The sequence below is a fragment of the Mesorhizobium sp. M0244 genome (assembly GCF_040321795.1).
Classification (GTDB): domain Bacteria; phylum Pseudomonadota; class Alphaproteobacteria; order Rhizobiales; family Rhizobiaceae; genus Mesorhizobium.
Genome location: NZ_JAMYSE010000015.1, coordinates 1 through 54912, shown reverse-complemented (window position 1 = coordinate 54912; position 54912 = coordinate 1). Strand labels below are relative to the sequence as shown.

58 protein-coding genes and 2 pseudogenes (1 of these 60 only partly in view) are annotated in these 54912 nt (G+C 61.1%); 9 read left to right on the top strand and 51 right to left on the bottom strand.

Going from position 1 to position 54912, the window contains the following annotated elements; genetic code table 11:
* Both tssB and tssA read right to left on the bottom strand, forming a co-directional pair.
* A protein-coding gene (gene tssB / locus NKJ08_RS13025; protein WP_352530167.1) for a type VI secretion system contractile sheath small subunit crosses the window boundary here: on the bottom strand, positions 1-203 show its start. 337 nt of this gene lie to the left of the window's left edge; only the first 203 of its 540 coding nucleotides appear in the window; it begins with the start codon at positions 201-203; the stop codon falls past the left edge of the window.
* A 6-nt stretch (positions 204-209) separates the two neighbouring features.
* The gene (gene tssA, locus NKJ08_RS13020; protein WP_352530165.1) at positions 210-1388 is read right to left on the bottom strand and encodes a type VI secretion system protein TssA; all 1179 of its coding nucleotides are present in this window, start codon (positions 1386-1388) and stop codon (positions 210-212) included.
* Between the two features lie 337 nt (positions 1389-1725).
* Between tssA and tssH the strand changes: the two genes are divergently transcribed.
* Positions 1726-4470: a type VI secretion system ATPase TssH gene (tssH, locus tag NKJ08_RS13015; RefSeq protein ID WP_352781947.1), complete on the top strand. Its 2745-nt coding sequence runs from the start codon at positions 1726-1728 to the stop codon at positions 4468-4470.
* 444 nt (positions 4471-4914) lie between these two features.
* Here tssH and NKJ08_RS13010 read toward each other — a convergent pair whose 3' ends face one another.
* Positions 4915-6465, bottom strand: coding sequence for a Fic family protein (locus tag NKJ08_RS13010; protein ID WP_352781946.1), 1551 nt, complete (start codon positions 6463-6465; stop codon positions 4915-4917).
* 31 nt (positions 6466-6496) lie between these two features.
* On the opposite strand from NKJ08_RS13010, the gene NKJ08_RS13005 reads away from it, so the two are divergent.
* Complete coding sequence (locus NKJ08_RS13005) at positions 6497-6799, top strand: hypothetical protein (protein ID WP_352781945.1); 303 nt, start codon at positions 6497-6499, stop codon at positions 6797-6799.
* Between the two features lie 62 nt (positions 6800-6861).
* On the opposite strand, the pseudogene NKJ08_RS13000 reads toward NKJ08_RS13005, so the two are convergent.
* A pseudogene (locus tag NKJ08_RS13000) lies at positions 6862-7017 on the bottom strand (RES family NAD+ phosphorylase); the annotation flags it as partial.
* Positions 7018-7092: 75 nt separating this feature from the next.
* A pseudogene (locus NKJ08_RS12995) lies at positions 7093-7552 on the bottom strand (RES family NAD+ phosphorylase).
* A 204-nt stretch (positions 7553-7756) separates the two neighbouring features.
* Here NKJ08_RS12995 and NKJ08_RS12990 point away from each other — a divergent pair.
* Positions 7757-8872, top strand: coding sequence for a Fic family protein (locus tag NKJ08_RS12990; RefSeq protein WP_352781944.1), 1116 nt, complete (start codon positions 7757-7759; stop codon positions 8870-8872).
* 287 nt (positions 8873-9159) lie between these two features.
* On the opposite strand, the gene NKJ08_RS12985 is transcribed toward NKJ08_RS12990, so the two are convergent.
* The 13 genes from NKJ08_RS12985 to NKJ08_RS12925 all read right to left on the bottom strand — a co-directional run bounded on the left by NKJ08_RS12985 (position 9160) and on the right by NKJ08_RS12925 (position 22981).
* Complete coding sequence (locus NKJ08_RS12985) at positions 9160-10149, bottom strand: Tim44 domain-containing protein (protein ID WP_352781963.1); 990 nt, start codon at positions 10147-10149, stop codon at positions 9160-9162.
* A gap of 383 nt (positions 10150-10532) precedes the next feature.
* The gene (locus tag NKJ08_RS12980; protein ID WP_352781943.1) at positions 10533-11531 is read right to left on the bottom strand and encodes a sugar-binding transcriptional regulator; all 999 of its coding nucleotides are present in this window, start codon (positions 11529-11531) and stop codon (positions 10533-10535) included.
* Positions 11532-11629: 98 nt separating this feature from the next.
* Positions 11630-12685: a hypothetical protein gene (locus NKJ08_RS12975; RefSeq protein ID WP_352781942.1), complete on the bottom strand. Its 1056-nt coding sequence runs from the start codon at positions 12683-12685 to the stop codon at positions 11630-11632.
* Positions 12686-13768 carry an ABC transporter ATP-binding protein gene (locus NKJ08_RS12970; RefSeq protein ID WP_352781941.1) on the bottom strand — a complete coding sequence of 361 codons (1083 nt, stop codon included), beginning with the start codon at positions 13766-13768 and terminating at the stop codon, positions 12686-12688. It abuts the gene before it with no gap.
* Positions 13769-13847: 79 nt separating this feature from the next.
* Positions 13848-15173, bottom strand: a complete 1326-nt coding sequence (locus tag NKJ08_RS12965) for an iron-containing alcohol dehydrogenase (RefSeq protein WP_352781940.1) — start codon at positions 15171-15173, stop codon at positions 13848-13850.
* Complete coding sequence (locus tag NKJ08_RS12960; protein ID WP_352781939.1) at positions 15166-16695, bottom strand: xylulokinase; 1530 nt, start codon at positions 16693-16695, stop codon at positions 15166-15168. Before NKJ08_RS12960 ends, NKJ08_RS12965 begins: the two co-directional genes overlap by 8 nt.
* A 67-nt stretch (positions 16696-16762) precedes the next feature.
* Entirely contained in the window at positions 16763-18292 is a 1530-nt protein-coding gene (locus tag NKJ08_RS12955) for an ABC transporter substrate-binding protein (protein ID WP_352779706.1), read from the bottom strand.
* Positions 18293-18339: 47 nt separating this feature from the next.
* On the bottom strand, positions 18340-19239 hold the full coding sequence (locus NKJ08_RS12950) for a carbohydrate ABC transporter permease (RefSeq protein WP_352531954.1): 900 nt from the start codon (positions 19237-19239) through the stop codon (positions 18340-18342).
* The gene (locus NKJ08_RS12945) at positions 19239-20150 is read right to left on the bottom strand and encodes a carbohydrate ABC transporter permease (RefSeq protein WP_352531952.1); all 912 of its coding nucleotides are present in this window, start codon (positions 20148-20150) and stop codon (positions 19239-19241) included. Before NKJ08_RS12945 ends, NKJ08_RS12950 begins: the two co-directional genes overlap by 1 nt.
* Positions 20151-20352: 202 nt before the next feature.
* Positions 20353-20760 carry a PIN domain-containing protein gene (locus NKJ08_RS12940; RefSeq protein WP_352531950.1) on the bottom strand — a complete coding sequence of 136 codons (408 nt, stop codon included), beginning with the start codon at positions 20758-20760 and terminating at the stop codon, positions 20353-20355.
* Positions 20750-20980, bottom strand: a complete 231-nt coding sequence (locus NKJ08_RS12935; RefSeq protein WP_352531948.1) for an AbrB/MazE/SpoVT family DNA-binding domain-containing protein — start codon at positions 20978-20980, stop codon at positions 20750-20752. The genes NKJ08_RS12940 and NKJ08_RS12935 overlap by 11 nt, the downstream gene beginning before the upstream one ends.
* Before the next feature lie 239 nt (positions 20981-21219).
* The gene (locus NKJ08_RS12930) at positions 21220-22266 is read right to left on the bottom strand and encodes an NAD(P)-dependent alcohol dehydrogenase (protein WP_352781938.1); all 1047 of its coding nucleotides are present in this window, start codon (positions 22264-22266) and stop codon (positions 21220-21222) included.
* Between the two features lie 199 nt (positions 22267-22465).
* Entirely contained in the window at positions 22466-22981 is a 516-nt protein-coding gene (locus NKJ08_RS12925) for a nucleotidyl transferase AbiEii/AbiGii toxin family protein (protein ID WP_352781937.1), read from the bottom strand.
* A gap of 107 nt (positions 22982-23088) precedes the next feature.
* Between NKJ08_RS12925 and NKJ08_RS12920 the strand changes: the two genes are divergently transcribed.
* On the top strand, positions 23089-23379 hold the full coding sequence (locus NKJ08_RS12920) for a hypothetical protein (RefSeq protein WP_352781936.1): 291 nt from the start codon (positions 23089-23091) through the stop codon (positions 23377-23379).
* Positions 23380-23393: 14 nt separating this feature from the next.
* Here NKJ08_RS12920 and NKJ08_RS12915 read toward each other — a convergent pair whose 3' ends face one another.
* The 4 genes from NKJ08_RS12915 to NKJ08_RS12900 all read right to left on the bottom strand — a co-directional run bounded on the left by NKJ08_RS12915 (position 23394) and on the right by NKJ08_RS12900 (position 25286).
* Complete coding sequence (locus NKJ08_RS12915) at positions 23394-23972, bottom strand: hypothetical protein (protein WP_352779719.1); 579 nt, start codon at positions 23970-23972, stop codon at positions 23394-23396.
* Positions 23973-24246: 274 nt separating this feature from the next.
* Positions 24247-24693, bottom strand: a complete 447-nt coding sequence (locus NKJ08_RS12910; RefSeq protein ID WP_352781935.1) for a type II toxin-antitoxin system VapC family toxin — start codon at positions 24691-24693, stop codon at positions 24247-24249.
* Positions 24693-24995 carry a hypothetical protein gene (locus tag NKJ08_RS12905; protein WP_352531936.1) on the bottom strand — a complete coding sequence of 101 codons (303 nt, stop codon included), beginning with the start codon at positions 24993-24995 and terminating at the stop codon, positions 24693-24695. Before NKJ08_RS12905 ends, NKJ08_RS12910 begins: the two co-directional genes overlap by 1 nt.
* Before the next feature lie 132 nt (positions 24996-25127).
* On the bottom strand, positions 25128-25286 hold the full coding sequence (locus tag NKJ08_RS12900) for a hypothetical protein (protein ID WP_352781966.1): 159 nt from the start codon (positions 25284-25286) through the stop codon (positions 25128-25130).
* Between NKJ08_RS12900 and fghA the strand changes: the two genes are divergently transcribed.
* Entirely contained in the window at positions 25230-26081 is an 852-nt protein-coding gene (gene fghA / locus NKJ08_RS12895; protein ID WP_352781934.1) for an S-formylglutathione hydrolase, read from the top strand. The genes NKJ08_RS12900 and fghA overlap by 57 nt on opposite strands.
* Before the next feature lie 30 nt (positions 26082-26111).
* Here fghA and pqqE read toward each other — a convergent pair whose 3' ends face one another.
* The 8 genes from pqqE to NKJ08_RS12855 all read right to left on the bottom strand — a co-directional run bounded on the left by pqqE (position 26112) and on the right by NKJ08_RS12855 (position 33231).
* Positions 26112-27233 (bottom strand): pyrroloquinoline quinone biosynthesis protein PqqE, encoded by a 1122-nt coding sequence (pqqE, locus tag NKJ08_RS12890; RefSeq protein WP_352781933.1) that lies wholly within the window; start codon positions 27231-27233, stop codon positions 26112-26114.
* Positions 27230-27526: a pyrroloquinoline quinone biosynthesis peptide chaperone PqqD gene (gene pqqD, locus NKJ08_RS12885; RefSeq protein WP_352531173.1), complete on the bottom strand. Its 297-nt coding sequence runs from the start codon at positions 27524-27526 to the stop codon at positions 27230-27232. Before pqqD ends, pqqE begins: the two co-directional genes overlap by 4 nt.
* On the bottom strand, positions 27523-28281 hold the full coding sequence (gene pqqC / locus NKJ08_RS12880; RefSeq protein WP_352781932.1) for a pyrroloquinoline-quinone synthase PqqC: 759 nt from the start codon (positions 28279-28281) through the stop codon (positions 27523-27525). The genes pqqD and pqqC overlap by 4 nt, the downstream gene beginning before the upstream one ends.
* On the bottom strand, positions 28278-29216 hold the full coding sequence (gene pqqB, locus NKJ08_RS12875; protein ID WP_352781931.1) for a pyrroloquinoline quinone biosynthesis protein PqqB: 939 nt from the start codon (positions 29214-29216) through the stop codon (positions 28278-28280). The genes pqqC and pqqB overlap by 4 nt, the downstream gene beginning before the upstream one ends.
* Before the next feature lie 153 nt (positions 29217-29369).
* Positions 29370-29465, bottom strand: coding sequence for a pyrroloquinoline quinone precursor peptide PqqA (locus NKJ08_RS12870; protein WP_101918690.1), 96 nt, complete (start codon positions 29463-29465; stop codon positions 29370-29372).
* Positions 29466-29909: 444 nt separating this feature from the next.
* A complete protein-coding gene (locus NKJ08_RS12865) occupies positions 29910-30773 on the bottom strand; it encodes a substrate-binding domain-containing protein (RefSeq protein ID WP_352531179.1) in 864 nt (287 codons plus the stop codon).
* A 1-nt stretch (position 30774) separates the two neighbouring features.
* Positions 30775-31299, bottom strand: a complete 525-nt coding sequence (locus tag NKJ08_RS12860; protein WP_352531181.1) for a c-type cytochrome, methanol metabolism-related — start codon at positions 31297-31299, stop codon at positions 30775-30777.
* Between the two features lie 156 nt (positions 31300-31455).
* The gene (locus tag NKJ08_RS12855) at positions 31456-33231 is read right to left on the bottom strand and encodes a methanol/ethanol family PQQ-dependent dehydrogenase (RefSeq protein ID WP_502900742.1); all 1776 of its coding nucleotides are present in this window, start codon (positions 33229-33231) and stop codon (positions 31456-31458) included.
* Between the two features lie 805 nt (positions 33232-34036).
* On the opposite strand from NKJ08_RS12855, the gene NKJ08_RS12850 reads away from it, so the two are divergent.
* The gene (locus tag NKJ08_RS12850) at positions 34037-34390 is read left to right on the top strand and encodes a hypothetical protein (RefSeq protein ID WP_352531185.1); all 354 of its coding nucleotides are present in this window, start codon (positions 34037-34039) and stop codon (positions 34388-34390) included.
* A gap of 28 nt (positions 34391-34418) precedes the next feature.
* Here the strand turns inward: NKJ08_RS12850 and NKJ08_RS12845 are convergent, their stop codons facing one another.
* From NKJ08_RS12845 to NKJ08_RS12825, 5 genes are all read right to left on the bottom strand, one after another.
* On the bottom strand, positions 34419-34760 hold the full coding sequence (locus tag NKJ08_RS12845; RefSeq protein ID WP_352781930.1) for a thiosulfate oxidation carrier complex protein SoxZ: 342 nt from the start codon (positions 34758-34760) through the stop codon (positions 34419-34421).
* A 109-nt stretch (positions 34761-34869) separates the two neighbouring features.
* Positions 34870-35610, bottom strand: a complete 741-nt coding sequence (locus tag NKJ08_RS12840) for an ABC transporter ATP-binding protein (protein ID WP_352531227.1) — start codon at positions 35608-35610, stop codon at positions 34870-34872.
* Complete coding sequence (locus NKJ08_RS12835) at positions 35579-36376, bottom strand: ABC transporter permease (RefSeq protein ID WP_352531189.1); 798 nt, start codon at positions 36374-36376, stop codon at positions 35579-35581. Before NKJ08_RS12835 ends, NKJ08_RS12840 begins: the two co-directional genes overlap by 32 nt.
* Positions 36373-37362: an ABC transporter substrate-binding protein gene (locus tag NKJ08_RS12830; RefSeq protein ID WP_352781929.1), complete on the bottom strand. Its 990-nt coding sequence runs from the start codon at positions 37360-37362 to the stop codon at positions 36373-36375. The genes NKJ08_RS12835 and NKJ08_RS12830 overlap by 4 nt, the downstream gene beginning before the upstream one ends.
* 47 nt (positions 37363-37409) lie before the next feature.
* Positions 37410-37619 carry a hypothetical protein gene (locus tag NKJ08_RS12825; protein WP_352531193.1) on the bottom strand — a complete coding sequence of 70 codons (210 nt, stop codon included), beginning with the start codon at positions 37617-37619 and terminating at the stop codon, positions 37410-37412.
* A 367-nt stretch (positions 37620-37986) separates the two neighbouring features.
* On the opposite strand from NKJ08_RS12825, the gene NKJ08_RS12820 reads away from it, so the two are divergent.
* Positions 37987-38364 carry a c-type cytochrome gene (locus NKJ08_RS12820; RefSeq protein ID WP_352531195.1) on the top strand — a complete coding sequence of 126 codons (378 nt, stop codon included), beginning with the start codon at positions 37987-37989 and terminating at the stop codon, positions 38362-38364.
* Positions 38365-38415: 51 nt separating this feature from the next.
* Here NKJ08_RS12820 and NKJ08_RS12815 read toward each other — a convergent pair whose 3' ends face one another.
* From NKJ08_RS12815 to NKJ08_RS12765, 11 genes are all read right to left on the bottom strand, one after another.
* Positions 38416-38670, bottom strand: a complete 255-nt coding sequence (locus NKJ08_RS12815; RefSeq protein WP_352781928.1) for an HAD-IA family hydrolase — start codon at positions 38668-38670, stop codon at positions 38416-38418.
* Positions 38667-39128, bottom strand: coding sequence for an HAD hydrolase-like protein (locus NKJ08_RS12810; protein WP_352781927.1), 462 nt, complete (start codon positions 39126-39128; stop codon positions 38667-38669). Before NKJ08_RS12810 ends, NKJ08_RS12815 begins: the two co-directional genes overlap by 4 nt.
* Positions 39125-39682, bottom strand: coding sequence for a thioredoxin family protein (locus NKJ08_RS12805; protein WP_352781926.1), 558 nt, complete (start codon positions 39680-39682; stop codon positions 39125-39127). Before NKJ08_RS12805 ends, NKJ08_RS12810 begins: the two co-directional genes overlap by 4 nt.
* 22 nt (positions 39683-39704) lie before the next feature.
* Positions 39705-40391, bottom strand: a complete 687-nt coding sequence (gene rpe / locus NKJ08_RS12800) for a ribulose-phosphate 3-epimerase (protein ID WP_352781925.1) — start codon at positions 40389-40391, stop codon at positions 39705-39707.
* Between the two features lie 62 nt (positions 40392-40453).
* Positions 40454-41389 (bottom strand): CbbX protein, encoded by a 936-nt coding sequence (gene cbbX / locus NKJ08_RS12795; RefSeq protein WP_502896112.1) that lies wholly within the window; start codon positions 41387-41389, stop codon positions 40454-40456.
* 11 nt (positions 41390-41400) lie between these two features.
* Positions 41401-41835, bottom strand: a complete 435-nt coding sequence (locus NKJ08_RS12790) for a ribulose bisphosphate carboxylase small subunit (protein WP_254819809.1) — start codon at positions 41833-41835, stop codon at positions 41401-41403.
* Between the two features lie 18 nt (positions 41836-41853).
* A complete protein-coding gene (locus NKJ08_RS12785) occupies positions 41854-43347 on the bottom strand; it encodes a ribulose-bisphosphate carboxylase large subunit (protein WP_502896111.1) in 1494 nt (497 codons plus the stop codon).
* A gap of 20 nt (positions 43348-43367) precedes the next feature.
* A complete protein-coding gene (gene fba / locus NKJ08_RS12780; protein ID WP_352531207.1) occupies positions 43368-44447 on the bottom strand; it encodes a class II fructose-bisphosphate aldolase in 1080 nt (359 codons plus the stop codon).
* 12 nt (positions 44448-44459) lie between these two features.
* Positions 44460-46466 (bottom strand): transketolase, encoded by a 2007-nt coding sequence (gene tkt / locus NKJ08_RS12775; RefSeq protein WP_352781923.1) that lies wholly within the window; start codon positions 46464-46466, stop codon positions 44460-44462.
* A gap of 10 nt (positions 46467-46476) precedes the next feature.
* A complete protein-coding gene (locus tag NKJ08_RS12770; protein ID WP_352781922.1) occupies positions 46477-47349 on the bottom strand; it encodes a phosphoribulokinase in 873 nt (290 codons plus the stop codon).
* Between the two features lie 5 nt (positions 47350-47354).
* Complete coding sequence (locus tag NKJ08_RS12765) at positions 47355-48401, bottom strand: class 1 fructose-bisphosphatase (RefSeq protein WP_352781921.1); 1047 nt, start codon at positions 48399-48401, stop codon at positions 47355-47357.
* A gap of 124 nt (positions 48402-48525) precedes the next feature.
* On the opposite strand from NKJ08_RS12765, the gene NKJ08_RS12760 reads away from it, so the two are divergent.
* Both NKJ08_RS12760 and NKJ08_RS12755 read left to right on the top strand, forming a co-directional pair.
* Positions 48526-49467 (top strand): LysR family transcriptional regulator, encoded by a 942-nt coding sequence (locus NKJ08_RS12760; RefSeq protein ID WP_352781920.1) that lies wholly within the window; start codon positions 48526-48528, stop codon positions 49465-49467.
* Positions 49468-49723: 256 nt separating this feature from the next.
* Positions 49724-49924 carry a hypothetical protein gene (locus tag NKJ08_RS12755; RefSeq protein WP_352531217.1) on the top strand — a complete coding sequence of 67 codons (201 nt, stop codon included), beginning with the start codon at positions 49724-49726 and terminating at the stop codon, positions 49922-49924.
* Positions 49925-49951: 27 nt separating this feature from the next.
* On the opposite strand, the gene NKJ08_RS12750 is transcribed toward NKJ08_RS12755, so the two are convergent.
* From NKJ08_RS12750 to NKJ08_RS12730, 5 genes are all read right to left on the bottom strand, one after another.
* Entirely contained in the window at positions 49952-50581 is a 630-nt protein-coding gene (locus tag NKJ08_RS12750; RefSeq protein ID WP_352531219.1) for a hypothetical protein, read from the bottom strand.
* Positions 50581-51441, bottom strand: a complete 861-nt coding sequence (locus NKJ08_RS12745; RefSeq protein WP_352531231.1) for a lanthanide ABC transporter permease protein PedC — start codon at positions 51439-51441, stop codon at positions 50581-50583. The genes NKJ08_RS12750 and NKJ08_RS12745 overlap by 1 nt, the downstream gene beginning before the upstream one ends.
* An 11-nt stretch (positions 51442-51452) precedes the next feature.
* On the bottom strand, positions 51453-52241 hold the full coding sequence (locus NKJ08_RS12740; RefSeq protein ID WP_352531221.1) for a lanthanide ABC transporter ATP-binding protein PedB/LutE: 789 nt from the start codon (positions 52239-52241) through the stop codon (positions 51453-51455).
* A gap of 98 nt (positions 52242-52339) precedes the next feature.
* On the bottom strand, positions 52340-53311 hold the full coding sequence (locus tag NKJ08_RS12735) for a YVTN family beta-propeller repeat protein (protein WP_352779663.1): 972 nt from the start codon (positions 53309-53311) through the stop codon (positions 52340-52342).
* Positions 53312-53332: 21 nt separating this feature from the next.
* Positions 53333-54451: a lanthanide ABC transporter ABC transporter substrate-binding protein PedA1 gene (locus tag NKJ08_RS12730; protein ID WP_352781919.1), complete on the bottom strand. Its 1119-nt coding sequence runs from the start codon at positions 54449-54451 to the stop codon at positions 53333-53335.
* Positions 54452-54912 lie beyond the last annotated feature (461 nt).

Sequence of the window (54912 nt, the reverse complement as noted above, 5' to 3'; positions counted from 1 at the left end):
GCGTCGGTTTCGACAAAGGAGCGGTCCAGCACCGACTTCATCGCTTCCTTGGTCTGCGAAGCGCCCGAAAGGTCGGCCATCACGGCCATGACAAACGGCAGTTCGATTGTCGTCGGACTGCCGTAGGTTTCCACATCATAGGCGATCTGCACCCGCGGCGCGCGATTGCGTTCAATGACCTTCGCTTTGCTTTCGGCTGGCATGGCTTGCTACCTTTCATCCTTCTGGGCCGTCTTCTTGGCATCGGGAACGCCGGCAAGGAGCCGGAATTCCTTCAATCCCGACGGGGCGAGATCTTCCATCAGTTCAACAAAATCCATATGCACCATCCGGCGTACACGGCGGGCGAGATGCGGAATCGGACTGGACGGTTCGGTGCGGTCATAAAAGGCAATGACGAGGTCCAGGCATTTCACCACATCGTCGCGCGAAGAAATCCGCTCGGGAAGTCCCGTGCTGGAGTCCGTGTAGCTTGCCATACTTGTCACAGTATCGGCTCCATGACCGTTTCGAGCAGGGATTGCCGCATCTGCAGGCGAGGGCGATGGCTTTGCCGAGCCATTCGTCATCGCGCTGGCAGCTGAGTTCCGCTCGAGGGTTGTCAGCAAACGCTGCAGAAATCGCTTTAATTCCGGAACGGCGGTGCCGCCGCCGCCTTCAAGGCGAGCGTTGAGGGCTGCCTCGACTGCCTCCAGTGCTGCGACCGCGGCACGCGCATCGGCGATGAGCGACAGCATTTCCGCATTGGCCTGATCCGCCTGTGCCGCGCACCCGGCACGGACCCGGTTCAAGAGTTGTCCGTGTGCACTGACAAGCGCTGCCTTTTCGGCCGCATTCAATCCTGACGCTGCTTCTTGGAGCATGACACGATCGTCGAGCGCGCCTTGTTCCAGATCGCGTCCGTTGATCGGCCCGATCGAGCGTGGCGCAAACAAAGTCATTTGCCGCAGGTTGGCAAGCAGCCCGTCCTGACCATTCTGAAGGTCGAGCAGAGCGTTGATGCGGCGCAAGGCGGCATCGCGAGGCGGTGTGTTGGGCCGCAGCGCCGGGTGCATGGTTTCCCAATGCTGGTCGAATGTCCGCGCAATAAGGATCAGACCGTGCGCCAACCCGGCCAGTCCCTGCTCATTGGCCAGTGCGCGTGTGACAATGACAATCAAACGCAGGTCGCGGCCGTGCGCGCGCAATTCCTCCGCCTTGGCGAGCACTGCTGGCCAGTCGACAGGAATTGTACTTTGCGAGACCGCCCTGTTGTTGCCGTCATGGTCCACCTTGACCTGCGGCTCCGTCAGGCGCTCCAGCTCGTGAAACATCGGATCGTTGCGCAAATCTTCGCCGGACGGATTTTCACCGTCGAGCGGAGCAAGCCAGAGTGCGATATCTATCACACCGATCCCCCAGTGACTGGCCCTGAGGCCATGCCTGCCCTTACGTTATCACACGGCTGCACCTCACCACAATTCAGCGATCGCTGAAAAATTAACGAAAGCTAACTTAGCCGAGTCTTGAGTGCTGAAATCCCTGGCGTAACTGCCGAACTCAGCATCTGAAATGCATCGCATCGGGCTGCCGGTCGCGTGGTTGTTTATAGCCGGTGAGGCGAGACCTTTCACAAATGGTACGACCCGGCGAAATCGGGCACCGAAGCCTTCGTTCATCACCCACTTTGTCAAGCGGCTGCTTATGTGGCAGGTTATCAACTTGCAGAATGCAGGAGCACGTTCGATGGAACAGCGCCGGTCATCGCAGAGCTTCAAGCGCAAGGAACTGGTCGGCAAGCTCAATCCTGTAGGCTTGCGTGCTTTCAAGGCTGCGGCAGACAGCGCCAAGCTGCGCGGCAACCCCTACGTCGAACTCGTCCACTTCATCGAGCAACTCGTGCTCTCCGACCGCTCGGATGTGCAGATGATGATCGCCGATGCGGGTGTGGATGCGAGCCGGCTTGCGGCCGATATGACCCGCGCGGTGGACAAGCTGCCTTATGGCGCGACCTCGATCGAGGAATTTTCAGACCATATCTTCCACGCCATTCAGGAAGCCTGGAATCTGGCAACACTGGAATTCGGAGTGGAGGAAGTCCGCAGCGCACATGTTCTCCTCGCTTGCCTGAAGACGCCGGTGCTGGAAGGCCTGCTGTCGAAGATCAGCGGCGAGTTTGACAAGATCGATGCCGACGCGGTCATGGCGCGCTTCGCCGATGTCATGGACGGCTCACTCGAAGCCGGCGCTTCGGCTTCGGTTCCCGCTGCAGAGGCGCGGCGGCGGGCTCCCGGTGGGGATTCGGCGCTGACCAAATATGCCACCGACCTGACGCAGCGCGCCCGCGACGGAAAGATCGATCCGGTCGTCGGTCGCGATCCGGAGATCAGGCAGATCGTCGACATTTTGATGCGGCGCCGGCAGAACAACCCGATCCTGACCGGCGAGGCGGGTGTCGGCAAGACGGCAGTCGTCGAGGGTTTTGCTCTCCGCATCGCCCAGGGCGATGTGCCGCCCACGCTGCAGGGGGTGAGCGTGCGCATGCTCGATGTCGGATTGATGCAAGCGGGTGCAAGCGTAAAGGGTGAATTCGAAAAGCGGCTGAAGGCCGTAATCGACGAGGTTCAATCGTCCGAAGCGCCGGTGATCCTCTTCATCGACGAAGCCCACACCCTGATCGGTGCCGGTGGTGCTGCCGGAACTGGCGACGCCGCCAATCTGCTCAAGCCGGCACTGGCGCGCGGTGAGCTGCGCACCATCGCGGCGACGACCTGGGCCGAATACAAGCAGCACATAGAGAAAGACCCGGCGCTGACCCGCCGCTTCCAGGTGGTAAAGATCGAAGAGCCCTCGGAATCGGTGGCCATTCTCATGTTGCGCGGGGTGGCCGGCGTTCTGGAGCAGCATCACAAGGTGCAGATATTGGATGAGGCGATCGACGCAGCGGTCGGCCTGTCGCATCGCTACATACCGGCGCGGCAGTTGCCGGACAAGGCGGTCAGCCTTCTCGACACCGCCTGCGCGCGCGTTGCCGTTTCGCAGCACGCCACGCCGGCCGAGGTCGAGGACATCATACGTCGGCGCCAGGCGCTGGAGGTCGAGCGCGGCATAATCGGCCGCGAGGCTGCCATCGGCATTGAAGTGGCCGAGCGGCAGGCGCGGGTCGAGGCAGGGCTTGCCCAAACCGAGCTCACACTCACCGCCGCGCAGCAGCGTTGGGAGCGCGAAAAGACGCTGGTTGCCGAAATACTCGAACTGCGCGCCAGGCTGCGCGGCGACGGCGTGCCTCTAGATGTCGTGGAAACGCAGGAGGCACCCACCAAGACAGAGGGCAAGCCGGAGACCGAAAAGGCCGAGGCCGGCGCGAAGGCACCGGCGGCGAGCGATACCCCTCCGACCGATCCGGCCGCCGATCTCGCCCGGCTGCGCGAACTGATGAGTGTACTGGCCGAGGCGCAAGGCGAAACACCGCTGATCCTGCCGTCGGTCGACCGCAACGCTGTGGCAGCAGTGGTTCAGGACTGGACCGGTATCCCGACCGGACGGATGCTGTCGAGCCAGACCGAGAAGGCGCTGCGGCTCGCCGCCACTCTGTCCGAACGCGTGGTTGGCCAGGATCATGCCATGGAGATGATCGCCAAGCGCGTGCAGACCAGCCGCGCCGGGCTCGGCGCGCCGGAAAAGCCGGTGGGCGTGTTCCTGCTCTGCGGCCCCTCGGGCGTCGGCAAGACCGAAACCGCCCTGGCACTGGCCGAAACGCTCTACGGCGGTGAGCAGAACCTGATCTCGATCAACATGTCCGAGTTCCAGGAGGCACACACCGTCTCCACCTTGAAAGGCGCGCCGCCCGGATATGTCGGATACGGCAAGGGCGGAATTCTCACCGAGGCGGTACGACGCAAACCCTATTCGGTGATCCTGCTCGACGAGGTCGAGAAGGCGCACCCGGACGTGCACGAAATCTTCTTCCAGGTCTTTGACAAAGGGATGATGGACGACAGTGAAGGCCGACGGATCGATTTCAAGAACACGCTGATCCTGCTCACGTCGAATGTCGGCTCCGAAGTCATCATGGACCGGACCAGGAATGGCGCGGTACGGGCAGGGCTCGACGAACTGGACACCGCGTTGCGCAGCCCGTTGCTGAAGGTCTTCCCTGCGGCCTTTCTCGGCCGGGTGGTGACCATCCCTTACTTTCCGCTCTCGGATTCGATGATCGAGGCAATCACCCGTCACCAGTTTGCCAAGATCGCTCGCCGGCTGCGTGCAACCAACGACGCGGAACTGGTAATCGGCGACGGTGTCATGGATCTGATCAAGACCCGCTGCACGGAGATCGAGTCCGGCGGCAGGATGATTGACGCCATCCTGACCAACACGCTTCTCCCGGAATTAAGCCGCGGCGTGCTGAACCGGTCACTCGCTGGCGAAAAGATGACAAAGGTGACGGTTGGCGCCTCAGGCCAAGCGTTCACCTATTCCTTCGAATAGGTCCGGCAAATGTTGGGCGGCGCCTTTTCGACGGGGCTCGCGCGCTGAGCGGCCTTTCCTCTTTTTTGACATTGCGGCCTCGCACGCAGTCCCCTCCTTCCGTTCACCAGGGCGATGCGCCTTGAAATTGTTTTTCGCCCAGCGGCTGCGAGTCCATGGGCTATCGAATCGCCGACTTGCTGAAAATTCGAGCAGGAAAGCACGGAGAATGTAGCGACCGCATTCTGCTCGACGCCGGCATGTCGCACGACGGATACAGGATTCCACGAGACCTGCGGTGATCACCTGATCCGCGAGCTTCTAGGGTGGCGGTAGGTAGTCACTACTGACGCTATGTAACAAGCGGGCGGCAACGCCCTAAAGACATCCATTTGCCCCGTTTGAGCGTCACCGATTGTGCGGGGCTCGCGAAAGGGCCGCATTACATTGGTCCACAACACCTCGTTACCTCAAGCCGGAGCCGAATGTTTGGTGGTAGATCTCCTCGATTCGATCTGACTCGTCATCAGTTAGCGCTGCGAACTCCTTTTCGCGGGCACGGCTGGAGAGATGACCGTCGTTCTGGTGGAGGAAACGAAAGAGCAGGTCGGTCATGCGTTCGGGCATATCGATGAAGGCATCGACTTGCTGCCGAAACTGATCATAGCGGCGCAGAAAGGCGGTCTGCTCGGGAAGGTCCTGCTCCACGGTCCGCTGGACGCAGGCGTAGAGGAATTCAGCGTGTGGTGTGACGTCGAAAAAGCGATAGAAGTCGCCCGTGTCGTTCAAGACCCGCACGTTGAATTGCGGCGACGGCTCCCATTCGATCAGCGGCAGCAGGCGCCGCGAATAACTCTCGAGCACCCGCCGGTACTCATCGATCTGCTCCAGAATCGCGGCCGAGACGGGAAACACGACCCCGGGCGGGTTGAAGCCGCGGGCGGCAAGGACGTGATGAATCATGTAGCGGTGAATGCGGCCGTTGCCATCTTCGAAAGGGTGGATGTAGACGAGGCCGAAGGCGAGGATCGCCGCGGCGATTACAGCATCGAGGCCCTGCGCTGGGCCGCGGTCGAACGCAACCATCCCGTCGATGAGCGACGCCAGGTCTTCGGGCCGGGCGCTGATATGATCGGGCAGGGGCATGCGGTTGTCGCGGTCATGCTCGCCGACGAAGCCGCCCTCTTGCCGGAACCCGAGCTTCACGAAACGGGCGTCGCCGAGCACGATCCGTTGCAGGCGAAGCAGCTCATCGCGATCAATCGGCTGGCGGCCAGCCTCGCCAATGGCGCGGCCCCAGCGCTGGATGCGGTCCCGCGGCGGACGCTCGCCCTCAATCGCGTAGCTCGACCGCGAATCCTTGAGCAAAAGGAAGGCTGCGGTCCGCGCGAGAAGGTGACGCGGCACCTCCGCGAGGATCGCCTGCGCGCGCTGCGGCAGGTCGAGGCCGATGAACTCTTCGAGAAGTTTCGTGCGAAAAACCATCGGGCAGAAATTGGGTGTGCCGGGCAGATTGTCCTTTACGCGGTAGCGGGAAGCAGTCTTGTCTGGCGCAGCCCACTGCAGCCCAGGATCGATAACCGGAACGTACCGTCCGGCTTCTGCGTCGGGAAGATCCAGGCGCGTGCCCGTCAGCCACTCATAAAGGAACCAGATGCGGCGAGCGTAACTCCCGGTCGGGGTTTCGCGCACGAGCGCCTCGATCGGCCCGGGACCTGTTGCCAGGAATAACCGCTTTATGACAGCAAGATCAAGACCCTCATATTTTAGGGCGAAGGTCAGGTGGCCTTCAAGCGTCGGGCGAAGGGCGTGGCGCGGTGTCATGATGCGCCAGCCGTCCTGCTCGATTATGCGGTGGTGCTCACCGATGGCGGAAAGCGTGCGCGGCAGCGGCACGGCGATCTTGTACCCGTCGATCAGGGCGCTGTACCCGGCGGGTGTCGCCTTTTCAGGAAGGCGGATTTCCTGAAAAACGGTAATAGGGCCTGAAAATTGATGCTGATCCGGGACGTTCATGAAGTTTGTGATTGCATCGTGAAATTTGGTTATGATGAGCAAATCGTATGAAAAACGATACTGGCTTATGAAAAACGATTCTGCAACGCTCATTTCACTGAAAAAGAACGACCTGGCGCATGCGCGAGCGCGTCCTCGAAATTTCGACCGCTGCGGCCCTGCCTTGGATCCCTCGGTGGTCAGCGAAGAATTTGTCGGCGTGACCGCAGCCGTCCATCTCGAAGGCGCGAAGACCGGCCGACCGATCAGGGGTTATCAAGGAGATTTGCCAGAGAATCGAGGGCGTGGTCTCAGCGGAAGTCGCAGCGACCGACGTCGACGGCATGAGCGCTGAGGGAGACAACGACCGACCGTACCCAGAGCAGGCACGCTTTTGGATGGCGCCTGCGTCGCGAGTCATAGGTTGATAACTGTGGGAAGCGGAGGTCCCTGCCATTCAAGGCGCCAGATGCCGCCTTGTCTGAGATTTTGGACGAGATCGGGATAGAACGCCGCCAGGCAGGTGCTGCCCTGATGTCTCACCGACGGGTAGATAATTCCAATCCCCTGTTCGTCTTTTCGTAGGCGTTTTAGGCTCGTCGACGAGAAATTCCCAGTGCACCTGTTGGCGCGCTTATCAAAACCGCGTCAGCGCGAAAGCCGATTTTCATCATCAATCAACGTGAGGCGCGAGGGGGCTTTGTCGCTCCAACGCCAGAGCGCGAGATTTAAGTCGCTGTCGGGCGCGCCGGGCGCGAAACTTTTGACCAACAGCGCATTGAACCCACTGGCAGTCAGGCGCCGGGCAATGGCCTGGGTTCTCGCCTCTCCAGAAACTTTCATCTGGTCGCCAAGTCATGTGGGCAAAGGGCGGCGGGATCCATCCCTTCAGCTTTCAGGGCGTCCTAATCCCGGCTATCAAATATGCCCTCAATCTCGGCGTCATAGGCAAGCAGGGTGGTCGGCTGAAGGCTGCCCGCCTGATTGGCTTCCCTCAGCGCCGTCACCACCGATAGCGAGGAATAGAGCGCTGGTACGCCCTTCGGATCGAATCGTCCTCGGCGCCGCGGCCCGACAGCGGTTGTCGCGCATAGAGTAAGCCGCTCATTGAGCTGGGAGAAAAAACCGAAACGTTCGAGCAACGATTGAGCGCGGCCCGCAATGCGGCGGCCCTACAAGCATGATTAAATTGATCTGGATGGTTAGTCGTTGGATCGCGCCGGGGGCAAAGCCGCGACTTCTGAGGCATAGAGAAGATTGCTATAGCTCACAATTGTTGCTATCGTGAGTTATAGAAAGGTGCCTGTAACTCATGGTATGGAATTGGGAGCAGGCGGACTGGCCGCATTTTACCTACGATAAGAAGGCGTTGGAACCGCTGGAAAGCGAGTTCCTGTTGCGATCGGGCGAGTTCCTAGGCGTCTTTCGTCATGTCGGTTCCGACGATCGCGACCAGATCCGCATCGATCTTATCAGCGAAGAGGCCTTGAAGACATCCGCGATTGAGGGGGAGTACCTCGACCGCGAGAGCCTGCAATCATCCCTGCGCCAGCAACTTGGTCTGGGCAGCGAGACCAGGCGCATTCCGCCTGCCGAGCGCGGCATGGCTGAAATGATGGCCGATGTCTACTTGCATTTTGCCGATGCGCTGACGCATCGCACTCTTTACGCTTGGCATACGATGGTGATGTCGGGTGAGCGTCGTATCGAGACCATCGGCAACTACCGCCAGCATGCCGATGCCATGCAGATCGCTTCCAATCGGCTGGATAAGCCCAAAGTTCATTTCGAAGCGCCGCCCTCCGCGCGGGTGAAACCCGAAATGGACACCTTCGCCGCTTGGTTCAACGATACCTCACCCAAAGGCAAAACACCGCTCCCAGCGTTGACGCGTGCCGCTATCGCGCACCTTTATTTCGAGAGCATTCACCCGTTCGAGGATGGCAACGGCCGCATAGGCCGTGCCCTCTGCGAAAAGGCGCTGGCGCAAAACCTGGGTGAGCCCAGCCTCATCGCGTTGGCCTATACGATAGAGCGCCGCCGCAAGGCCTACTACGACCATCTGGAGGCCAGCAACACGAGCAACGCGGTAACAGATTGGCTGCTCTACTTCGCCAACACGATCCTCGAAGCGCAGCGCGTAACGCTCGCTCGTGTCGAATTCTCCGTCGCCAAGGCCAAGTTTTACGAACGCCACCGGGATCAATTCAACGAGCGCCAGGAAAAGGTCATCGCCCGGATGTTCCGCGCGGGGATCGACGGGTTCAAAGGGGGGCTCAGCGCCGAGAATTATATCGCCATCACGCAGGCATCGCGCGCGACGGCAACAAGAGATTTGCAGGACCTCGTTGCCAACGGTGCACTGATAAGAACCGGCGAACGGCGACACACACGTTACGCGTTGAACATTCTTGATGGCCGCACGTAAACCACAATAGAGAAAGAAGAGGCAGGCTGTCAAAGAGCCTGCCTGCCTGAGCATCGAGGGGTGGCGGGCTGCAACCCGGCAGGAGGTCGTCGATTGGGTTACACGAGACCGGAAACGCAAAAAGTCGCGCGGTGCGATGCTGATTGTCCGGTCCCGGTTGAAGCCGGTGGTATAGTGTTACCTCAACGCGCGTTGGGGGAAAGAAGCGCGCGGAAGGGGCGGGCTGGCCTTCGAGTGGTAGCGAGAAACCTGAACAAAACTCTTGGCAGACATCAAGGCCGGGCACATCAGCTCGGCTGCTGTATTGCGGCAAGCTTCCAGTCACCGCCGTTCTGCCGCGTAAAGGTCCACAGTTCGGTTGTCTCTGTCGGCTGATCGGCCTGGCCCTCGACAATCTTGTCACTGATGCGATCGCGGGTCACGTCGCGAGACTCGTAGCGCAAAGCAGCGGTCGCGTAGTCGCGATCATCCTCCCGCCAGCTTTCCGCAATATCGGCCTCCAACAGGCTGACATCCGACACGTCATTCCTGACGCCCTTTTTGGCATTATCGGCAAGTTCCTCGGACAGATAGGACACCATCTCGGGCGTCACCAACCGGCGCAAGGCAGCATGGTCCTCGCGCCCGAATGCTTCCTGAACTTCCGTCAGCCGTTGCTGGAACGTGTCGAGGTCGGTTTTAGTGAGCGTGATCTCATCGGAAGGGCTGGCTTGGCTCGTTCCGCCAAATCCCGACCCGATGCCTGGAATGGGGAATGCTTGGACGTTGCTCGGCTCGGGCCGGGCTGCTGCGCTTCGCCCAAAGCTCCCAGCCCCTCGCGAGGCACCGGCCATAGCGGGCGCTGGGTTTTGCGCCGACTGCGAGCGGAAAAAGCGGATCGCCAGCATGATCGCACCGCCGATCAGCAGCACTTGAAGCAGAAGACCCAACATGCCGGCCAAGCCGCCGAAACCATGGCCCAAAAGCACGCCGATCAAACCGCCGAGAAGCAGACCCCGCATCATCGATCCGCCGAGGCCGTTGAAGAAGCCCGGGCGCTGGAATGCCTGCGGCTGACGGCCCGCATTGTTCGTTGCCGCATTGGGCGTCATCGAGCGCTCGACCGGTGCGGCAGGCTGTGGCGCAGTTCTGGTCGGCGGGACCGACTGGAAAGTGCGCGTGCCGCGACTGCCGAAGCTGCCGCCACGGCGCGCATCGGCGTGATCCACGGCGACCATGGAAAATGCCAGTAACAACCCTGCAAGCAAAACTGCAAACCGTCCCGAACGCGAAATCAACATAGGCAAATCCTCACGACACTCTTTCCGCTCATATGGGGTGCGCCGATCGAAATATCAGTGACCGGCACCTTCCACTTCAACGGGCGACATGCTGCTTATGCTCAGGCACGCCTTTCGCGGAGCGATGGCTTGCGCTCTGGTGCGCGATCCCACAAGCAGGACCTGGTCGAAGTCGGCCGTGACCAGCGGCCCCAGATTGACCGTCACCGTCCCGTCTTCAAGGCGATCCGTACGGATAGCCTTCCGGCAGATGACGCGATGCGCATCGGCGCTAGTAGCGCGTGAGTGTTTATCCGTTCTGCGCAGGCACTGCAGATATCGCGCGGCCCAGGTTGGCACCATTCAGGTGCGAGACAATTCCTCGCCGCGACCCGTCTGCGCTATGGCTTTTCCGCAAGGATCGCCTCGGCGGTTTTCTCGTCGGTGATCAGAACATCGACGACACCAAGACGTAGCACGGCGCGCAGCACCGGAACCTTATCGAGGCCACCGGACGGCAGGATCACAGTGTCGACGTCGCGCAGATGTTCGGGGGCGAGGCCGATAACGCGACGGTTGAGCGGATGATCGACGAGTTGTCCCTCGGCATCGATCCAGTGGCCGCAAATATCGCCGACGGCGCCGGCTTCGCGAAGCGATATGAGATCATCGTCGCCTACCAGTCCGATCCGAAAGATGGTGGCGTCCTTGTGCACCGCACCCACCGAAACGAAAGCGGCATCAACGTCGCGGGCATGGGTGAAGGCATCTTCCAGAATAGACTGGCGCATAAGCAGATCGCGCGTGGCCTCGGTGTCCGTGAACACCGGTGCTGCGATGTAGAAGCATTCCGCATCGAAAAGCGCCGCGAGCCGGGAAGCGATCTCATAGATGTTGATCGCCGATCCACGCGTGAGCCCGCCAAGCAGGGAAACGACCGACATCCCTTTGACCGGCCGTACGGTCACTGACCGCAGACTAAGCTGGAGCGTCCGTCCCCATCCCACGCCCACCGATATCCCGTCACGTATTCTAAGCGACAGGGCTTCACCGGCGGCGGCTGCGATGACCTGTGGCACCAGGGCAGGATCGGGCGGTGTCGGAACCACGATTGGATCGGAGACGCCATAGGCGTCCCGCAACCGGTTCTCCAACTCGATGCAGTTCGCCACCTTGGAATTGATGCGAATCTGAACTATCCCCCGCTGGCGGGCATGCGCCAACATCCGGTTGACGCGAAGGCGGGTCAGGCCAAGAGACTTGGCGATTTGCGCCTGCGTGAGGTCACCGACATAAGCAAGCCAGGCGGCGCGGACGAGGAGCCCTTCCTCGCGATCGGCCGTGACGGAACTCGTTACTGCGTGGCGGCCGTCGCGTTTCTTTCGTGGTGGTTTGTCCATCAGACCATCCTGTCCACTCCGCGGTAGCGGGATCAGAGCAGGCTCGGCGGAGCCATGTGCTCATCGATATGCGGCATCAATCGAGTTTCCCCGCTCCGCTAGCCTCGGTGATAGCGGTCGAAGGACAAAACCAGCGGAGCATCATGACAAATCGCGTCGATGATGGCGCTCGTCAGCGGCAGGCGATCGCGCGGAAGTGCCCCCTGGGCCATCATTTTCTCCAACGTCGGGCCAAGATCCAGCGCCAGTTGCGCCCCCTCGACGGTATCCGAGCTCATATGTTCGCGCTTCGCCACGGAATAAGGCAGGCCGCGGCCAAGCAGGCGCCCCATGCGACCGTTGCGGCCTGCTTGGCAGGTCACATAAAGATCGCCGGAGCCGGCCAGCCCCAGCACTGTTTCGATTTTTCCACCCAGAGCTTCGACCAGAATCGCCATCTCGGCGAGGGACTGCGAGAAAAGTGACGAGGCAAGATTGTACATGAGCGCACCATTTGACGCTTTGTTGTCACGCTCCAGCAGCCCGACGGGGGATCCAATGGCCAGCGTGTAGAAATTCTTGAAAGCGGCGCAGATCTCGACGCCAACGAGATCGGATGACGGTCGCGCATGATAGAAAGGCGCGCGCAGAATGCGGAACGCTGCGGCAATCTTGTCGGGATCGTGCCCGGCCACGATCACAGAGGTATCGCGCTGTGCCGCCAGTTCGCCAGCGATGCAAGGTCCGCCGACGGCCATCACCGGGATCGACAAGCCGGTGCGCTGCTCAATCTCGCGGGCAAGCAGATGTGGCAGGATTTCGATGCCGTCGTCACTCGCGGCAAGTCCTTTCGTAATCATCAGTATCGGCACGGGCGACTTGATGCTTTCGGCAATGCGGTCGATCGCCCAAGGAATGCCGGCCGACGAGACGCCGAGTACAAGGAGATCGGCTCCATCGTCTATCGCCGCCCCGAATTCAGTCCAGGAACAGGCGGTTACCGCGCCAGGCAGAATGATGTTGAGGCGCGGATGACGACCTGTGCTGGCCACCGAGCCGACGATCTCCTCGTCGAGATGGGTGCCAACGAGAGTGATGCGGTTACCCGCGTGAGCGGCCGGAAGCGTCATGGCAGAGCCCATGACGCCGGCGCCGACGATAATGATCTGCGCCATTCAACTTCTTCCCTTTTCCAGCCGCTCGCCGCTGCCTTGGTCGAACAGGTGGATTCGGTCAGGCGTCGGCTCCAGATGGATCACAGCTCCAGGAGAGAGTTCCATGCGATCATGCAGCACCGAGCAGATCGCGACGTTGCCCATGCTGGCAAAGATATGGATTTCGGGGCCAGTCGGCTCGACAACCGTAACCCTGGCCGGGATGCCTCGCCCGTCTGCCACGGGTCGAAGATGTTCGGGACGAATGCCATAGATCACCTTTTGGCCGCGCCGGACCGCAGCGTCTGGCGGAAGCGGGAGGGATAGTTCATCGGTCCGCACCACCCAGGCGTCGCGCTCAGATGCCACCTCGCCATGGAACATGTTCATTGCGGGCGAGCCGATGAACGAGGCGACGAAGAGGTTTGCCGGGCGATCGTAGACATCGAGCGGGCGCCCGATCTGCTCGATGTGGCCGTCGCGCATGATGACGATGACATCGGCCATGGTCATGGCCTCGATTTGGTCATGCGTGACATACACGGTGGTGGTCTTCAGCCGCTGGTGGAGCTCCTTGATTTCGGTGCGCATCTGCACGCGCAGTTTGGCGTCGAGGTTGGACAGCGGCTCATCGAACAGGAACACAGTTGGATCCCGCACGATGGCGCGGCCCATAGCGACGCGTTGCCGCTGGCCACCGGAAAGCTGGCGGGGATACCGTTCCAGATAGGGGGTCAAATTGAGGATCGACGCCGCCCATCCGACCTTCTGTTTGATCTCTTCGCTGGGGCGTTTCTTCAATTGCATGGAAAAGGCCATGTTGTCGAAGACGGTCATGTGCGCGTAAAGCGCGTAATTCTGGAAGACCATCGCGATGTTGCGGTCTTTGGGATGAAGAGTGTTGACGACCCTGTCTCCTATGGTGATCTCACCGGACGTGATGGGCTCAAGACCGGCTATCATGCGCAACAGCGTGGACTTGCCGCAGCCGGACGGCCCCAACAGAACGACGAACTCGCCATCCTCGATCGAGAGATCGAGTCCATGGATAATCGAGAGGGCGCCATAGTCCTTCTTTATGTTGCTGATGGTGACAGACGCCATAAATTGCTATCCTTCGATTGCCCTTGCCGGTTGGGTTCCACGTCGCCATGCGAGTCATTGGCGACGATCCGATGCGGTCTCACCATTCGCTCTCCAGAAAGTCTTCCAGCAGCCCTGCATCGGCGGCCATATTGACAAAGGACCATCGGCCACGGATTTCTCGCGAATAGCGAATGGCATCGTGCCAAAGCGCACGCGGCAGGCCTAATTCTGCGCCGGTGACCGGCCCCCCCGCAGCCTTGAGCGCTGCCTCCATGCGGGCAACCGGCATTGCCATCGGCCGAACCTCCTGGCGCAGCGCCGGCCAGATTTCCGCAAGCCTCCGGTTGAAGGCTTCAGTCTGACGAGCATCGAGAGCTGTCTTCTTCATCTCAGCAATGCAAAGTGGTCCAAGTTGCGCGCCATAGCGGGCCAGCATCGCCGCCTCATCGATGAGGGTCGGCCTTGCCTGCGGCGGCTCTTCCATGTCGAGGAGCCGCGCTTGCAGACGCGCCATAACCAGCGAGGCAACCCCGACCTGCTGACCGTGCGTGGTGCCGGGATGATGGTCTCCAGCGAACATGTCAACCCAATGGGAAATTTGGTGCTCCCCCATGGAGCCAGGATGGGAAACGCCGGCGAAGCAGACACCCATCGAGCACAGCGTCAAGACGCGCTGGAGATGCCCGACGGCGGTCACGTCATGCCTGGCCAGGCCAGGCGCATGGGCCAGCATCGGTTCCTCATCGCCCGCCTGCAGCAGGTAGGGCACGTCAGAATAGTAGGTGTCGAACAGCCGATGCGAAGCCCACCAGTCGATTTGGGCCGTGGAACGGCAGAGGCTGTCGCCAAGCCCGGCGGCGCTGAGCCAGGTGGGCGCTGCGGCCGACACGCCAAGGTCCAGGAAGATGCCACGCGGAGCGTGTGAGGGCAGCGAGATCTTGAGCCCTGAAGCCAAGGTCACCGACGCTGTTGAGGCGCCGTAGCCATTCATCGAGGCTGCCGTGCCGAAGACGGCATAGGGCCGGTTGTCGAGGAAGGTTGCATGCTTGCAGCTGTCATTGAGGACGCCGGATCCGACGGCCACGACCCCGTCGGCGTGACGCGTCTTCTCTCTGACCATCTGGATCGTCGCCTCGTCGCACTCCAGGCCCTGCGGCAGCACGATTTCGTCGATGTCGGCGACGGCGCGCAGCGCCTTGGCGACGCGCCGACCCATCACGTCGACGGTGTTGGTGTCAGAGACAGTAGCGATGTGGCTGCCTAGCATCAGAGGCGCTACGAGATCCGCCTCGCGGCCCTCCGTCGTCTCCAGCAATTCAATTGTTTGGAACGGCAGGGTAGCGGCCGCGCCTGTCTCAGGATCTTTCCAGCGTCCTGCGACAACGTCCTCGATCAAGGCGTTCCAGTTGGTGGTTTCAGCCATGATCGGCCTCCATGAAAGCCGCGAGTCGCTGGTTCCAGGCTGAAAGCGTTGGCCAAAGATCGGCATGGATCGCAAGAAGGTCGGCGTAGAGCTGGGCCCGTTTCGCGTCCGGCTCGAAGGTTTTGGTCGGCTCGCTGGCCATTGCGAGCGACGCTTCGGCGATGGTGGAAAACCAGCCCACGCCCTTTGCCGCTGCCATCGCCGCGCCAAGCGAGGAGGCTTCTACGGTCGTCGAACGTTTTACGGGAAGATCGAGTGCATCCGTCAGAATCTGCATCCACAGGTCGGACTTCGCTCCTCCGCCGATCGCTATGAGGTGATCGATCGTCTGGGCGGCGGCCGCAGCGGCTCGCCGACTTGTCGCGGCCTGATGCAGCGCTATGCCTTCCAGCACGGCGCGATAGATGTCGCCGCGGCGGTTCGAGCCAGACAGCCCGGCAATCACACCACGGGCCTCGCTATCCCAGTGCGGATCCATGACGCCCTGCCAGTACGGCAGGAGCATTATGCCGCCTGCGCCGATGCGGCTGGCGGCGGCTTCGGCCTCGAGCGCCGCCAGGCCGTCGCTTGAGCCATGCAGATCGACGCCGAGCATTTCGCGCGCCATCCAATCAACGAGAAAAGTGCCCGCGCGAAGGCACGTCTCGTAGATATAGCCATCCTCGGCGACCGCTGTTTCGGTGCGGAAGGCCGGGTCATGGACGTAGTCGATGCCGAAACTGCCGGAGACGACCGCCGTGCCGAGATTGATGTAAGCGCATCGCGGCTGCAACACACCAGCGCCCGTTCCGGCGCATTGACCGTCGCCGCCGCCGGCGACGATCGGCGTGCCCTCCCGCAAGCCCGTCAGCATGGCCGCTTCCGACGTTAGTTGGCCCACAATGGCGCCGGGCCGCGCCAGGTCCAGCATCATTCGCCGGGCGACGCCTGCTGCGTCCAGTATATCGTTCGACCAGTCCATGGCTCGCATGTCGAGCACGCCCATTGGGTCGGCGGACGCGGTGGACGTCACCCACCGGCCGCTCAACCGAAACACCAGGTAGCCGTGGACTTCGGCTATTCGCTCCACCCGGGCAAAAATCTCGGGCTCTTCCTCGCGAAACCAGATCATGCGGTAAAGGCAAGGAATGACGTCCAGCGGCTTGCCGGATATTGCGTGGACGCGTGCCGCGCCGAAGCTTTCGCCGAAACGGCGGACCTTCTGGCGGGCGCGCTCATCGAGCCATAGCGTCGCGGGCCTGATCGCTTCACCTTGCTCGTCGAAAAGACCGAAGCTTTCGCGCTGGTTGGCAATGGCAAGGGCGGCAATGCGTTTCGGCGAAACTGTTGCTGCCACAGCGCGGAGCGCTGTGACCGTCGAGGTCCACCACTCGGCCGGATCCTGCTCGAAATAGCCCGAACGCGGGTTGGACATTGCAATCGACGCCCGGCCCTCCGCCACGGCGCGACCATTGCGGTCCCAGGCGATCGCCTTGGTTGCCGAGGTCGAGGAATCAATGCCGATGACGAGATCCGGAACCATTGCCGCCACATTGCCAGAGGGCGAGGGCGGTTGAAGCCGCCGTCGCCGAAATCACCGGGGGATGCCGCTAAAGGCCGGCATCCTTGACTTTGCCGTCGACAATGCCGGCAATGGCATCCAGGCATGCCTTGGCGTCGCCACCATAGTCTTGGCCCGTAAGCAACTTGCCGAGCTCAACCGGAATGTCGTTGTTCGACAAATCCGCCCAAATCGGCATGTCCGGCTCCGATCCCATCTGGTTGTCGATGGTGTATTTGATCGCGTCGAAATGGCGTGTCGTTCCGGGTCCAACGACGGCCTTTGCCTTGACCCGAGGATCGGTGAAGGAGGAATTGCGCATCGGTGAGGCGCCGCCGCCGAGCGTCGACACCCGCGCCATCACATCCTTCGAGCAGACCCACTGCATGAACAGCCATGCCGCTTCCTTGTTCTTGGAATATTGCGACAACGAAATCGTCGAGCCACCCTGGTGGCCGACGGCCGGGATTTCGTTGAAGCCGCAATCGGCGGCGGCGCGACGGCCAGGAACCTCTTTGGGCGCCGGCAAGGCCTCGAACAGGCCTTTGACCTTGGAATCGTTGGCGTCGAAGCCGGGGAAATCTTCGCCCCAGGTGATTGCCATGGCGGCCTGCCCCTGTGTCAGGGCCTGACCCTGACCGTCCCAGGTCCATGTCGTCGCAGAGGGCGGCGAGTTCTTGACCAGTTCCTGATAGAATTGCAGCCCGGCCACGCCGCGCTCGTCATTGCCGACGAATTTCTTGTCTTTGTTGAAGACCGAACCGCCATGGCCCCACAGTGCGAAGGTCCAGTCGCATTCCAGCGAATAATGGCCGGACTTCGCCTGGCATGCGGTGCCAAAGATGCCATTGCCTTTTTCCGCCTCTGTGAGCGCCTGCACGGCCTTGAGGTAGGCGTCGAGGTCTGTCGGCAACGCAATATTGTGTTTGTCGAAGAGGTCCTTGCGGTACATCAGGATGAAGATCGGAATATCGAATGGAATTCCGCATTGTTTGCCGTTGTACATGGCGATGCCGTCGACCAGCGGCTTGGAGAAATCATCCCAGTCAAAGTCGGGCATCGCCAGTTCTTTGTTCTGGTCATAATACTCGCGCGGATCGACGACATCCTGTGCAAATGTCGCCATCCAGGACTGGTCGAGGTAGTAGACGTCATAGGTGCCCAGCTGGCCCTGTACGTCTTGCGTCGCCTTTGCGAGAACCTGCTCCAGCGGCACGATCTCGACTTCCACCTCAATACCGGTTGCCTTCGTGAACTCACCCGCAACAAGCTGATTGGCGACGATCGTCGGCGGCGTGGCTTCCGAAGTGTAGCGGATTTTGGTGCCGGCATATGGTTTGCCGACATCGGCCAGCCACTTCAGCATATCCGTGTCCTGGGCGCGGGCTTCTTCAACCCCCAGGCCCAGCACCCCCCGATTGGAGCGGCCGCCGCCCAGCATGGCCGATCCGAAGGCAGAAAAGCCGACGCCAGCGAGCGCCATCTTCCTCATGAAGTCGCGTTTGGTTATTCGGCGCGCCGTAAAGTCGTTGCAGGTGTCGGCGACGAATGTCTTCTTGTCGTGATCTCTGAAGCTCATGATCGTTCCTCCGTTGCGATTTTGTCGTCGTTCTTCTCGTCCGGGCCTCACTCCTTCAGCGATCCGAGAGTGAGGCCGCGGACCAGATGCCGTTGAACCAGTAGGATAAAGATGAAGCTGGGTATGATCGCCGAGGTGCCGAGCGCGGTGATGTAGCCCCACTCGGTCGCGGTCGAGGTGACAAAGGTCGAGATCTTCACCGGCACGGTGCGGATCGACGTTGTCAAGAACAGTGAGAGCAGGAACTCGGTCCATGAAAAAATGAAACACAGCACAGCTGTCGCGGCGATGCCACCCTTGACCATGGGCAGGACCACACGGCGAAAGGTCTGCCAGCGCGTCGCGCCGTCAATCAGCGCCGCCTCATCGACCTCGCGCGGGACATCGTCGAAGAACGACTTCAAAAGCAAAACCGCCAGCGGCAGGTTGATCAAACTGTGAACGAGGATGAGCCCCGTATAGGTGTCGCGCAAGCCGAGATCGCGGAACATGAAAACGACCGGTACGACGATGGCGATTGGCGGCATGAAGCGCTGCGAGAGGATCCAAAACAGGAAGGACTGTTGGCCGCTGAACTGCATTCGTGATAGGCAATAGGCGGCCAGCGTCGCCAGCAACAGCGTCAGTGTTGTCGATCCAACGGCTATGATCGCGCTGTCGAGCAGCGACTGGCGGGAATCGTAGGAGCTGGCGCCGCCCTTGATCACCCCCGCCGCCTCGCCGCCCTGTTCCATGCCGATGTCGACGCGCGAGACGCCAAGCAGCGTCACGCGGTAATTATCCGGCGTCGGCGTGAAACCGACGTAGACCGGTCCGCTGCGGTCGAAGATCGCCGAATAGGGTTTGATGGACGACAGCGCCCACCAGGCGATCGGGAACATGAAGATCGCCACCACCAAGACGGCGAGCACGTCACGGGCGATCATTCGGGCGCGGGACGGCTCCATCAGAACCTCACCTTGAACAGCCTGACGAAGAGGTTCGACACGCCGATCAAGACGACGAGCACGATCAGCGACAGGGTCGCGGCATAGGGGAAGTCTCCGGTGAAGTAGATACGACCAGCGTAGAATGAAAGCGTCTCGGTGGCCGTGCCTGGCCCGCCGGCGGTGATGATGTAAACGTAGTCGTAGATGCGAAAGAGATCGACGCCGCGGATCAGCACCGCGACCGCTATCACCTTGCGCAGCATCGGCAATGTGAGGCGCAAGAATGTCTGGAGACCATTGGCGCCATCGATCGCAGCGGCTTCGAAAGGTTCCCTCGGCAGCGCCCTGAGCCCTGCCAGCATGATGAGCACCATGAACGGCGTCCATTGCCATATGTCTGCCAGCAGGATCGCCAGCAGTGCGGTTACCGGCTGCGTCAGGATCGGCTGTGCCGGCGAGAGCAGGTGGAGGGCGTAAAGGTAGAACGACAGGACACCAAAGGAGCCGTCCTGCATCAGCAAGAACATCATTCCGGTCACGGCAGGGGGCACGACCAGCGGCAATGTCATCAACGCCCGCAGCACGCCGTAACCTTTGCGATCGGTGTCAAGCAGAAGCGCGATCAGGATGCCAAGCGCAAGCTGAACGGCAAGCGCGACGAAGGTGTAGATCAGCGTGGTTTCCAACGAATGCCACATACGCGCATCCGAGAATGCGCGCGTCCATTGGTGGACTCCGGCGAAGTCAAGCTGCCGGGAAACGACATTGCGTTTGTGAAATGACAGCCAGACCGAATAGGCGAGGGGATAGATGCCGAAAACAAGAAGCATCACCGTGATCGGCGCCAGCCAGGGAAAAGGATGCTCGGCCGTCATGAACCGGGGCAGGACCCATTTAGGCCTCTCGCGCGTGAAGGTCGCGGTGCTCACGCGCAAATCTCCGCTTGGTGACAGAGATGCATCGGCCCTCTCCCTATCGGCCAGATCGTGCCAACTTGAACTTTTGTAAGTTTGTTGTGTCTTTTGTTAAGGCAGCGTGTGGGACGGCCGTCAATTTGTCAAGCACCGGTTCGATGAACGCCCATGGATTTGCTGGCTGCCCCACATTGGGCGATCACCGCAGCGATGGTCGTCAGTACGCAATGCGAAAGGGATTTATGATGCGCAAGCCCTCGTCGAGAGCCATTCCGTGCTGCATGTCCTCCGACCAAAGTGTATCGCAGCCGGCGTGAATCGCTGCGGAGACGATCATGGCGTCATAGGTGGAAAGGCCGTATCGCTCCGCGAGCCTCAATCCTGTTTCGTGGGTCTCGATCGTGAGCGGATAGGTCGTCAACAGCCCGCGTAACATGGTCAGCAGCGCATTGGTTTCGGCCCAGGACATTTGCATCTTCCGACGCGCGACGTTCGCGAGTTCATTGAGAACCTGCACGCTGATTGCCCCGCCAGCGGCAATGACCGCCTCAGCCCGATCCGCCTTCGCTATGTCGCTTGACGCGATATAGACAAGGACGTTGGTGTCGAAAAAACTAGCGGGCATTCGACTCGTCTCGGTCGAACTTGAAGTCAGCGGGAAGCCGACCTCGGAAGGCGCGGAGGCGCTTCAGCAATTCGTCGCGCCCTGGCTTGCGCGCGACGCCAAGCTGGCGGAGGTCGGCGACATGGATTTCGATCTCATCGCCCTCCCTAAGCTCAAGGGCTTCGACCACTGCCGTTGGAAGTCGAACGGCGAGACTGTTTCCCCATTTACCGATCTGCATGTTACTTTCTCGTCTGGATATACGGTGGAAGAAATGTATATCTAGAAGGGGTGGACGTCAAGAATTGTGATGCTGCATAGCTCGGGCCACCAGCTATAGAATGCTGAAGCCCGGTGACCATGGCTACGATTTCGTTTTTGTCGAACCGGGGCAGCGTCTACGTCACCGAGGGCGTGAACAGGCCATGGGGCATCGATGAGATTGGGACAGCGACCCGAGCCTCTTTCCGGGAGCTCACACTAATCCGGCAGTCTGATCTGGAGCTTCACGTCCGCCGGCCGGCCTTCGACGGCGCGGTCGAAAGCTGCGATAGAGTCCTCGAAGGGGAAGGTCGCTGAAATCAGCGGTTTGAGGTCGACCCGCCCCGATCCCATCAGCGCGATCGCCCGGTCATATTGGTGGGCATAGCGGAACACCGTTTCGATGCGGATTTCCTTCGTCGAAGCAGTAGCGATGTCGATCGCCACCGGCGCCACCGGCAGGCCGACCACAACCACCGCGCCACCTGGCCGCGGCAGATCGAGCAGGGTCTCCCATGCTTTGGACGAGCCGGAGCATTCGAAGACGACGTCGGCGCCCCAGCCGTCGGTCAGGCGCTTTACCTCCGCCGTCAGGCTCTTGTCGCGGATGTTGACCGGGACCACACCTTGGTAGCCGGCGGCGATGTCGAGCTTGGGTTGGGCGAGGTCTGCGACGATCGCGCGGGCGCAGCCGCCGGCAAGGGCGGCGATCGCCACCATCGTGCCGATCGGCCCTGCGCCAATCACCACCGCCGTGTCGCCCGGCACGAGCTTCGCCTTGGCCGCAGCCTGCATGCCGACAGCGAAGGGCTCGACCATTGCGCCTTCGGCGAAGCTGACATTGTCGGGCAATTTGAAGGTGTAGTTGGCGGGGTGAACGACATAGGGGGTCAACACGCCGTGGATCGGCGGCGTCGCCCAGAACCTGACTGCCGGGTCGATGTTGTAGAGACCCAGCCGGCTCGCCCGCGAATTGGGATCTGGAATACCCGGCTCCATGCAGACGCGGTCGCCGACCTTCAGGTGCTCGACGCCTTCGCCTGTTTCCACGATCGTGCCGGCGGCTTCATGGCCCAAGACCATCGGCGCTTCGACCACGAACGGGCCGATTCGACCATGAGTGTAGTAATGCACATCGGAGCCACAGACGCCCACCGTGTGGATCTTGATGCGAACCTCGCCCGGACCAACGGTCTGCGGCAGATCGATGTCACGCAGCTTGAGCTCGTGCTGCCGTTCGAGGACAAGGGCGCGAACTTTCGTCATCAACATGATCTCCTCTAAAGCCGATTGTAGGAGGCCTTCTTGACCTTACTTGCCTTCGGCGACGCTCATCATAGCCGCTCATCCACCGCTTCAAAATCCAGTTCGGAACGAGTGTTGCCTGATTCCGACTATCGGCACCAACTTCCCGGCCAAGGGACTTTGAAGGCGAGCATGCCGCGGTGCCCTCAAGGGATCACAATCAATCGAGATGCGCGTCCAGCTGAGCGAGGATTGCGTCGAGTGAAGGCCGATCCCTGAAGTAGAGGGCGCGAGTTCGCTCATGGGCGTTGGCGTAGATCTGTCGGGTCGCGGGATCGGTGAGGCGAAAAGCCTCATTCCGCCGCAGGTCCGGCTCATCGCCGCCTCGGAACCGATCGGCCTTGTGTGCGCGGTATTCCGGGCTGCCAATAAAGGCTTTGACGCCCTCGTCCTCCAGAAGACAGAAGACGTCGTAGTAGTGACGCATGAAGTTGACGGGCATCTCTCCGGAAGCCTGCTGCTGCCGGAATTTCGTGGAAAGGGTCTGCAGCTTTTCGACGAACGTGTAGCCGGGCTCATAGCAGAGAACATCGACGGCGCGGTTATCGATCAGGTCCGGCACGCCCGATGCCACCGCACGATCATAGGCCCAGGAGGAGATGAGGCGGGCCTGATTGGGCGCGACCCGATCGAAGCCCGCTTCCAACAGCACGCCGGCCTTGAGCCCGGCGGGCAAGGGATTGAGCTCCGGATAGACCAGACGAATTCCAGCCCCCGCATTCGACCCGTGGAATCGTCAAAGGCCTGATCACGCTCGGCGCGCAAAAAGCCGGGTGTGGCCAGTTGGGGAACCAGGCCGTCGAAGAATTCCCGGCGCTGGTCGATGTGAACCGGCTTGTCGTGATTTCTGCCGGTCGGCAGTGCGCCCTGAGGATGGATCAGAATGTCGATGTGGATCAGCTGATATCCCTTGGCCAGCGAGGTGCCGCCCTTGAGCTCGAAACGGAAACCGAGCTGCTGCAGGCCCCACAGGGCATGCATGATCCAGTAGTCCTTCTCAGCCAGGCCGGAATCGATCTTCATGTCCGCGGCGGCGACCGTGATCAGATCGCTGAAATCCCCGAGGTCGTGTAGAAGCGGCATGCAGATCAGGCCGCTTCCAGCGCTTGGCTCACCAGCCGCTCGGCGCGAACCGAACCGAAATCCCGCGCCGCCTTGGCCAGATGAGCGGGGTTCATGTCGCGGGCGCGCTTGAGGGCGCGAGGCAACACCTCAGCCTTGTTCTCGGCAAGACGGTCAAGATTCTGGAGAAGGTCGACCAGCAACACTTCCTGGGTCAGTTTCGCAGGCACGGAAGGCTTCTTGCGGAAGTCGTAAAAACGGCCGCCGAGCTGAAAGCGTCCATGACGCTTGAGATTATAGACGACCGGTTCGTTGTAGAGCTGGGTCGTGCCCACCCCCAGGCTGTTATAGGCGCTGGGGGAGACCATCAGAAAGCGATCGTCGTTGAGGAACGTCTCGACCAGTTTCTCCGCCGCAGCCGGAGCCTTGCCGAAACGCGTGCTGCGCGGAGCCATGTACAGTCCGCCCGACACCTTCTCCAGCCGACCTTCCTCGATAAGCTGACGCAGGTGGCGATCGACAGCCGTGGACCACTTCTCGAGGTCCTTGCGCCGATAGACCTGTCCAGGCCGCAACCGCTTCTTCAGTTCGTTCAATGCGGACATCGTCAAATCCTTCGTCCTCCACTTAAGACGCTGCGCTCCATTTTGCAATGATTTTCGTTTAAAATTCATGCACACGAGCGGACCGCCGGTCCATGTCCATGGGATACCCTTTTTCCCGATCTAGGAACTTGAAGGCCGCGGCCATGCCGCTGGCGGAACCGGATTTGTTCAATCAGGACGCTTCGAGCTATCGTGCGATGAACTGGGCGCGAGAATTGCCATGCCTCCTGAATCTGGAGGTGATGGGTTCGGAACAACTCTCCACTTGAGATGGCTATCTGTCGGCCTCTTCGGTGCGGGAACTACGCAGCGGATTGAGGATCTCGACGCCTTCGAAATCTTTCTCGTTATCCGTGACGACGACGCAGCCGTTCGCTTCTGCGACAGCTGCGATGATGGTGTCGAGACCGCTTCGCGGCCGCCCCTTGGCTTTGGCGTCTGCCATAAGTTTTGCCCACGAAAGGGCCGCTTTCTCGTCAAAGGATAGTATGCGACCGTCGAAGAGCGCTCGTGGTCCAGTTGGACCGACGAACCAGGCATCGAGTTGATCGCGCCGCTTCCCCGCCGGCTTTTCGAGAACGCCGCGTCGGATCTCGGCAAGAGTCAACGAGGAGATGAAAAGGTCGTCGTCGATCTGCTCGGCCATCCAGGCGATCAACGACTCGGAGGGCACCGGCTTCGTGAAGTCGCTGATGATATTGGTGTCGAGCAGATACCGCATTAGATGTCGACCCTTCGTCCCTCCTCACGGGGACGGGTCAGCTCCAGTTCGGAACCAATGAGAGGCGATGCAAGCAAAGCCTTGAGGATGCCGCCTTTCTTCGCAGGCTCACCTGAGATTGTTTGCTTGACGGCCGCGCGCAAACGGTCGGCGTCTGCACCGCCTTCCGCCAGGCGTCGAGCTACCGAGCGGATCAGCTCACGGTCGTCATCGCGGCCGACAACCTCGAAGCGCGCCATGCCTCGGCCAGTCAGGCGGCTCCGATAGCTATCAACCGCGCGTCGTTGAGGACTCTTGCTCATTCAGGGCCTGCCGAGGGTATTACCGGTAATATAACCAGAGCACCAGAATGTGCAAGCTCGTTGGGCCTGAGTGCGGATTCACCTCGCTGAGGAGCCACCCTCCGCCGTCGGACCCAAGATCGCGGCGGATGTTCAATACTTCAACCAAAGTGGGAACGAGCCAAGGTTGCCGCGATCACTCCTGATGTCGTAGAGGCCATGGTCGGCGTTTTTAAAATTGGCGGAGAACAATACATGCCAGAGCACCCGAAACTCGTCTCCACTGCCAAGTCGCATGGCGGCGCCCAGCATGCTTATTCCCATCTCTCGACGAGCTGCTCGTGCGAAATGACGTTTGCCATTTTCGTGCCTCCGCAGGCACGGGAAAGGCCTTGCCCCGTGGTGTGGTACCTCTCTGGACTCACCTGCACCCATGCGAATGTAATGGAAAAAGGCGAATATAGACGTATGGCCGCCGAACTTGGCTTGATCGTCGTCTGTCCCGACACCAGCCCGCGTGGTGCCGACATTCCGGATGAAAAGGACAATTGGCAGTTGGGCAGCGGCGCTGGTTTCTACCTCGATGCGACGCAAGAGCCGTATGCGAAGAACTATCGCATGTATTCCTATATCGTCGAGGAGCTGCCGGCCGTGATCGGGCGCGAATTTCCCGCCGATATGGCGCGCCAGTCGATCTTCGGCCATTCGATGGGCGGGCATGGCGCGCTGACGATCGCACTGAGAAATCCCGCGCGTTTCAAGAGTTGCTCGGCATTTGCGCCGATCGTGCAGCCAAGCACAGCCGGCTGGTCGAGGCCGGCTTTCGAAAAATATCTCGGCGTGGATGAGGCCTCGTGGCGGCGCTACGATGCCACTTCGCTCATCGAGAATGGACACCGTTTCCCGGAATTCCTGGTCGATCAGGGAACATCAGATGGTTTCCTCCAGGAGGGCCTCAGGCCTTGGCTGCTCGAGGACGCCTGCTCCAAGGCCGGCATTCCGTTGAAATTGCGGATGCAGGACGGATACGATCACTCATATTTTTTCATTTCGACATTCATGGATGACCATATGACGTGGCATGCCGAACGGCTTTCACGAGACTAAGACTAACTACTATAGGAATAGCTCAGCGGGTCAGGCGGGCTCGGTAACGACGCCGATACGCCGGTAGACGAACGGTTCGTCCTTCGAGGGAACTGTCGCAGCGCGCTGGGCTTCGTCGATCAGCATTGCCATGCGCGCATGGATCGGCGATTTCGCGCAAGCCGGGTCCGTTGCGGCGGCATCGCCGGCGATCGCCATCGCCTGGCAGCGGCAGCCGCCCCAGTCGATTTCGCGCCGCTCACAGTTGCGACAGGGCTCCTGCATCCAGTCCGTGCCGCGAAAGGCATTGAATGCCGGCGAATCGGTCCAGATCGCGGCCAGGCTGCGTGGTCCGAAACGCTCGAAGCTGAGCGACGGGATGATCTGTGCGGCATGGCATGGCAGTACGGTGCCGTCCGGCGTCACCATGAAGGCGTCGCGCGCCCAGCCGCCCATACACGGCTTGGGATAGATGGCGAAATAGTCCGGCGTGACGAAATCGATGTTGATGACGCCGGTGAGTCGTTCCCGCGCCGCCGCGACGATCTCCGCCTGCCGGTCGACCGCAGCACGCTCGGGCATCAGTTGATCGCGATTGGTCAGCGCCCAGCCGGCGTACTGGACGTTGGCGATCTCGAGACGCTCCGCACCCAGCGAAAGGGCCAGATCGATGAATTCCGGCACCTCCTCGATGTTGTGGCGATGGATCGGCGCGTTGATGGTAAGCGGCAGGCCGGCCGCGCGAGCCCGGCGTGCCGTCTCCAGCTTCTTTTCGTGGCCGCCTTTGTGGTTGCCGATGCGGTCGGTGGTCGCCGGCCGTGCGCCTTGAAAGCTCAGCTGCAGATGGTCGAGCCCGGCTTCGGCAAACGCCTCGATGCGGCCTTCGGCAATGCCGACGCCGGCGGTGATCAGGTTGGTGTAGACGCCGCGCGCCGAAAGCCCGGCGATCAATTGCTCGAGGTCGCGGCGCAGCGTCGGTTCGCCGCCGGACAGATGCACCTGGAGAACGCCGAGATCGGCGGCCTGCGAGAACAGGTCGAGCCAGGTCTGCGTGTCGAGTTCGCGATTGGCCTTCAGCAATTCGAGCGGATTGGAGCAATAGGGGCATTGCAGCGGGCAGCGATGCGTCAGTTCCGCCAGCATGCCGATCGGAGGAAGAAGGGGCTCGCTCATAGCTTCACCAGCAGCTTGTCCGACCATTCCTGCAGGAAGGCGATGACGTCGGCCGCCACGGCCTCCTGTTCGGCATCATAATCCGCGGCAAGACCGGCAATGATGTGACCGACCGTGGACCGCCCATCGCAGCGGCGCAATATGTCGAGGCTGATGTCGTTCGGCCAGAATATTTTTTCGGGCGAAAGCACGGCGAATGCCTGCCGCACGGGGTCGTACTGTATGCGCACGTGCTTCGGCAGCGATGGCACCGATCGCGGCGACACCAGGGTTCTTTCGCGCAGCGCCATCATCGGACTGCATCCGGACGGAAGGCACCGGGCGGGATGTTTCCCGGCTCGCCATAGGCGTGTTGAAGCGCGTCGAGCATGGCCCAGAGTATATCGCATTTGAACATCAGTGCATCGATCGCCTGCTGCTGGCGTTCCGCCGTGTCGGCATGTCCGAGCACATAGGCGAGGGCGAAGTCGGCGTCGCGCGAGGCCTGTTCGGGGCGTCGGCTGAAATAGGCCAACGTATCCTCGGTGATGTAATCGTATTTGGCCAGCATCGCCGGCACCCGCTCGCCGATAATGAGCGGCGAGAACATCTCGGTCAGCGACGACGCGACCGCCTCGAACAGCGTCCGGTTCGTGCAAAAGGAGAGGTAAGCGCCGACCGCGAAACGTGTTGCCGGCAGTGCCAGCCTTTCACTCTTCACCGCATCGGCATCGAGACCGAGCGAGGTCGCCAGATGCAGCCAGCGCGCAATACCGCCGCTCCAGCCGTCCTCGCCGTCATGGTCCTCGATGCGTTTGCGCCAGGCGGCACGAAACGCCGGGTCCTCGGCATGTGCGAGGATCATGGCGTCCTTGCGCGGAATGACAGCCTGGTAGCAATAGCGGTTCAGCGCCCAGGCCTGCATCTCGGTCCTCGACAGCGCACCGCTGGTCATCCTGTGATGGAAAGGATGGCGGTTGTGATAGCGCTCGGCACCGACCTGCCGCAGCACGGCTTCGAGCTCGCTGGAGGACAGACCATTCCTGGCCGCGTCGTGGAAATCACTCAAAATTCCATCTCCATTCCGTCGCCTGCGACTTCCCAGCCTGCCGCCTTGACCGCCGCGTGTTCGGCAGAATTCTCGTCGAGGATCGGATTGGTGTTGTTGATGTGAACAAAGACACGGCGGCCGATCCTCACATCGGCCAAGCCGGCGATCGACCCCGCGTCTCCCGACATCGCCAGGTGCCCCATGCGCGCACCGGTTTTTTGACCGACGCCGGCAGCAATCATCTCGTCGTCGGTGTAGACCGTGCCGTCGAACAGAAGGCATGCGGCATCGGTGAGACGCGTGCGCAGGGTCGCATCGATGCGCGCGCAGCCGGGGATATAGAAGACGGAGCCGCGACAGCCGGCACCAGCGATTCGGACGCCAATCGTGTCACCGGCGTCGGAGCTAAAATTGGCCTCCGGATGGTCTTTGTCCTCAAGATAGAGCGCTATCTTCCCGGGCACCGGAAAGCTCTCGACAGCCACGCCGGTGTCGTGGCCGTCTGCATCGCAGATCGCCAGTTCTTTCGCCGGCGGCAAGATGCGTCGCGGCACGAGCGCCGGATCGAGAACATTGAAAATCGAATTCGCCTTCAGCGTCGCCAGAACCTGTGTCGTTGCATAGATAGCGAAAGGCTGCCGCTCACGCAGGCTGAGCAGGCCGGCGACATGATCGACATCGGCATTGGTCAGCACCACCGCGCGAATAGGCGTCGAGCGCAGCGGCGCATCGTCCGCGGGTTGCAATTCAGGCGTTGCCGCGATCTGCTGGCGAATGTCGGGCGAGGCGTTGAAAAGAACCCAGCCGAGCCCATCCGCCGAGGCGGCGACACTTGATTGGGTTCGTGAATGCACGCCAGCCATTCCGGTGCGAGCCGCACGACTCAGACGATAATTGCAGTTCCATTGCGGAAAGCCGCCGCCTGCCGCCGATCCGATGATTCTCAAGCGCATGAAAACGCCCGCCTCGCGGCTGCTCTGACCAGCAGGCAATTTGCAGCCGCAAAAAACGTCCCGCCCGCTTTGCGTGCGTCAAAACCTTTCCACGAAAATCCCATGCGGCAAGGGATGCGCGCCCCTGTTGCCAGGGACACGCACCTCTGCGGCCTACTTCTTGGGAGTAATTTCAGCAGGCAGATACCGCGAAATTTCAAAGCCCGCAGCAACCTGACACATGGTCGGTTTTGTCCAGCTCTTCTTCATATCATTTCTCCTCTTCTATCAGCCCGAAGGGGCCGATGCTGTCGTTAGCCAACCATTGCAGAGCACCGAAGCAATGGCTCGTCCATCACGTCTCAAAATGGACAAATGAAACAGTGGTTTTTGAAAAGCCGAAAAACAAAACTATCGAAAGTAGCTGTGGCCTGCGGGGCCTTGGCGAAAATAGCTGGCGGTCTCCTGCGAAATAGCGCCATCTCCCAGGTTGGCCAGCCATGTGCTGTCACGAACGTCCTTTCTAACCTTGTCTCTCCTCATCGCTCCTGCAGGCAAATTGGTCCGCTCCGTCCAGCCGATAGCCGGCGGGCTCGTCGACCTCGCCTGCCCATGCAGGCTCTGTAAGGCCCGGGATACCCGCCGTGGGCAACAAAATCGCTTCCTTTCCTTTCATCGCCTGCCACATTCCTGCCTCGGCCGGGCCCATCCCAGTTATTGCGTGATCGGATTGTCGTGCTCGTCGATCAGCGGCACATTGTAACCCAGCAGGATCTTGGTGATCTCCGCCTGGTTTTCCCTGATCACCCGGTTGAGCGTCCGCTTCCATTCCTGGTCGGACGGACGTACGCCCATGGTGATGCGGTAAGACATGCGCGAGCCGGTTTTTTCCTTCACCAGGGGAACGATCGTGACATCGGCTCCGAGTTCCCTGGCATAGTAGCCTGCCATCGGCCCCCACAAGACCGCCGCGTCGATCTTGCCGGCGAGCATGTCCTTAATCATGACTTCTCCCATGGAAGGGGTGACGCGCGTATCCACCGCCAGCGGGTAGATCTTGGCGGTCCGCAGAAGCTTGTTGGCGGCCATGTTGGCGGTTGGCGGCGTGCTTTCGACGACGCCGATTCTCTTGCCGGAAAGTTTCGGATCTTCGATCGTCTCGACGCCCTCCATGCCCTTGCCTTTCGGGTGCACCAGCACATAGGCGGAGCGATAATAGGCGTTGGTGTTCTGCACCAGTTCATCGCCTTGGGCGTAGCCCATGATGACGTCGCATCGGTTGGCCCCCAGCGTGTTGCGCACGAAGCCGGTGACAGTGGGAAACCATGTGTAAGCGACTGATTTCCGCCCCGTCTTCTTGGCAACCAGTTCAGCCAGCTTGTTTTCGAAGCCTTGGCCGTTCTTGTCGGTGAAGGGCATGTTCGAGGGATCTGCGCACACGCGCAGAATGTCGGGATCGACCAGTTCGCCCGCAGCGCCAAGGCCGGCACCTTGCGCCAGGGCGTTCGACGGCAGCAAGGCGAGGGCGCCGAGGATCGGCAGAACGACGCGCAGCTTCGATGCATCGCGGCCGGTCATATCATCCACCCATGCAGGATGCCTCGGCATCCTTGGCTGCCTGGGCCTTGTCTTCATGCTTGGGCGGCCTGCCGCGGGGCGCCGCGCCATCGGCGCGCGCGCGCAGATAGACGTAGAGGTCGTCCAGGTAGCAATAGACGTTCTTGTTGTCGCCAAAGGCAGGCATGACGTTTTCCTTGCCGCCGCCGACATTCTTGCGGCCCTCGGCGACGATCGAGAGGAACGTGGCGTAATCCATGTTTTTCAGACTATTGACCAGGGCAGGCGCATAGCTCGAACCTGTTGCGTCCTGTCCGTGACAGACATGGCAATCGGAGTGATACCGGCGGTACCCGCTGAACGTGTACCAATCGACGGTTCCGTTTTCGATCTTGTAGGTCGGATTTCCGTCCGCATCTAAATATTTGCCTCCTTCTTGCTTCACCGCCTTGGCTTTTTCCATGCTGTCTTCGGCCCGTGCCAGACTTGAGCTGGCCAGAGGCAGCAGGACCAGCGCGAGAGCGGAAACTGCAATGCGAACGATCATTCAGACACTTCCTTCATTTGCCAGGGACACTGGCTGCCGTCGTGCAGCGGCATTGATCGGTGTTGGGTGCGCGGCGCAATCGAGAGCCCCGTTCCCGGCTTCCTGGTGACCCGGGCTCTCGTTTTTCAAGCCTAGTCGTAAGGCTCTTCCCGGCTATCAGTCCGGGAGGCCGAAGACGGTGAGCTGACCACCCAGCGTCGTATAGTCGGCAAGTGCCGCGTAACCGCCGACGGCACCCAGTCCTGCGGTTCCAACGACTGCGGTCTCGTCGCCCTGCGCACGGCCCTGATCGACGGCGCCATGCCAGGCAGCGGCGTTATCGGGCGAAAGCAGGCCACCTGCCAGACCGATACCGGCCCATCCACCGACGCCGGACAGAACGGCGATGTACTGCTTGCCGTCATGCTCGTAGGTCGTGATGTTGCCGATGATGCCGGACGGGGTCTTGAACTTGTAAAGTTCCTTGCCGTCCTTATCGACCGCCTTGATGTAGCCTTCGAGGGTACCGTAGAAGACGACGTCGCCATCTGTCGCCAATGCGCCCGACCACACCGAGAACTGCTCGGGCTTCGACCAGACGATCTCACCCTTGGCTGCATCCCAGGCAATGAAGTTGCCCATGTTGCCGTCACCGCCAGGCGCCGGATACATCGACACGGTGGCGCCCACATAGGGCTGACCGGCGGTGTAGCTCACTTTGTAAGGCTCATAGTCCATGCAGACATGGTTGGTCGGCACATAGAACAACCCGGTCTTCGGCGAGTAGGCGGCCGGCTGCTGGTCCTTGGTTCCAAGCGCAGCCGGGCAGATACCGGTCGAGTTGGTGTCTTCGCCGTTCTGCTGGGTCGAATATTTGGCCACGACCTGCGGGCGGCCATACTGGTCGCTCTTGGGATCCATGTTGACTTCCGTCGCCCAGTTCACTGCCGGATCGTATTTTTTGGCGACGAGAAGTTCGCCGGTGGCGCGGTCCATGGTGTAGGCAAAGCCGTTGCGGTCGAAATGCACCAGCACGTCGTGCTTGGCGCCATTGACCTCCATGCCGTCGACGAGAATCATCTCGTTGATGCCATCAAAGTCCCATTCGTCATGCGGGGTCATCTGGTAGAGCCATTTGGCAACACCAGTATCCGCATCGCGAGCCATGATTGTCATGGACCAGCGATTGTCGCCGGGGCGCTGGACCGGGTTCCACGTCGAGGGATTGCCGGTACCGTAGTAGACGAGGTTCAGCTTGGGATCATAGGAATACCATCCCCATGTCGTGCCGCCGCCTGTCTTCCACTGTTCGCCTTCCCAGGTGTTCGTGCCGGAATCCTTTCCGACAGGCTTGCCGAGCTGGGTGGTCTTCTCGGGATCGATCAGGGTGTCTGCGTCCGGACCTTCCGAATAGGCCTTCCATGCGAGCTTGCCGTCACTCAGATTGTAGGCGGCTATCCAGCCGCGAACGCCGTATTCGGCGCCGGAGACACCGACGAGCACCTTGTCCTTGATGACAACGGGCGCAGAGGTGCCTGATTCGCCCTTGCCGCCATCGGTCTTGTCGCCGTTCTTGACCGACCAGGCGACCTTACCGGTCTTGGCATCGAGCGCGACGACGGTGGTGTCGGCCTGGTTGAGAATGATCTTGCCGTCACCATAGGCAACACCGCGATTGACCGTGTCGCAGCACATGATCGCTATAACGTTCGGATCCTGCTTGGGTTCGTATTTCCAGAGGATCTTCCCGTCGTTCTTGAGGTCGAGAGCAAAGACGTTATTTGGGAAAGGCGTGTGGACATACATCACATCGCCGATGATCAGCGGCCCGCCTTCGTGACCGCGCAGCACGCCGGTGGAAAAGCTCCATTTGACCTGCAGGTTCTTCACATTGTCCGCGGTGATCTGCTTGAGTTTGGAATAGCGGGTGTTGGCGTAGTCACCCGTCTGCATCGCCCAGTTCTTCGCATCCGATGCGAGCTTTGCAAGGTCTTCGTTGGCCGAAGCCGTATAGGCCGCGCCGAGCGACAGAAACGCCGCGGTCGTCAGAATATAGGTAGCTTTCGCAAGTACACGCATCCGAAATCCTCCCGAGGTTCACAGTGACAAATCGACCGTCAAGCCCACAAGGGCTTGCCCAAGCGATTCATGTGGGGAAGTATTTCCGGCAGCTGTCACGACCTACCCCGACAAGCAGAGGGCACCGTTACTGCCCGCCCCACTTGGCCTTCGAAAGACTGCCACCGCTCCCTGACGATGGCGCTCTTGAAGCCGGAAACAGGGAAAAAGCTATGTCATCGTAAAAGGCCAAGCAAGCAAAAACCCGCAGCGCGTTCTTGCACCGCAATACGATTATGATGCGCTGCAATATATAGAAGCAGATAAGAGAAGCATCTTACGTCAGACTATTGATAGGCTGGCCGCAAGCTGCGATATATATATTGATCCTATTGCTCCCGTATTCACGGTGCGGTGCGTATTTAATTTTATTTCGATATATTTTACGAAGCGTCTCGGGGTAAGTATGCGTGCGTCTCGTTGGCTGCCGATAGTGGGCGAGACATGAAATGATCGCTGGAAGCGAGGTGCGCAACGGGTCCATGGAGCTGCCGTGAAGGCCTCTTGTCGGTCGATAGGGCATTCCTCCTTTGGTCCTATACAGAGGCCATGGGAGCTTGACTGGCTTTGCGGCACGTCGCCAATTGGCGCGATGATCCTGTCTGGATGCATAGTGTCCAGGCCAACTGGAGGTTTCCTCATGATCAGATCTGTCGGATCTTCCACCTTGCCGCTGGTCTTTACGGCGACACTGGCCTTTGCGAACCCCGCCAGCGCCGCGGGAGACTACCCAACGGCAACCATTGCCGACTACGTGCTCGGCTGCATGCAAACAAATGGCCAGACACGTCAGGCGCTTGAAAGCTGTTCCTGCTCGATCGATGTTATCGCCTCAATCCTTCCCTACGATCACTATGAGAGGGCGGAGACCTTCAAAAGCATGTCGCTGACGACAGGGGAGGCCGCAGGGTTGTTTCGCGAAAGCGCGCCAGCTAAGGCGGCGCGCACAGAACTGAAACGCGCGCAGGCGGAAGCCGACGTACGTTGCTTCTAGTCAGGCGGAATAGGCGCGTGACGGTGCCTCACAGTCCCGCCGTTTCCATCGGCCAATGGCCGCGAAATACCTTGCCATCCCTGTCTGTCGCCTCGACACGGATTTCGCCATTGCCGTGCGCCGTGAAATCGAACCGGAAATTGGGATCCTCCGAAATCGATGTTCCGCCCTCCATCGAGAGAATCGGCTGATCGGCTTGAGAGATCGACAGTTCGTGGATGAAGTGCGCGGGAATGAAGTACTGCGTCAGCGAATCCCGCTGCAGGCCCGAATTGTTTGGGTGCCGGATCATCAACTGCAACTCCTGCACCTTCGTCATCGTCTCTTGAGGCGGGAACTGGCGCAGTTTCATCTGTCCCATCGTCGCCATGGCCTCGTCCATGCCTTGACCGCGGGAGCCGAACAGCCGCCTGACGCCCTGCGCCGTACCCCATCGATCGACATGGCTTTTCCGATCTGCATTTCGCCCGCCGCGGCGATCAGGTCACGCCCGGGAATTTTCGATGGAACGACCGCAAGAGGTCGCTCATCACCCGTGCATTGCGATATTGCCGCGGCAGCCGCACGTCGAACATGCCCAGCACATGGGTCGGTTGCGGCGCGAGCACGATAATGCGGTCCGACAGCATCAGCGCTTCATGCAGATTGTGCGTTACCATCAAGGCGGTGGTTGGCCGCGCCGACCACACCGACAGAAGCAGGTGACGAAGCCGCACGGCGGTCCGCTCATCGAGTGAGACGAAGGGTTCGTCCAGGAAAAGCACTGCCGGCTCGTTGGCGAAGGCCCTGGCAAGCGCTGCCCTGCGCGCAAGGCCGAGCGAAAGCTCCGTTGGATAGAGCGAGCGCATGCCGGTGAGGCCGAGACTGGCGAACAGTCCGTCGAGATTTTTCGTCCTCAGTCCTTTCGGCAGCGCCAGTCTGACATTCTGCTCGAGCGTCCGCCATGGCAGCAAAGTCGGCTCTTGGAACACAGCGGCGATGCGGTTCGAGCCGCCTTGCGGCAGTTGGAAAGAGCCGGAAAAGTCTTTGTCCAATCCAAGCAAGATACGCAACGTCGTGGTCTTGCCGCAGCCCGACGGCCCGAGCAGACAGGCGAATTCGCCCTGCCGGACCTCGAAGGACAGACCCTGAAGCGCCGTTACCGAGACACCTCGCGCGGATCTGAAGGTCTTTTCAGCGATATCGACCTTAAGCGGGGCGATGGCGCCAACGGGTTGCATGTCGTTCAACGGGCTGCACCAGGATGAGTTCGATGACAAGCATCACCGCCACGAAAGCCAGCGTGTAGGCAAGAATGGCGGCGACGTCGAAGAGTTGGAAATAGAGATAGATCTGGAAGCCGACGCCATTGGAACGTCCGAGCAGTTCAACCACCAGGACGATCTTCCAGATGAGAGCGATGCCGGATCGCGAGGCAGCGGCAAAATAGGGCTGCAGTTGGGGCAGCAGAACATGGCGGATGCGGTCGAGTGGGCCGAAGCGGTAGACGGCGGCCATTTCGGCATAACGTGGGTCAAGCGTCCTGGCGCCCTCGCGCATGGTCACTACGACATTCGGGATCTTGTTCACTGCAACAGCGCCTATCGCCGCCGCCTCGTTGAGGCCGAACCAGATATAGGCGAGCACGATGATCACCAGCGCGGGAATGTTGAGAAACAGGATCACCCAGGGATTGAAGAACCGGTCCGCACCGCGGTAGCTGCCAAGGAGGACACCGATGACCGAGCCGATAATCATTGCGACGACGTATGCCGCGGCAACCCGTCCGAGCGTCGCGCCAAGATGATAAAAAAGGTCGCCGCTCGCCGCTTCCCTGAGCAGCACCTGCCAGACCTGCCCTGGTGAGGGGAAAGCACGGCTTTGCCACAGATGGGCCGCGAGGCTCCACAGCAGGCAAAGTCCGAGCAGGGAAACCGCTACCGTCAGCGCTGGCGTCAGTGCCGTCGCAAGGCTGGATCGACCGGACATGTCCTCCGGTGCGGTCATTTCGCGAGTTCCGGCCAGAACGTGCCGGGCGCCATCTCTGGCGCCCTGCCAACCAGCTTCTCGCCACCTATCGCAGCCAGCACGTGATAGAGCTTGCCCGCATCGGCCGCTTCTTCGGCGACCGGCCGTCTGGGAATGCCCTGGCGATAGCGGTCGCGCAGTTTTTCCAGCTCCTTGCCTTCCGCGCGAATGAGCGGCGCCAGACGCAGCCATTCATCGTCGGATCTGGCCAGCAAGTCCTTGGCCTGCTTGGAGGCCTTGACAAAGCCCCGGGCGGCATCCGGATTCTCGTTCGCCCATTGGTCGTGGAAGACGTAGCCGAGCGCCGACACGGCGCCCGAGGCTCCGAGCGCTTTCGCCGCATCATCCGCGCCGATCAACCGACGAAAGCCGTTGGCCTCGAGCCGGGCGCAGAAATGCCAGAAATTGAGTACCGCATCGAGTTCTCCCTGCATCGCCTTTTCCGAAATCAGCGGCGGCGCGCCAAAGGCGACGTCACTGGCTGTCGGCAGGTCGAGGCCGTGATCGCGTCTGGCCAGCGCCTGAATCAGTAGCCAGCTCTTGTCGAGCGGGCCGCCGGCGACACCGATCTTCTTTTCCTTTAGGTCGGCGATCGTCCGGATCGGCGATTCCTCCTTCACCATGATTGCCCCAACGGCGGTCGAATAAGGAGCCATTGTAAGGTCGCCGCCCTCGGAGCGCTGGCGCGAGACCCACAGCCAGTCGGTCACGATCATGTCAATCGCGCCGGCCAGCATCGCGACGTTGGTCGCATCCTCCCCGGCGAAATAGACAATTTCCAGATCGATCCTGTTGGCCTCGTCGAGCTTGTGTTGTTTCAGCGTATTGAGTTCCCAGCTCACGGTGCCAAACTTCAGGACACCAATTCGGACCTTGGCTGCTGCAAAGACAGCAACCGGCCTTGAGGCGAGGATGGCGGCTGTCCCAAGAGCCGCCAAACGCAGCGTTTTGCGCCGCGAAATCATCGTGACGTCTCCTCTTCCTGGGGCCGTCGCTGAACCAGGGATGTCGATCAAATCGCTCGTTCCTTGCTCCCAAAGGCACATTTCCAGCGCACGATCTTGAGACTTGGATGTTCCTGAGACCATTTTGCGATCTCGCCGGGCGCCAGGAACATGCATTGGAACAGAGAGCCGCGGCTCTCGAAATAGAGGTGTTCATCTCGGCAATTGCCCGGATTGGCGCTCAGGCAAACCGTTAATATGAGATCGACCATGTCCATTTGGCACCTATCGTCGCCTCTGCGGCGATCTCTCCAGAGTCGTGCTGTGGAGTTGCATCGGATTTCCTGAAGGTGCCCAAACAGGAAACGGGTTGAAGTTAGGCTACGCGTTCGGCCAATACGCGTCAATAATGTGAACCGCATGTCGCTACGCACTTCCACTTTGCGCAGTCGGGAAACGAAACAGGACCTTTGTACGATTGACTTCCTTCATCGGCAGTCTAGCTTTTCGATGCGTGCAGGTGCTGCCATTCCAGGGAGGAAGGGCGAATAGTTCGCTCTCCCGCGTAAAAGCGGATGCCGGCGGTCAAAGCATCGACACGCGCAAATCGTCCAGGGCACCCAGACGATCAAATGAGGAAATGCCATGCGCGCAATCGCATTTTTCGCCGTCGTATCCGTTGTGACCTTCACGAGCCAATCCCAGGCACAGGATGCCGCGGCAGGTGAGAAAGTCTTCACCAAATGCAAGGTTTGCCATATCGCCGACCAGGATAAGAACAAGATCGGTCCGTCGTTGAACGGCGTCATCGGCCGGACGGCAGGCACGCATCCCGGATTCAGCTATTCGCAAGCCATGGTCGCGGCAGGGAAATCCGGTGTTAAATGGGACGAAGCCACGTTGGCCACCTACCTTCACGATCCGAAAGCCATGGTCAAGGGAACGAAGATGGCGTTTGTCGGCCTCAAAAAGGACGAGGACGTCGCCAACGTCATCGCTTATCTGAAGCAATTCTCGAAGTAACGCGGCTCCGCCGGCCATTTGGACTGCGTCCGGCCAGCGTTTGCCTGGGCTTTACGCTTGGGGTAAAGCAGCGTCGTGCAGCCTCTGCATCGCGGACGGCAGATCGAGCAAGCTGTCGCAAACGAGGTCGGCGCCAAGCTCTTCAACGGGAATTTGGATGTAGCCGCCACGCAGCAGAATGACGGGTATGCCGGCGGCGCGCGCCGCGGCCACGTCGGCGCTGCTGTCTCCGACCATCAGCGTGTCACGAGGTTCGACCTGAAGCTGGTCGAGCGCCAGCAACAGAGCGTCGGGCGCCGGTTTCAAGTATTCACCGCGTCTCCGCCGACGATCGCGCCGAGATATTCCGTCAGTCCAAAATGCAGCAGGATTTCGCGAGCCGCCAACTGCGGCTTGTTGGTCACCACGCCCATGGCTATTCCGCTCAAATGGAAATGCGTGAGAACCTCCCTGACGCCAGGCATCAGCTTTGTCAGGCCGGTCAGATGTCTGCGATAGATCGGCGCCATGACGCGGATGGCCTCTTCGAGCGCGCTGCCGAGGAGCGGCGTACCGGAAGCCGCGAAGGCGCGCTCGACCAGTTTCCTGACGCCGCCGCCGATCATCGCTTTGACCTGTTCCAGGCGCAGCGGCGGCAGATCGCGGCCGGCCAGCAACTCGTTGACGGCGGCCGCTAGATCGGGCGCCGAATCGACCAGCGTGCCGTCGAGATCGAACAGGATCGCTTTCGGCGACCGCAACGGCCTTCCCACGCCGACATTCATGCGGCATCCTTCCACTTGATCGAGCAGCCGATCGAAGCGATCTGGTCCAGCGGCCCGTCGCCGGTTCGGGCAACCTGCTTCATCGCCTCGAACAGGTCGCGCCTCAGCCGGGGCGGTCCAGCGTCGCGCCGCGCGGCGTCCAGCCGGCCGCGATATTGCAGTGTCAACTCGTTGTTGAGCCCGAAGAAATCGGGAGTGCAAACGGCTCCGTATGCACGCGCCACCGTCTGGCGCTCGTCGTGGAGGTAGGGGAAGCTGAAGCCGTTCGTCTTGGCGAAGAGCTTCATGTTGTCGAAGGAATCGTCTGGATAAGCGTCGGCATCGTTGGAGTTGATCGCGACAAAGCCGATGCCTTCGGCCTTGAGGTCGTTGGCGTCGCGCACCATGCGTGAAATCACTGCCTTCACATAGGGGCAGTGGTTGCAGATGAAGGCCACCACCAGCCCGTTCGGACCGGCGTGACTGAAGATCGAATGGGATTTGCCGTCGACCCCTGGCAAGACGGCATCGATGGCTTGCCAGCCGAAATCGCAGACAGGTGGAATTGCCGCCATGTTCGCCCTCCGATGAAACAGTTTACGCGGCTTTCCGGATCGCCCCGTCGGCCGCCTGTCTGATGGCGCCGATATTGGCACGATAGGCAGCCTCGGTGCCACCCTTGAAGATGGCCGAGCCGGCGACCAGCACATTGGCGCCGGCCGCGGTGACCAACGGAGCGGTCTCGGGCGTGACGCCGCCGTCGATCTCGATGTCGATCGGGCGATTGCCGATCAGTGCCTTGACCCGCCTGACTTTGTCGATGACCGCCGAAATGAACGCCTGGCCGCCGAAGCCTGGGTTGACCGTCATCAGAAGCACCAGATCGAGCCGGTCGAGCACATACTCGATGACGCTTTCCGGCGTCGCCGGGTTGAGCGACACGCCGGCCTTCTTGCCGAGATTCCTGATTGCCTGCAGCGAACGGTCGAGATGCGGCCCAGCCTCGGCATGCACCGTGATGATGTCGCAGCCGGCATCGGCGAAGGCGGCGAGATAGGAGTCGGCCGGCGCGATCATCAGATGGCAGTCGAAGATCTTGTCCGTTCGATCACGGATCGCCTTGATCACCGGCGGACCGAAGGTGATGTTGGGCACGAAATGGCCGTCCATGACGTCGAGGTGGATCCAGTCGGCACCCGCCCGGACGACGGCTTCGACCTCGTCGCCGAGCCGCGAGAAGTCCGCAGAAAGCACCGAGGGCGCGATGATTGTCTTAGTACCCATGGTCGTCGGCTCTCATTCTGTCTTCCGTTTCCGGTCGCTGCACACCAACCGGCCTCATCTTGTCAGCGCGCCTTCGTCTCCGGTTCGCCTTCGAGCTTACCTTCCGCGAACACGCGGCTGCCGCGAATGTCGGATTCCTCAATGGTGATAAGGTCGGTTTTCGTCAACGCCCGGTCGCGCGACGCGAAAAGGCGGTTGGCCTGGCGAAGCCGCGCCCGGTCGAGGCCATTGCGGACCGAGCGAGCGTTGGAGAAATGCGGCAGCCGCATGCGGATCGGGAGATACTCTTCGAGCGCCTTGGCCGCCGCCTCGCTGAGACGGTAATTCTGTTCCGCCAGCATGATCTCGGCGATCGATTTCAGCTCGCTGACGCCGTAGTCGGGAAAATCGAGGTGGTGGGCGATGCGCGAGCGCATGCCGGGATTGCTGTCGAAGAAGCGGTCCATCTTGTTCTTGTAGCCGGCAAGAATTACAACCAGATCGTCTCGGTTGTTTTCCATGCATTGCAGCAGGATTTCGATCGATTCCTGGCCGTAGTCGCGTTCGTTCTCGGGCTTGTAGAGATAGTAGGCCTCGTCGATGAAAAGCACGCCGCCCATGGCGCGCTTGATCACTTCGCGGGTCTTTGGCGCGGTGTGGCCCACATACTGGCCGACGAGATCGTCTCGCGTCACCGCGACCATGTGGCCTTCGCGGATATAGCCGAGACGATGCAGGATTTCGGCCATCCTGAGCGCCACGGTGGTCTTTCCGGTGCCGGGATTTCCCGTAAAGTTCATGTGCAGCGTCGGCGCGCCCGAGGTCAGCCCGAACTTGCGGCGAAGCCGGTCGACCAGGAGGAGAGCCGCGATCTCGCGGATGCGGTTCTTGACCGGCTTCAGGCCAACGAGTTCGCGGTCGAGCTTGTCCATCACCTCGTCGATGTTAGACGCCTCGAACTCGGCCTGCAGATCAACCGATTCGTCCTGCGCGGCAGCGCCCTTTGCTATCGCGTCCATCATGGTTTCGGTTAGCTCCGCTCGCCTTCGGGCCTGTCGGTCGCATAAGGCACGATCGAATAGCCCTGGCTGCGGCCGTCGCGCTCCTGGCGCAGCAGCCGGAACCCGGGTTCGTTGGGCGGCCGGTTGACGATGAACGACATACGCGGCGCTTCCCAGCCCTTGGTCGAATCGAAGGCGGTGACCCGGACATACATGTTGGGCATGGCTTTCCGGCAATTGTTGACTTCAAGCAGGATGCCCGCCGGGTCCCTCAGGTCGAACATCGGGTTACCGTACATTTCCCAATAGGTGTTTCGCGGATGCGGATCGTCCGTGTACTCGACGCTGACCGCCCAGTGGTTTTTCAGCGCGTATTTGATCTGCGCCGAAATCTGCTCATCGGTCAGGTCGGGCAGGAACGAAAACTGTCCCTGCGTGACCTTGTTTCCCGGATTGGTCATCATGGCGACGGTTCCTTTCGTCTAGAAGCTGGGCGTTGCGGTTGGCACGAAGTCGGCCGTGTCGGTCGATTCGTAGTTGAAGGTGACGTCCTTCCAGGTCTCCAGGGCCGCCTTCAGCGGCGTGCACCATCTGGCCGCCTGTTCGAGGATTCTGGTCCCTTCGCGCAGATAGTCGCGGCCCTCGTTGCGGGCGAGGATCATCGCCTCCAACGCGACGCGATTGGCCGTCGCGCCGGCCTGGATGCCGTCCGGATGGCCGATTGTGCCGCCGCCGAACTGCAGGATGACGTCCTCGCCGAGATAATGGATCAACTGGTGCATCTGGCCGGCATGGATGCCGCCCGAGGCGACGGGCATCACCTTGTTGAGCGAGGCCCAGTCCTGATCGAAGAACAGCCCGGTTTCGAGGTTCTGCGGCGTGCGCTCCTCGCGCAGCGTGTCATAAAAACCCTTGATCATCAGCGGGTCGCCTTCCAGCTTGCCGACCACCGTGCCGGCATGGATGTGATCGACGCCGGCCATCCGCATCCATTTGCAGATGACGCGAAAATTCATGCCGTGGTTCTTCTGGCGCGAATAGGTCGAGTTGCCGGCGCGGTGCAGGTGCAGGATCATGTCGTTGCGGCGTGCCCACTTGGCCATCGACTGGATCGCCGTGTAGCCAATGACGAGATCGATCATGACGATGCAGGAGCCAAGCTGTTTTGCGAATTCGGCGCGCTCGTACATCTCCTCCATCGTGCCGGCGGTGACGTTGAGATAATGGCCCTTGACTTCGCCGGTGGCGGCCGACGCCTTGTTCACAGCCTCCATGCAGTAGAGGAAGCGGTCGCGCCAGTGCATGAAGGGCTGCGAGTTGATATTCTCGTCGTCCTTGACGAAGTCGAGGCCACCCTTCAGCGCCTCGTAGACGACGCGGCCGTAGTTGCGGCCTGACAGGCCAAGCTTTGGCTTCGTCGTCGCGCCGAGCAGCGGCCGGCCGAACTTGTCGAGCCGCTCGCGTTCCACCACGATGCCGGTCGCCGGGCCCTGGAAGGTTTTGAGGTAAGCCACCGGAATGCGCATGTCCTCGAGCCGCAAGGCCTTGACTGCCTTGAAGCCGAACACGTTGCCGATGATCGATGCAGTCAGGTTGGCGATTGAGCCTGGCTCGAACAGGTCGAGGTCGTAGGCGATATAGGCGAAGTACTGCTGCTCGATCCTGGTGCCGGGACCTGTGTTTGGCACCGGCTCGGATTTGAACGCCTTGGCACGATAAAGCTCGCAGGCGGTCAGCCTGTCGGTCCACACCACCGTCCATGTCGCGGTAGAGGATTCACCGGCGATGGCGGCGGCCGCCTCCTCGTGGTCGACGCCGGGCTGCGGCGTGATCCGAAACATGGCGATCAGGTCGGTCTCCTTGGGCCGGTAGTCCGGCTCCCAGTAGCCCATCTTCTTGTAGGGAATGACGCCCGACTTGTAGCGTTCGCTGCCTTCCTTGAGCGTGCCTGCTGACGGCATGTCGATCTTGTTCATGACAGGTCTCCTGTTGCCGCTCAGGCGGCTTTCGCAGTTGCGATATGCGGGTCGAGTTTTCCTGCGGCGTAACGTTTCGCCATCTCGTCCATGGCGATGACCCTGATCTTCGAGGCATTGCCCGCGGTGCCGAAGCGCTCGAAGCGATCACGGCAAAGGTCGCGCAGGGCGTCCATGGCGGGTTTCAGGAATTTTCGCGGATCGAATTCGCGCGGGTCCTCCGTCGCGACGCGGCGGAACTGCCCGGCCATGGCCATGCGGCAATCGGTGTCGATGTTGACCTTGCGCACGCCGTAACGAATGCCGCGCTCGATCTCCTCGACCGGAACGCCAAAGGTCTGAGGCATCGCGCCGCCATATTTGTTGATGATGTCCTGCAGTTCCTGCGGCACGGAGGAAGAGCCATGCATGACCAGATGCGTGTTGGGCAGCTTTTCGTGGATCGCCTCGATCACCTGCATGGCCAGAATGCCGCCGTCGGGCTTGCGGCTGAATTTGTAGGCGCCGTGCGAGGTGCCGCAGGCGATCGCCAGCGCGTCGACCTGGGTGGTGGTCACGAAGTCGACCGCCTGATCGGGATCGGTCAAAAGCTGGTCGTGGGAAAGCGCGCCTTCGGCGCCGTGCCCGTCCTCGGCCTCGCCCTGGCCGGTTTCCAGCGAGCCGAGCACGCCGAGCTCGCCTTCGACGGAAGCGCCGACCCAATGCGCCATGCGTGCGACACGTTCGGTGACGGCGACGTTGTAATCGTAGCTTGCTGGCGTCTTGGCGTCTGCCATCAGCGACCCGTCCATCATCACCGAGGTGAAGCCGTGGCGGATCGCCGAAAGGCAGGTGGCTTCGTTGTTGCCGTGATCCTGATGGATGCATAGCGGAATGGCCGGATGGATTTCGGTCAACGCCTCCATCATCTTCGCCAGCATGATGTCGTTGGCATAGGAGCGGGCGCCGCGCGAGGCCTGGATGATGACCGGGGCGTCGCAGGCCTTGGCCGCCTCCATGATGGCGAGGCCCTGTTCCATGTTGTTGATGTTGAATGCCGGCACGCCGTAGCCGTGCTCGGCGGCATGATCGAGAAGCTGGCGAAGGGTGATGCGGGCCATTGTCGGGTCCTCCTAGATGATGAGCTTCAGCGCCGCTGCCGCGACGGCTTCGGGCGTGATGTCGAAATGCCGGTAGAGATCCGGGGCAGGGGCGCTGGCGCCGAAACCGGCCATACCGACGAAAGCGCCGGTGTCGCCGATCCAGCGGTCCCAGCCGAGCCGCGCCGCGGCTTCGACGGCAATGCGTGGCGCCGAGCCGAGGACCGCCTTGCGGGTACCGGCATCCTGTTCCTCGAAAAGCTCCCAGCACGGCATCGAGACGACCGCGGCGGCGATGCCGTGCTCGGTTTCCAGCCGTTCGGCGGCGGCAACAGCGATTTCGACCTCCGAGCCGGTGGCGATCAGCGTTACGGCGCGGTGCTCGGCTGGCTCGCGCAGGATGTAGGCGCCCTGGCTCGACCGGTTCTCGTCGCGGTGTGTCTGGCGCAGCATCGGCAGGTTCTGGCGCGAGAGCACCAGCACGCTCGGCCGGCTCTCGCTCTTCAGCGCCAATTCCCAGCACTCCGCCGTTTCGATGATGTCGGCCGGACGGAAGACGTTGAGGTTTGGCGTCGCCCGCAGCATCGCCAGATGCTCGACCGGCTGGTGGGTCGGGCCGTCCTCGCCGAGACCGATGGAATCATGCGTCATCACATAGATGACGCGCTGGCCCATGAGCGCCGAGAGCCGCATCGCGCCGCGCGCATAGTCGGCGAAGCACAGGAACGTGCCGCCGTAAGGCACGAAGCCGCCATGCAGCGCGATGCCGTTCATGGCCGCCGCCATGCCGTGCTCACGGATGCCGTAGTGAATGTAGCGGCCGGTATATTCATCCGGTGCTATGCGCGCCATGCCCCTGGTGATCGTCAGGTTCGAATGCGTCAGATCGGCGGAGCCGCCGACGGTCAGGTCGGTTGCGGCGTTGATTGCGGCGAGCGCCATTTCGGAGGCTTTTCGCGTTGCAACCTTGGTCGCCTTCTCGACATGCTCCTTGCGGAAAGCGCCGAGCGCTTCGAAGACCGCGTCGGGCAGTCTGCCGGCGACCGCGCTCTCGAAGGCCTGGCGCCCTGGCGAAGCGGCAAGCCGCTGCTCCCAGTCGCGGCGCGCCGCTTGGCCGCGGCCGGCAATCTCGCGCCAGGCAAAAAGGATGTCGTCCGGCACCTCGAACGGCGCGTAGGCCCAGCCGACGTTTTCGCGCGTCGCTGCGATCTCCGCATCGCCCAGCGGCGCGCCATGCGTCTTTTCCGAGCCGCCCAGATTGGGCGCTCCCTTGCCGATCACCGTGCGGCAGGCGATCAGAGACGGCTGGTGCGATTGCTGCGCCGCTTCGATTGCCGCTCCAACGGCTTCTGTGTCGTGGCCGTCCACCGATTGGACATGCCATCCAGCGGCTTTGAACCGTGCCGGCTGGTCCATCGACGTCGACAGCGAAGTCGGTCCGTCGATCGAGATCGCATTGTCGTCCCAGAAGACGATCAGCCGGGAGAGCTTCAGGTGACCGGCAAGGTCGATCGCCTCGTGGCTGATGCCTTCCTGCAGGCAGCCGTCGCCGGCGATCACGTAGGTGAAATGGTCGACGAGATCGGCGCCGTGGCGGGCAGCAAGCATGCGCTCCGCCAGCGCCATGCCGACGGCGGTCGAAATGCCTTGTCCAAGCGGACCAGTCGTCGTCTCGATGCCAAGGGCATGGCCATATTCCGGATGTCCGGCGGTGCGGCTGCCCAGTTGGCGAAACCGCTGCAGTTCCTCGATCGGCATGTCTTCGTAGCCGAGCAGGTAATGCAGCGCATATTGCAGCATCGAGCCGTGCCCGGCCGAAAGCACGAAGCGGTCGCGATCGGGCCAGTCCGGCATCGTCGGGTCGATGTTGATAAAGCGGCTGAACAGCACCGTCGCGACGTCGGCCATGCCCATCGGCATGCCCGGATGACCGGAATTGGCCTTTTGGACGCTGTCCATCGCCAGTGCGCGAATGGCGTTCGCCATCTCGCGCTCCGAGACGGCGGCGACAGGCTTCAGGGCTGCTGCTTGGCTGTTCATGGCGTCCTCCTCACGACACGCGATTCTTGCGTTCGATCAATTGCAGGATGAGCGGCGTCAGGATCAGCTGCATGGCAAGGTCGAGCTTGTTGCCTGGCACCACGATGGAATTCGGCCGCGACATAAACGAGTCGTGGATCATCGAAAGCAGGTAGGGGAAATCGATGCCGCGGGGATTGGCGAAGCGGATGACCAGCATCGATTCGTCGGGCGTCGGAATCCAGCGCGCGATGAATGGATTGGACGTGTCGACGATCGGCACGCGCTGGAAGTTGATGGCGGTCTGCGAAAACTGCGGGACGATGTAGCGGACATAGTCCGGCATGCGGCGCAGGATCACGTCCATCACCGCCTCGGTGGAATAGCCGCGCGTTGCGCGGTCGCGATGGATCTTCTGGATCCATTCGAGATTTATGACCGGCACGACGCCGATCTTGAGGTCCGCGTGCCTGGCCAGGTTGATCTTGTCGGTGACGACGCAGCCATGCAGGCCCTCGTAGAAGAGCAAGTCGCTGGGAGGAAATTCGCGCCATTCGGTAAAATTGCCCGGCGGCGTGCCGTACTGCTTTTCCTCGTCCTCGTCATGGATGTAGGTGCGGGTTCTTCCCGTTCCCCGGCGGCCATATTCGTCAAACACCTCTTCCAGGATTCCGAGTTCATTGGCTTCGGCATGGAAGTGAGTGAAGTTGGGATTGCCCGCCTTCTCTTCGTCGGCCACCTTCGCCTTCATCGCGGCGCGGTCGTAGCGATGGAAAGCGTCGCCTTCGATGAAGGCGGCCTCGATGTTCTCACGCCGGAAGATCAACTCGAAGATGCGCTTGACCGAGGTGGTGCCTGCGCCCGACGACCCGGTGATGGTGATGATGGGGTGCTTTGCCGACATGGTGTTCAGGCCCTGAAAAGGCCGCGGCGGCTGAACAGCGGCGCGCGCTCGCCGATGGCGCTCGGCTCGGTGTGATAGCGGGTGATGCGCGCCACTTCCCGCGCCGATCCGAAAACCATCGGCACGCGCTGGTGCAGGCTCTCGGGTTGGATTTCGAGGATGCGGGTGATCGTATCGGTGGCGGCACCGGCCGCCTGTTCGATGAGATAAGCGATCGGGTTGGCTTCATAGACGAGGCGAAGTCGCCCCTGCCTGTAGCCCTTGCGCTTGTCGCCTGGATACAGGAATACGCCGCCGCGCATCAATATGCGGTAGCAGTCAGCGACCAGGGAGGCGATCCAGCGCATGTTGAAGTCCTTCTCGCGTGGGCCTTCGGTGCCTTCGAGGCAGTCGTCGATATAGAGCCGCACCGCCTCGTCCCAATGCCGGTAGTTGGCGGCGTTGATGGCGAACTCCTCGGTGCGCTGCGGGATGATCCGGCTCTCGTAGGCCTGGACGAATGTGCCGAGCCTGGTCGAGAGAACGAAGACATGCGTGCCGCTGCCGAGCGACAGAACGAGCGCCAGCTGCGGGCCGTAGATGAAGAAACCGGCGCCCAGCTGGTTCACCCCTGCCTGCAAAAAAGAGGCGGCCGGATTCCCATCCGGCGTGCCAATCGCGGGGAGGAGCGAGAAGATCGTTCCGATCGACACGTTGGTGTCGATGTTGGATGAGCCGTCGAGCGGGTCGATGGCGATGGCAACAGGCGCTTGCTTGTCGAGCAGCACCGGCTGCTCCAGTTCTTCGGAAGCGTAGAGCGCGACCGGAGCGTGGCGCATGGCGTCGAGGAAGATGTCGTCAGCGAAGATATCGAGATCCTTCTGAACATCGCCGTCAGCATTGGCGCCACGGGTTCCGGCAAAGGCGGTGCCGAGTACCCCTTGATTGATGGTATTGCGGATCGTGGTGGCCGCCTGCGTCAGCCGACGGACGGTCATTACGACCGCGGCGCGCAGTTCGTCCGGCTCGCCGAGATAGGAGTTCAGAAAAGCGTCGAGCGTTGCCGCTGGCATCGTAACCTCCCCATCCAGCCGCCTCTCCTCGGATCGGCCGGATTGGGAAATGAAAACAAATCGTGCTGGATAAGTAAAATTCAATAACTTTACTTTGGCAGTAAAAAAATTTTAGTATTGCCATATGAGAAACCTCACGCTCAAGCAATTCAAGACCGTTCAGGCAATCATCAGCCACGGAAGAATCGTCAGCGCAGCCAAGGCGTTAGGCCTGTCTCCTCCAGCGGTGACGATCCAGTTGCGGCAGGTGGAGGAGGAGTTCCAGCTGGCCTTGTTCGACCGGACGTCGGACGGCATGCGTCCCACTGCCGCGGGTCTGGCCTTCGTCGAGACGGCACAGGCCATCGAAGAGCGGCTTCGTCTGCTCGAAGACAAGATGGATGCGATCAAGGGCGTGCGCATCGGCAGCTTGCGGCTCGGCGTCGTTTCCACCGCCAAATATTTCGCGCCGCGGCTGATGGCCGGCTTCATGAAGGAGCATCCCGACATCGACATGCGGCTTGCCATCGGCAACCGCGCCGAAACGATCGACAGTCTGAAGAACCACGACATCGATATCGCACTGATGGGACGCCCGGCGAAGGAAGTCCCGGTGCGAGCTTCGGTTTTCGGCGATCACCCGCTGGTCATCATCGCGCCGCCAGACCACCCGCTTGCGTCGGCACGCGAGATATCCAAGGAACGGATCGCCGAGGAACATTTCCTCATTCGCGAGCCCGGCTCCGGCACGCGCATCTCGCTGGAAATATTCCTGAGCGACGTGCCCGGCCGCATCGACGATCTCGGCGTCGAGATGGGTTCGAACGAGACGATCAAGCAGGCGGTGATGGCCGGGCTCGGCATCGCCTTCATCTCTGCCCACACCATCGCTGCCGAAACCGAAGCCGGCCGGCTGGTTATCCTCGATGTTGTCGGCATGCCGATCCGGCGGCAATGGTTTTCGGTGATGCGCAGCGATCACGCGATCTCGCCGGCCATGGCGACATTCCACGATTTCCTGATGCGCAAGGGCGCGATGTATCTGCCCCTGTTCGGCAAACTCTATCCGCACACCGGAGCGGGATGACGTTGGACGGGCGAAATTCAACCTGAACGACCGACATACCGAAGGCCAAAGATCGTCGTGATAGGTGCGAAGGGAGTGGAGAACGCCCTGCGATCATTGGCGTTAGATTAGCGGCATGTTATGTTGCGGCGCGAAAGAGCGGGGGCCACGTCCTTTCACACCCGTAAGCGATCTGTATGTGCGACCCCTGCAAATTGGTCGGTATCACGGAAACCTCCCGGGCATGGGGTTCGGGATTCGATGGGGACAAGGGGTAATGCTTTACACGCTCGTTATGATGGTCTGCCTGACGGATGTGCCGCAGACCTGTGAACAACGCGAACAGATGGTGGACGGCCTGGCGATGAATCCCGGGACCGCCTTCATGCAGGCGCAGCCGCTGGTAGCCCAGTGGATCGAGATGCATCCCGGTTATTTCGTGCAGCGCTGGCGCGTGCTGCCCGGCCAGGGATCGTGAGATCCGCCGCGAAGACCGAATGAGAGCTTATTTCTTCGCGGCGAGCGCGTCCGAGACAGTCTTGGACAATTGATAGAGCCGCTGCTCGATGATCGTCGGCACATCGCAGACGTAAGTCAGCGACTGTACGCGTTCAGTGAAAATTCGCGTTGCGAATTTCAGCTGTTCGCTTCGCCGTTCGATCTCGTCGGGATCTGCATCCGGCTTTGCTCGCAACGCATCGACGTCGGACGCTTCCTTGCGCAACGCGGCGGCCATTTCGAGCTGCTTGTGGGCGTAACGGGAAATGCCGGAGATCACGTGCGAACGCTCGGCGTCCATGTGATCGAACATGCCTTGCACCAGCATCGCCATTTTCGGTGCAAGCTGCTCGGCCGGCAGCGAGGCGGCGAAAACCTTGATCTTCTTTTGGGCTTCGGCAATCGGCATCCGCCGGGCTGCCACCTCCTCGACCAGGGCGGAGACGGCGGGGTCCTTCGACAAGTCCTTTGCCGCTGGCGGAAGCTCCGGCCCGTTCCAGATCTGGCCGAGCGAGAGTTGCGGCACCTTGCGCTGTATGCAAGGCCAGTCCGGATCGGTGTTCGCCGCCATGGCGTTCACGCCCGGCGCGAGCATGGCAACCACAGCCAGGCTGCGAACAAGGCTCATTCGTGCCATCAGGCATTTCCTCCCGTGTCCTGTTTGCGGGTCATCAGGCCGCGCGAAGGGTCGTAGGCAATGATGGCCCCGGCAAAAAACAGCAGCGTGCAGCCGGCAACCACGCCCAACGACAGCCAGTCAACCTGGCCGTAGAAGGCGAAGCGGATCAGTTCGACGGCATAGGTGAACGGATTGGCGAGGCAGATCTTGTAAAGCAGCGGACTCGCCTCCTGGATGCGCCACAAGGGATAGAGGGCCGGAGAAGCGAAATAGCCGGGAAAGATGACGAAGTTCATGATGCCGGCGAAGTTTTCGAGTTGCTTGATCATCGAAGACAAAAGCATGCCGAGCGCGCACAGCATCATGCCCGACAGGAACAGCGCCGGCAGTACCGTGAGATAGCCGAGCGGCGGCGCCTTGACGCCCCAAAACCAGGCAACGATCAGAAACGCGTAAACCTGCGCGATCGACACGGCGACACCGGCGAGCATCTTCGACATCAGTAAGAACCAACGCGGGAAGGGGCTGACCAGCAGGGTGCGCATGTTGCCCATTTCGCGGTCATAGACCATCGACAGCGAAGACTGCATGCCCGAAAACAACAGGATCATGCCGCACAGGCCCGGCGTGATGTAGACCTCATAGAGCACGTAGGTCTTGTAGGGCGGGATGATCGATACACCGAGCACCTGCCGGAATCCGGCTGCAAAAATGAACAGCCAGACAAGCGGCCGAACCAGCGAGGATATGAAGCGCTCGCGCTGGTGCAGGAAGCGCAGGCACTCCCGCAGGACGATCCCTTTGAGGCAAATGAGATAGTGGCGGAGGCCAAATTGTTCGAACTTCACCGGCGTGAGGGCGGCGACTTTTCCGGGCATTGCGGGAGCGCTCATGACGATATCTCCGCCATGTCGGCGGGTCCGATGCGGTTGAGCTTCGAAAAGGCATCGCGGATCGAATTGGCGCTCGTGGCCATGACGACGTCGGCGACCTTGCCCTTGGCAACCAGGTCGCCCTGCCGCAGCACGACGACATGGTCGCCGTCTTCAACCTCATCGATCAGATGCGTCGCCCACAGCACGCCAATGCCCTCGGTTTCGACGAGCTTGCGGATGGTGGCGAGAATGCCCGCACGCGACTGGATGTCGAGACCGACCGTCGCCTCGTCGAGCAGCAGCAGGGAAGGGCGGTGGAGCAGCGCCCTCGCGATCTCGATGCGCCGAATCTGGCCGCCGGAAAGACTGCGTGCCTTGTCATGCTGACGTCCCTGCATGTTGACTGTATCGAGCAGCGCGGCAATGCGCTGCCGGGCTTCGTGTCCGCCAATGCCATGCAGCGAGGCGTGGTAGGAGAGGTTCTGGTGGACGCTGAGGTCGAGGTCGAGCGTGCGTGCCTGGAACACGATGCCGACACGCCTGAGCGCTTCGCCGGAAGCGCGGCTGACATCATGGCCGAAGATGCGGATCGATCCGCGGCGGGTGTCGTAAAGATGGCTGATCAGCGAGAACAAAGTTGTCTTGCCGGCGCCGTTGAGGCCGAGCAGAACGGTGAAAGTTCCCGGCGCGATCGAGAACGAGACGTCGTCGAGCGCCCGCTTCGGGCCATAGGAATGGCTGACGCCGGCAACATCGAGCGCCGCCACCTCGTCTCCAGGGCCGCTTGTCCTCACATGCTGCATGCCGCTGACTCCTTCGGGGCGTGCTGGTTATCTAGTGCACTTGCAGCAACCACGCGGCAAACATTCATCATGTCGGCCTCCCTGATAATCACTGCGGTCTATTGGGGCGATATGGCCACGCCCCAAGGCTGCTGGCCCACCGTGACCGATTGAACCGGCTCGTCGGTCGCCGTGTCGATGAAGGTGATGTCGTTGGAATTGCCGTTGGTGGTGATCAGCGTCTTCTGATCGGGGGTGAAGTCGAGATGCCAGACGCGCTGGCCGACGAGGATGTATTTTTCCACCTCGTAGGTTTCGGTGTCGATCACGGCGACATGGTTCGCCGGGCCGAGCGCGACATAGGCTTTCTTGCCGTCGGCGCTGATGGCGATGCCGACCGGCTGGATGGTTTCGGGCCGCAATCCCGCAATCGCGAACTGGATCTTCTTCACCACCTCGCGTTTGGAACTGTCGATGACGCTGACGGTGCCGCCGATCTCGGCACTGACCCAGATCTGTGATCCGTCGGGCTTGAATTGCGCAAACCGCGGACGCGTGTCGACCAGCACATTGTCGGTCACCTCATGGCTGTCGGTGTCGATGAAATGCGCCATGCTGGTGGTTTCGGAGGTGTTGACCATGGTTTTGCCGTCGGGACTGACGGCCATGCCTTCAGGCTCCACGCCAACGGGAATCTCGGTCATGACTTGCTTGCGCTCGATGTCGATCGCGGTGACGAGATTGTCGTCCTCGTTGGCGACGTAGAGCGTCTTGCCGTCGGGCGAAAGCACGAACAATTCAGGATCTGGGCCGGAAGGCAGCGTGCCGACGATCTGCAGCGTCGCGGTATCGATGATTTCGATCGTATCGTCATCGCTGGCGCACAAATAGATGAACTTGCCGTCATGCGAGATGGTGATGCCGCGCGGCCTCTGGCCGACTTCGACGGTCTTCACCACTTGCATCGTCGCCGTGTCGACCACGGTTATCGTATTGTCTTTCTCGTTGGAGACATAGACCGTGTAGGCCGACGCCGGATTGGCCATGAAGCCGATTGCGAGAATGGCGAGTGCGCAAGCTCGTCTCTGCACGAAAATTCCTCCCGATTGGTTCTACTTAAGCACGCATTTCGTTTCCGGCTGATCGACGCCGAGCGTATCGAGCTCGGAGATCTGGTGGAGATAACCCTCCTGTGGCGATGTCGAGACGACCGATTTGGTATCGCCGAGCAGGATGGGCTGGCGAAGCTGATGGTTCCATTTGCGGAAGGTCAGCTTCTGTCCCTTGAAGGCGGCGACCGAGAAATCGTCCGAACGGATGTAGTCGCTGATCTTCTTCGGATCGTCGCCATTGGTCCGCGTGCTGGCTTCGCCCACGGCCCGCACCGCCGTCCAGGCCGACATGTCCTTGGACAGCATTCGCCGGCCGGTCGTCCTCAGGAAACGGCTCTGCATCTGGATGCCGCCCCATTGCTCGCTCGCGGGATGCCAGGACGATGCGACAAGCCCGGCCGTGCCGGCGACCAGCCGCGGTGTCCAGGTGCGGTAGGGCACGTAGGTTCCGAACACCTCGCTCTCATCGGCGACAAGCACCACGTCATGCTCCGGCAGATCCTGCGTGAACACGGAGATCTGCTGCTGTATCTGAGTGGCACCGGTGTCGGTGCGGCGCGCCGTGCCGGTGTCCTTGAATTCCTTCTCGGCGACGATCTGACCGCCGAAGCGGGCCGCCGCGCGGCGCAACGCGTCCGCATAGAGATGATCCTGCTCATGCGAACCGTAGAGCAGCACCCAATTCGGCCATTTCTTTACCACGAGATACTGCGCCAGCGCGTCGGCAAGCATGCTTCGCGTCGGCGCGACATGGAAAATATTTATGCGGCAGTCTTCCTCGCGCAGGCTGTCGTCGGTGGCACCGACGTTGAAGACCAGCACGCCCTTGTCGCGGGCGATGTCGGCGATCGACAGCAATTGCCTCGCCGAGAGGTCCGCGACCACATAGCGGTCACCTTTGGCAATTAGATCGTTGAACGCCTGGACCGCGTCGCCGTCCGGCTTGATCTCGGTTATGTCGAGGCTGAATTTCTGGCTGAGGAACTTTCCTGTCGTATTGTTGTCGCCGATCGCCACATTGGCGCCGGCGACACCCTCGTCGCGTGGCGGCAGGTCCAGCAGGGAAAGCGCCAGTTGCGGCGCGTAGGCCCGCAAATAACCTATCTTGATTTCGGTCATCTTTTTTTCCGGCCTGTCCGTTGCAGCCGGTTGCTTGCCCGTCACTTCCTGGGCCATCACGTCCGGAACGTTGGCGGTCTGGGAAAAAAAGCACAAAAAGGCCGCGAGAGTGCCTGGCACCGCGCTCGTCATCGATAAAACTGCCCGTTCTTGCACTAAAGTCCGATTGTTCCCGGACCAGCGCGAATTCAAGGTGCCCACGATGAGCTTAGCGGACCCACAAAATTTATCAAACCCCTGCAAGTGGACTTACGTGTCTGCTTTAGTCCTATGCCTTTTCGCGGGGGGATACGACGGTGACTGAGCGGATCGCGGTCTTCGATTTCGAGATCATCCGCAGCAATGTCGGAAGTGAAACTTTGTCGATTGCCTTGGGAGGATTGCCTGATGAAAACCCGCGCCGCAGTCGCTGTCGCCGCCGGAAAGCCGCTGCAGATCATGGAGGTCGACCTCGACGGTCC

Coding starts and splice junctions, on each gene's coding strand:
- cbbX (WP_502896112.1), bottom strand. CDS start 41,389: ATGGACGCGATAGCAAAGGGCGCTGCCGCGCAGGACGAATCGGTTGAT.
- NKJ08_RS12905 (WP_352531936.1), bottom strand. CDS start 24,995: ATGAGCAAGAGTCCTCAACGACGCGCGGTTGATAGCTATCGGAGCCGC.
- tssH (WP_352781947.1), top strand. CDS start 1,726: ATGGAACAGCGCCGGTCATCGCAGAGCTTCAAGCGCAAGGAACTGGTC.
- NKJ08_RS12785 (WP_502896111.1), bottom strand. CDS start 43,347: ATGAACAAGATCGACATGCCGTCAGCAGGCACGCTCAAGGAAGGCAGC.
- NKJ08_RS12960 (WP_352781939.1), bottom strand. CDS start 16,695: ATGGTTCCGGATCTCGTCATCGGCATTGATTCCTCGACCTCGGCAACC.
- fghA (WP_352781934.1), top strand. CDS start 25,230: ATGCCAGAGCACCCGAAACTCGTCTCCACTGCCAAGTCGCATGGCGGC.
- NKJ08_RS12790 (WP_254819809.1), bottom strand. CDS start 41,835: ATGATGACCAATCCGGGAAACAAGGTCACGCAGGGACAGTTTTCGTTC.
- NKJ08_RS12755 (WP_352531217.1), top strand. CDS start 49,724: ATGCTTTACACGCTCGTTATGATGGTCTGCCTGACGGATGTGCCGCAG.
- NKJ08_RS12970 (WP_352781941.1), bottom strand. CDS start 13,768: ATGGCGTCTGTCACCATCAGCAACATAAAGAAGGACTATGGCGCCCTC.
- NKJ08_RS12870 (WP_101918690.1), bottom strand. CDS start 29,465: ATGAAGAAGAGCTGGACAAAACCGACCATGTGTCAGGTTGCTGCGGGC.
- NKJ08_RS12760 (WP_352781920.1), top strand. CDS start 48,526: ATGAGAAACCTCACGCTCAAGCAATTCAAGACCGTTCAGGCAATCATC.
- NKJ08_RS12820 (WP_352531195.1), top strand. CDS start 37,987: ATGCGCGCAATCGCATTTTTCGCCGTCGTATCCGTTGTGACCTTCACG.
- NKJ08_RS12845 (WP_352781930.1), bottom strand. CDS start 34,760: ATGGCGACGATGGGACAGATGAAACTGCGCCAGTTCCCGCCTCAAGAG.
- NKJ08_RS13005 (WP_352781945.1), top strand. CDS start 6,497: ATGATGAGCAAATCGTATGAAAAACGATACTGGCTTATGAAAAACGAT.
- NKJ08_RS13010 (WP_352781946.1), bottom strand. CDS start 6,465: ATGAACGTCCCGGATCAGCATCAATTTTCAGGCCCTATTACCGTTTTT.
- NKJ08_RS12830 (WP_352781929.1), bottom strand. CDS start 37,362: ATGATTTCGCGGCGCAAAACGCTGCGTTTGGCGGCTCTTGGGACAGCC.
- NKJ08_RS12940 (WP_352531950.1), bottom strand. CDS start 20,760: ATGCCCGCTAGTTTTTTCGACACCAACGTCCTTGTCTATATCGCGTCA.
- NKJ08_RS12860 (WP_352531181.1), bottom strand. CDS start 31,299: ATGATCGTTCGCATTGCAGTTTCCGCTCTCGCGCTGGTCCTGCTGCCT.
- NKJ08_RS12745 (WP_352531231.1), bottom strand. CDS start 51,441: ATGCCCGGAAAAGTCGCCGCCCTCACGCCGGTGAAGTTCGAACAATTT.
- NKJ08_RS12840 (WP_352531227.1), bottom strand. CDS start 35,610: ATGCAACCCGTTGGCGCCATCGCCCCGCTTAAGGTCGATATCGCTGAA.
- NKJ08_RS12865 (WP_352531179.1), bottom strand. CDS start 30,773: ATGACCGGCCGCGATGCATCGAAGCTGCGCGTCGTTCTGCCGATCCTC.
- NKJ08_RS12915 (WP_352779719.1), bottom strand. CDS start 23,972: ATGTCCGCATTGAACGAACTGAAGAAGCGGTTGCGGCCTGGACAGGTC.
- pqqE (WP_352781933.1), bottom strand. CDS start 27,233: ATGAGCGAGCCCCTTCTTCCTCCGATCGGCATGCTGGCGGAACTGACG.
- NKJ08_RS12935 (WP_352531948.1), bottom strand. CDS start 20,980: ATGCAGATCGGTAAATGGGGAAACAGTCTCGCCGTTCGACTTCCAACG.
- NKJ08_RS12750 (WP_352531219.1), bottom strand. CDS start 50,581: ATGGCACGAATGAGCCTTGTTCGCAGCCTGGCTGTGGTTGCCATGCTC.
- NKJ08_RS12855 (WP_502900742.1), bottom strand. CDS start 33,231: ATGCAGACGGGTGACTACGCCAACACCCGCTATTCCAAACTCAAGCAG.
- NKJ08_RS12765 (WP_352781921.1), bottom strand. CDS start 48,401: ATGCCAGCGGCAACGCTCGACGCTTTTCTGAACTCCTATCTCGGCGAG.
- NKJ08_RS12950 (WP_352531954.1), bottom strand. CDS start 19,239: ATGGAGCCGTCCCGCGCCCGAATGATCGCCCGTGACGTGCTCGCCGTC.
- NKJ08_RS12910 (WP_352781935.1), bottom strand. CDS start 24,693: ATGCGGTATCTGCTCGACACCAATATCATCAGCGACTTCACGAAGCCG.
- tkt (WP_352781923.1), bottom strand. CDS start 46,466: ATGAACAGCCAAGCAGCAGCCCTGAAGCCTGTCGCCGCCGTCTCGGAG.
- pqqB (WP_352781931.1), bottom strand. CDS start 29,216: ATGCGCTTGAGAATCATCGGATCGGCGGCAGGCGGCGGCTTTCCGCAA.
- NKJ08_RS12955 (WP_352779706.1), bottom strand. CDS start 18,292: ATGAGCTTCAGAGATCACGACAAGAAGACATTCGTCGCCGACACCTGC.
- fba (WP_352531207.1), bottom strand. CDS start 44,447: ATGGCCCGCATCACCCTTCGCCAGCTTCTCGATCATGCCGCCGAGCAC.
- NKJ08_RS12965 (WP_352781940.1), bottom strand. CDS start 15,173: ATGGCTGAAACCACCAACTGGAACGCCTTGATCGAGGACGTTGTCGCA.
- NKJ08_RS12930 (WP_352781938.1), bottom strand. CDS start 22,266: ATGACGAAAGTTCGCGCCCTTGTCCTCGAACGGCAGCACGAGCTCAAG.
- NKJ08_RS12740 (WP_352531221.1), bottom strand. CDS start 52,241: ATGCAGCATGTGAGGACAAGCGGCCCTGGAGACGAGGTGGCGGCGCTC.
- NKJ08_RS12805 (WP_352781926.1), bottom strand. CDS start 39,682: ATGGCGGCAATTCCACCTGTCTGCGATTTCGGCTGGCAAGCCATCGAT.
- NKJ08_RS12825 (WP_352531193.1), bottom strand. CDS start 37,619: ATGGACATGGTCGATCTCATATTAACGGTTTGCCTGAGCGCCAATCCG.
- NKJ08_RS12850 (WP_352531185.1), top strand. CDS start 34,037: ATGATCAGATCTGTCGGATCTTCCACCTTGCCGCTGGTCTTTACGGCG.
- NKJ08_RS12730 (WP_352781919.1), bottom strand. CDS start 54,451: ATGACCGAAATCAAGATAGGTTATTTGCGGGCCTACGCGCCGCAACTG.
- NKJ08_RS12835 (WP_352531189.1), bottom strand. CDS start 36,376: ATGACCGCACCGGAGGACATGTCCGGTCGATCCAGCCTTGCGACGGCA.
- NKJ08_RS12770 (WP_352781922.1), bottom strand. CDS start 47,349: ATGTCGGCAAAGCACCCCATCATCACCATCACCGGGTCGTCGGGCGCA.
- NKJ08_RS12810 (WP_352781927.1), bottom strand. CDS start 39,128: ATGAATGTCGGCGTGGGAAGGCCGTTGCGGTCGCCGAAAGCGATCCTG.
- rpe (WP_352781925.1), bottom strand. CDS start 40,391: ATGGGTACTAAGACAATCATCGCGCCCTCGGTGCTTTCTGCGGACTTC.
- NKJ08_RS12990 (WP_352781944.1), top strand. CDS start 7,757: ATGGTATGGAATTGGGAGCAGGCGGACTGGCCGCATTTTACCTACGAT.
- pqqD (WP_352531173.1), bottom strand. CDS start 27,526: ATGATGGCGCTGCGCGAAAGAACCCTGGTGTCGCCGCGATCGGTGCCA.
- NKJ08_RS12975 (WP_352781942.1), bottom strand. CDS start 12,685: ATGGCGCAGATCATTATCGTCGGCGCCGGCGTCATGGGCTCTGCCATG.
- NKJ08_RS12900 (WP_352781966.1), bottom strand. CDS start 25,286: ATGCTGGGCGCCGCCATGCGACTTGGCAGTGGAGACGAGTTTCGGGTG.
- NKJ08_RS12980 (WP_352781943.1), bottom strand. CDS start 11,531: ATGGACAAACCACCACGAAAGAAACGCGACGGCCGCCACGCAGTAACG.